A 52,485-nucleotide genomic window follows, 5' to 3' on the forward strand; every position below is an offset into this window, starting at 1 on the left:
CGAGGGTGCCCGCGTGGCCGACGCGGCGGGTCTTGGCGATCCCCCGCATCTTGGCCACGACGTCGTGCGAGGTGAAGCCCGACGGCTTGTCGACGATGACCAGGCCGTCCTGAGGACCCCGCCCGGCGGGGGGGGGGGGGGGGGGGGGGGGGGGGGGGGGGGGGGGGGGGGGGGGGGGGGCGGCGGGGGGGGGGGGGGGGGGGGGGGGGGGGGGGGGGGGGCGCCGCGGGCTGCGACCGCTCGGCGACAGGGGCCGTGACCGGGGCCGTGACCGGGGCCGGAGCCTGGGCCGGGACCGGCTCCGGGAAGGCGGGGTCGGGGTCGAGGGCATGGCCCTGCACGGGTACACGGGCGTACGGCGGCACTCGGAAGTCACGCAATGTCGCCGTGCGCGCCACGGGCTCCTGCCCGGCCCCCTGAGTCATGGACCCCTCCACCACCGTCGCGATGCCCTGCACATCACGGACCGGCCTGGTGGGGGTGGTCCGCGATGTCGTGCGCCCATCATAGGAATGAGGGTCCTCCTGTGTGACGCACCAGGGGTGGTGAATCCGGGTCCACTCCGGGTTCACCAGTCGTTTCGCCCGAATTGAGAAGGTCCGGTTCCGGGTCGGTACCGGTGCGTCGCCCGGTTTCGCCGCCCCGGCCCACGGGCAGGGGCGGGGCGGCGAAGAGGCGCGTCCCCGTCGGAGTGTCCCGGTTCGGCGGGGCCTCCCGGCCGAAGCGGCCTGGTTCGGAACCTTCGGCCGGGGGTGGCTCAGTCCTTCGCGGGCGAGCGCGGCGGGCTGACCGTCGTGCGGGGCGGGCGGCGCTGCGAGGAGGTGCGGACGATGAGTTCGGTCGGTATGACCTGCTCGACCGGTCCGTCGACGCCGGTTCCCTCGATGGCGTCGATGAGGAGCTGGACGACGGCGGTGCCGATCCGGCGCGGCTTGAGGGAGAGCGTCGTGATGGGCGGTTCGGTGGTGGCGTAGACGGTCGACTCGCTACAGCAGACCAGCAGCAGGTCGTCCGGGACGCGCAGGCCGTAGCGGCGCGCGGCCGCGAGGAGGTCGGTGCCGTTGGGGTCGAAGAGGCCGTAGACGGCGTCGGGCCGGTCCGGTCGGGCGAGCAGCCGGTCGGCCGCGACGGCGCCCGCGCACGGGTCGTGCGCCGGGTAGGCCTCGTAGACGGGGTCCTGGCCGACCCGCGCGCACCAGTTGAGGTACGCGGTGGTGGAGAGCCGGGTGTACGTGTCGGTGGTGTTGCCGGTGAGGAGGCCGATCCGGCGGGCTCCGGCGGCGGCGAGGTGGTCGAGCAGGTCGAGGACGGCGGCTTCGTGGTCGTTGTCGACCCAGGCGGTGACCGGGAGGGTGCCGGCGGGGCGTCCGTCGGAGACGACGGGCAGTCCCTGGCGGACCAGTTCGGTGACGACCGGGTCGTGGTCGGAGGGGTCGATGACGACGGTGCCGTCGAGGGCGACGTTCGACCAGACGTCATGGCGGGAGGTGGCGGGGAGGATGACCAGGGCGTATCCCCGGGCGAGCGCGGCCGAGGTGGCGGCTCTGGCCATCTCCGCGAAGTACGCGAATTCGGTGAAGGTGAAAGGTTCGTCCCCGTACGTGGTCACGGTCAGGCCGATGAGTCCCGACTTGCCGGTACGGAGCGTGCGGGCCGCGGCGGAGGGGCGGTACCCCAGCCGGTCGGCGACCTCGCGGACGTGACGCCGTGTGGCGTCGGGGAGTCGGCCCTTGCCGTTGAGCGCGTCGGAGACAGTCGTGATGGAGACCCCGGCGGCGGCGGCCACGTCCCGGATGCCTGCCCGGCCCTGCCGGCTTCCCCGGGTCTGTGCCCGGCTCACCTGGTGCTTCCCTGCTGCTGTCATGGCGAGCCGATAGTAGGGCGACCGGGGAGGGTAGGGCCGGTCGCATATGCGGGCGTTGACAGGCACGTTTCTGCAAGATCAAGAAGAGGTAAGTGCCAAGGAATCCAAGGTCGTTACGCTCAATGCTGTGGGTTCCGTGGTTGTTGAACGGTGTATGCCTGCCGAGAGTGCGAGGTCTCGAAGAGGTCTCAACTCACCTCTACGGGGGATGCGCGCCACGGAGCCCGCCACCGGCGCGCGCCATCGAGCCGCGCGCCCCCTCTCCTTCGGGCGGGCGTCGGGCGTGCTGCGGAGGCGCGGCGTGCGCGTGGCGGTCCGGTGTCGTGGGCGTGGCGGTCCGGTGCCGTGCGGGCGGGTGGTCCGATGCCATGCGGGCGGCGGGCCCGGGGAGGTGTGCGGCGGGTCTGGGGACGTACGTGGCGGGCCCGGGGAGGTGCGAGGGGTGGTCGCGAGGTGTGTCGTGTCCCTCCTGTTGTCCACAGCCCATTCGCAGCGGGCCCGAATCCTCTTAAGGTGAGCAGCATTGGTGGTACGTACGGTCGAGGAGGCCACACTGTGAGCGAGACCAGCGGGACGAGCACGGGCAGCCCGAAGCTGCGCGCCGAGCTGGACGGCGTCCCCACCTACAAGCCGGGTCGGCCGGCGGCGGCGGGCGGCCCCGCGGCCTACAAGCTGTCCTCCAACGAGAACCCGTATCCGCCGCTGCCGGGTGTCATGGAGAGCACGGTGGCCGCCGCCGCGAGCTTCAACCGGTACCCGGACATGGCCTGCACGGGCCTCACCGAGGAGCTGGCCGCCCGCTTCGGCGTGCCCGTCTCCCACGTGGCCACCGGCACCGGTTCGGTCGGCGTCGCCCAGTCGCTGCTCCAGTCGACCTCGGGCCCCGGCGACGAGGTCGTCTACGCCTGGCGCTCCTTCGAGGCGTACCCGATCATCACGCAGATCAGCGGTGCGACCTCGGTGCAGGTGCCGCTGACCGACGGCGAGGTGCACGACCTCGACGCGATGGCCGACGCGATCACCGACAAGACCCGGCTGATCTTCGTCTGCAACCCCAACAACCCCACCGGCACCGCCGTGCGCAAGGCAGAGCTGGAGCGCTTCCTCGATCGGGTGCCTTCCGACATCCTGGTCGTGATCGACGAGGCCTACCGGGAGTTCGTCCGCGACACCGAGATCCCGGACGGCATCGAGCTGTACCGCGACCGGCCGAACGTGGCCGTGCTGCGCACCTTCTCCAAGGCGTACGGCCTGGCGGGGCTGCGGGTCGGCTTCGCGATCGCCCACGAGCCGGTCGCCGACGCGCTGCGCAAGACGGCGGTGCCGTTCGGCGTGAGCCAGCTGGCGCAGGACGCGGCGGTCGCCTCGCTGCGCGCCGAGGACGAACTGCTCGGGCGGGTCGGCTCGCTGGTGGTGGAGCGCGAGCGGGTGCACGCCGAGCTGGTGGCCCAGGGCTGGACGGTGCCGGAGGCGCAAGCCAACTTCGTCTGGCTGCGGCTCGGTGAGCGGACCTCGGACTTCGCGGCGGAGTGCGAGCGGCACGGTGTGGTCGTGCGCCCGTTCGCGGGCGAGGGCGTGCGCGTCACGATCGGCGAGACCGAGGCGAACGACCTGTTCCTGAAGGCGGCGGAGGGCTTCCGCCGGGAGGGCTGACCCCCCGTCGACGCCGAGCCCTTCGGGACGCGAGGCCCCCACGAGCACGCCGCTCGTGGGGGCCTCGCGCGTGTTGGCCTGTTCCGGTCTTGTGGGCGGCCGGTCGGCTGGGTGGGTGCCCTTCGGTAGCAGGCCCCCCGGTAGCAGGTAAGGAAAACGTATGAGCCATAATGCTTGTGAATGTGAACGCGTTCACAAGCGTGTCCTGGTTCCTCCCGCAATGAGCGGGATGAGCGGGGCAGACTGCCGATGTGACCACGGCGATGTAAGGAGAAAACGACGTGGACCTTGCTCTTGCGCCAGAGACCCTGGCGCGCTGGCAGTTCGGCATTACGACCGTCTACCACTTCCTCTTCGTTCCGCTGACGATCTCCCTCGCCGCGCTCACCGCCGGACTCCAGACAGCCTGGGTGCGGACGGAGAAGGAGAAGTACCTCCGGGCGACGAAGTTCTGGGGCAAGCTCTTCCTGATCAACATCGCCATGGGTGTCGTCACCGGCATCGTCCAGGAGTTCCAGTTCGGCATGAACTGGTCCGACTACTCCCGGTTCGTCGGCGATATCTTCGGTGCCCCGCTCGCCTTCGAAGCCCTCATCGCGTTCTTCTTCGAGTCGACCTTCATCGGTCTGTGGATCTTCGGCTGGGACAAGCTCCCCAAGCGCATCCACCTCGCCTGCATGTGGATGGTGTCGATCGGCACCGTCCTCTCCGCGTACTTCATCCTCGCGGCCAACTCCTGGATGCAGCACCCGGTCGGCTACCGGATCAACGAAGAGCGTGGACGGGCCGAACTCACCGACTTCTGGCACGTGCTCACCCAGAACACGGCGCTCACCCAGTTCTTCCACACCATGACGGCGGCCTTCCTGGTCGGCGGCGCGTTCATGGTCGGCATCTCGGCCTTCCACCTGGCCCGCAAGAAGCACGTCCCGGTGATGCGGACCTCGCTCCGCGTCGGTCTGGTCACCCTGATCATCGCCGGTCTCGGCACCGCCATCAGCGGTGACCTGCTCGGCAAGGTCATGTTCGAGCAGCAGCCGATGAAGATGGCCGCCGCCGAAGCCCTCTGGGACGGCGAAGCACCGGCACCCTTCTCCGTCTTCGCCTACGGCGATGTCGACAAGGGCCACAACAACGTCGCCATCGAGATCCCCGGTCTGCTCTCCTTCCTCGCCCACTCCGACTTCAGCTCCTTCGTCCCCGGCATCAACGACGTCAACGCGGCGGAGCAGGCGAAGTTCGGCCCCGGCGACTACCGCCCGAACATCCCCGTCGCCTACTGGGGCTTCCGCTGGATGATCGGCTTCGGCATGGCCTCGCTGGCCGTCGGTGTGCTCGGTCTCTGGCTGACCCGCAAGAAGTTCATGCTGGCTCCCGGCCTGAGGACCGGTGAGGACGAAGTGCCGAACCTGGTCCTGTTCCGGCGGACGGCGCTCAGCCCCCGCCTGGGCAAGTGGTACTGGATCGTCGCCCTCTGGACGATGCTCTTCCCGCTCATCGCCAACTCCTGGGGCTGGATCTTCACCGAGATGGGCCGTCAGCCCTGGGTGGTCTACGGCGTGCTGCGCACCCGGGACGCGGTCTCCCCCGGCGTCTCCCAGGGCGAGGTGCTCACCTCGATGCTCGTCTTCACGGCCCTCTACGCGATCCTCGCCGTGATCGAGGTCAAGCTCCTCGTGAAGTACGTCAAGGCGGGCCCGCCCGAACTCACCGAGGACGACCTCAACCCGCCCACCAAGATCGGCGGGGACCCCGACCCCGACCGCCCGATGGCCTTCTCGTACTGAGGCTCAGGAGATCGAGGCATGGAACTCCACGACGTCTGGTTCGTACTCATCGCCGTCCTCTGGACCGGCTACTTCTTCCTCGAAGGCTTCGACTTCGGGATCGGCATCCTGACCAAGCTGCTCGCCCGCGACCGGGCCGAGAAGCGGGTCCTGATCAACACCATCGGGCCCGTCTGGGACGGCAACGAGGTGTGGCTGCTCACCGCCGGTGGCGCTACCTTCGCCGCCTTCCCCGAGTGGTACGCGACGCTGTTCTCCGGCTTCTACCTGCCGCTGCTCATCATCCTGGTCTGCCTGATCATCCGGGGTGTCGCCTTCGAGTACCGGGTGAAGCGGCCCGGGGAGAACTGGCAGCGCAACTGGGAGCAGGCCATCTTCTGGACCTCCCTGATCCCCGCGCTCCTGTGGGGCGTGGCCTTCGGCAACATCGTCCGGGGCGTGAAGATCGACGCGCACAAGGAGTACGTCGGCAACTTCTTCGACCTGCTCAACCCCTACGCGATCCTGGGCGGTCTGGTCACGCTCACCCTCTTCACCTTCCACGGCACGGTCTTCGCCTCGCTCAAGACGGTCGGCGACATCCGGACCCGGGCCCGTGCGCTCGCGCTCAAGCTCGGTCTGGTCACGGCGGTGCTCGCGCTCGGCTTCCTGATCTGGACCCAGATCGACACGGGCGACGGTTGGAGCCTCGCGGCGATGCTGGTCGCCGTGGTGGCCCTGGTCGGGGCGATCATCGCGATCAAGGCGGGACGCGAGGGCTGGTCGTTCGCGCTCTCGGGCCTCACCATCGCCGCCGCCGTGGCGATGCTCTTCCTGGCGCTGTTCCCGAACGTCATGCCGTCTTCGCTCAACCCCGAGTGGAGTCTCACCGTGACGAACGCGTCGTCGAGCCCGTACACGCTCAAGATCATGACCTGGTGCGCGGCGCTCGCGACTCCGCTGGTGCTGCTCTACCAGAGCTGGACCTACTGGGTGTTCCGCAAGCGCATCGGTACGCAGCACATCGCCGACGCCCACTAAGTCGGCCCCTCCGGGCGTCGGTTTCACGTGAAACCCGCTGTTTCACGTGAAACCGACGCCCCTGGCCAGCCCTCCAGGGAGCCTGTTTCACGTGAAACCGATCGATCCGCGCCTGCTTCGGTACGCCAAGGCCACCCGTGTCTTTCTGATCGGGGTGGTCGCACTCGGTCTCGTCGGAGCGGGACTGGTCATCGCTCAGGCGATGCTCATCGCCGAGATCGTGGTCGGTTCCTTCGAGGAGAGCCGGTCGGTCTCCGCCCTGACCACGCCCCTGCTGCTGCTCGCCGGAGTGGCGGTGGCGCGGGGGCTGGTCTCCTGGCTGACCGAACTCGCCGCCCATCGGGCGAGAGCGGCGGTCAAGTCCGAACTGCGCGGGCGGCTGCTGGTGCGGGCCGCCACGCTGGGCCCGGGGTGGCTCGGCGGACAGAAGGCCGGCTCGCTGATCGCCCTCGCGACCCGGGGCGTGGACGCCCTGGACGACTACTTCGCCCGCTACCTTCCCCAACTGGGGCTCGCGGTGGTCGTGCCGGTGGCCGTCCTCGCCCGGATCGTCACCGAGGACTGGGTCTCGGCGGCGATCATCGTCGTCACCCTGCCGCTCATCCCGGTCTTCATGATCCTCATCGGCTGGTACACCCAGGCCCGGATGGACCGTCAGTGGAAGCTGCTCTCCCGGCTCTCCGGCCACTTCCTGGACGTCGTCGCCGGACTCCCCACCCTCAAGATCTTCGGCCGGGCGAAGGCCCAGGCCGAGTCGATCCGGAAGATCACCTCTGAGTACCGCCAGGCGACGATGCGGACCCTGCGGATCGCCTTCCTCTCCTCCTTCGCCCTGGAACTCCTCGCGACCCTGTCGGTCGCGCTCGTCGCCGTGACCATCGGCATGCGGCTCGTCCACGGCAACCTCGATCTGTACACCGGGCTCGTCATCCTCGTCCTCGCCCCGGAGGCCTATCTCCCGCTGCGCCAGGTCGGCGCCCAGTTCCACTCGGCGGCGGAGGGACTCGCGGCGGCGGAGGAGATCTTCGACGTCCTGGAGCAGCCGGTACGGGAAGGCGGCTCGGGCGCGGTCCCGGACTCCATCCGTCTGGAGCTCGACGGCGTGACGGTGCGGCATGCCGGGCGCGCCGAACCCTCGCTCGACACGACGAGCCTGACCGTCGAGCCCGGTGAGACGGTGGCCCTGGTGGGGCCGAGCGGGGCCGGGAAGTCGACGCTGCTCGATGTCGTCCTCGGGTTCGCCGTGCCGGAGGAGGGCGGCTCCGTCCGGGTCGGCGGCATGGACCTGGCCACGCTCGACCTGGAGGCCTGGCGGTCGCGGATCGCCTGGGTGCCGCAGCGCCCGTACCTCTTCGCGGGGACGATCGCCGAGAACGTCCGCCTGGCCCGTCCGGACGCCTCCGACGAGGCCGTGCGCGAGGCGCTGCGGGACGCGGGGGCGGACGACTTCGTCGCCGGGCTTCCGCAGGGGCTCGACACCCCGCTCGGCGAGGACGGCGCCGGACTCTCGGCGGGGCAGCGGCAGCGGCTCGCGCTCGCCCGCGCCTTCCTGGCGGACCGGCCCCTGCTGCTGCTCGACGAGCCGACGGCCGCCCTGGACGGGGCGACCGAGGCGGGCGTGGTCGACGCGGTCCGCCGCCTCGCCGCAGGCCGGACCGTGCTCCTCGTCGTCCACCGCCCGGCTCTGCTCGCGGTCGCGGACCGGATCGTGCGGGTGGCCCCGGCGGGGGAGGCCACCGGAACGGCTCCCGGCGGGACGGCCGCTTCGGATGGCGGGGCTCTGCCCGGCGACGGGAGTCCGTCGAGTGCCGGGCTCCCGTCGGCCGTCGGAGCCTCTTCGGGCATGGCGGTCGGTGCGGCCGTGGCCCTCGATTCCGCGATCTCCGGCCCTGCGGCGCCGGAGGGCCTCGCGGGCTTCGATGGTCTGGCCGACCATGAGGGGATGGCGTCCCCGGACGGTCCGGCCGGCCGGGACGGGACCGCTTCGCCGGACGCTTTCATCGCCCGCGACGGGCTCGCGGTCTCGGACGGTCTTGCCGCTCGCGAGGACGGGTTCGCGGTGCTCGGAGGCTCCGAGGCGGGCGACGGTTTCGAGGCGGGCGAAGGCTCCGAGGCGGGCGCGGGGCGTGACGTCCCTGGGGGCCCCGCAGCCCCCGTAGACGCCGATGCGGGCGCGTTGACCGGTGCCGGGTCCGATGCGGCGACCCGAGCCGGGGCCGGTGTGGCGACCGACGAGTCCGGTGCCGTGGTCGACGAGTCCGGTGCCGTGGCCCGAGCCGGGGCCGGGCGCGGTCGGACCTCCGGCCCTGGTGGCGCAGCCCCCGGCAACGCCGTCCCGCGGCTCCCCGCCGGGTCCGTGCTCGGCCGCGTCCGGGACATGGCCGGGGCGCTCAGGGGACGGATGGTGCTCGCCCTGCTGCTCGGCAGCCTCGCCCTCGGCTCCGCCGTCGGGCTCATGGCGGTCTCCGGCTGGCTCATCTCCCGGGCATCGGAGCAGCCGCCCGTGCTCTATCTGATGATGGCCGTCACCGCGACGCGCGCCTTCGGCATCGGACGGGCCGTCTTCCGGTACGCCGAGCGGCTCGTCTCGCACGACGCCGTCCTGCGGATGCTCGCCGAACTGCGCGTCTCCGTCTACCGGCGCCTGGAGCGCATCGCCCCGGCCGGACTGCGCCGCGCCCGCCGCGGCGATCTGCTCGCCCGGCTCGTCCACGACGTCGACGCGCTCCAGGACTACTGGCTGCGCTGGCTGCTCCCGGCGGGCGCCGCACTCGTCGTGGGCGTCGCCACCGTCGGCTTCACCACCTGGCTGCTGCCCGAGGCAGGTGCGGTCCTCGCCGTGGGCCTGCTGGTCGCGGGCATCCTCGTCCCCCTGGCCGGCGGCGCCCTCGCCCGCCGCGCCGAACGACGGGTCGCCCCCGCGCGGGGCGCCCTCGCGACCGCCGTGGCCGATCTGCTCAGGGGCTGCGCCGAGCTGACCGTGTCCGGCGCCCTGCGCGGCCGGATCGCACGGGCCGAGGCCGCCGACCGCCATCTCACCGGCATCGCCTCCCGGCAGGCGGCCGCCACCGCCCTGGGCGCCGGTCTCTCCGCCCTGGTCGGCGGCCTGACCGTGGTGGCCGCCGCGCTCGTCGGCGTCCAGGCGGTGACGGACGGCCGGCTCGGCGGGGTCTCCCTCGCGGTGGTCGTCCTGACGCCGCTCGCCGCCTTCGAGGCGGTCACCGGGCTTCCGCTGGCCGTCCAGTACCGGCAGCGCGTCAAGCACAGCGCCGAGCGGGTCTTCGAGGTCCTCGACGCCCCCGAGCCCGTACGGGAGCCGGAGCGGCCCGGGACTCCTCCGGCGAGCCCCTTCCCGCTGGAGGTCGACGGGCTCTCCGCCCGGTACGCCGGGCAGGAGCGGCCCGCGCTCGCCGACTTCCGGCTCACCCTGGAGGCAGGACGCCGGGTCGCCGTCGTCGGCGCGTCCGGCTCCGGCAAGACCACCCTCGCCCAGGTGCTGCTGCGCTTCCTGGACGCGGAGCGGGGCACGTACCGGATCGGTGGGGTGCCCGCGCGGGACCTCGACGGCGACGACGTACGACGGCTCGTCGGGCTCTGCGCCCAGGACGCGCACCTCTTCGACAGCTCCGTACGCGAGAACCTGCGGCTCGCCCGTACCGGAGCCGAGGACGCGGACCTCCGCGAGGCCCTGCGCCGGGCCCGGTTGCTCGACTGGGTGGACGGTCTTCCGGACGGGCTCGACACCCTCGTGGGTGAACACGGCTCCCGGCTCTCCGGCGGTCAGCGGCAGCGGCTCGCACTGGCCCGCGCGCTCCTCGCCGACTTCCCCGTCCTCGTCCTCGACGAACCGGCCGAGCATCTGGACCTGGCCACCGCCGACGCCCTCACCGACGATCTGCTCCGTGCCACCGAGGGCCGTACGACCGTCCTCATCACCCATCGGCTGCACGGACTCGACGCGGTCGACGAGGTCGTCGTCCTGGACGGCGGCCGGACCGTGCAGCGCGGCCCGTACGCGGAACTCGCGGCGGCGGACGGTCCGCTGCGCCGGATGCTGGAGCGGGAGCGGGCGACCGATCTGCTCGTCGTCGGTGCGACGGCGGCGGAGCCCGGACCCGGCGGAGCCCGCTCCGGAGCGCCCGTCTCCGGTGGCTGAGAGTGGGCGGGCGATGATCGGCCGACTTTTCTTGCCAAATGGGACTTACTACTCTCAACTCCATGACCGCCGCAGCGTCCGACGTCCCGGACCCCAAGGAAGACGCCCCGGACCCGGAGGGAACCCGCCCGGCTCCGGACGGAGGACCCCCGGCCCCGGAGAGAGGGGCCCCGGGGGCAGGGGAGGGCGGCCCGGGGTCTCCGCAGGACGGCCCCGATCTGCTGGAGGCCGCCACCCAGGCCACCCGTAGCCTCCAGGGGCTGTCCATGGAGCTGACCGCCCGCGTGCCACAGCTCCTGGAGGCCATGCGTTCGGTCGGTGCCGGTCTCGAACTCCACTCGACCCTCGACCGGATCTGCGAGACGGCGGCGGAACTCGCCGACGCCCGGTACGCCGCCATCGGCGTCGTCGACGAGGAGGGCGAAGGCCTGTCCGACTTCGTCACCTTCGGCGTCGACGAGGAGACGGCCCGACGCATCGGGCGCCGCCCCGACGGCCACGCGGGGCTGCTCGGCGCGCTGATCCGCGACCCCCGGACGATCCGGCTCGCCGACCTCTCCACCGACCCGCGCGCGGCCGGCTTCCCGCCGGGGCACCCCCCGATGCGGACCTTCCTCGGCGTCCCGATCCGGGTCCAGGGCGAGATCTTCGGCAATCTGTACCTGGCCGAGAAGCGCGGCGGCGAGTTCAACGACTACGACGTGCACATGGTCCGGGTGCTCGCCACCGAGGCGGGCATCGCCATCGGCAACGCCCGGCTGTACGAGGCCGCTCGGCAGCGTGAGCGGTGGATCGACGGCTCGGTCGCCGTCACCACCGCGCTGCTCTCCGGCGGTGACGCGGACGACGCCCTCTCCGTCGTCGCCGAACAGGCTCGGCGCCTCGCGGAGGCGGACGCGGGCATCGTGCTGCTGCCCGCCGAGGACGGCGGTCTTGAGATCGTCGCCGTCTCCTCGCCCCGGCCCACCAAGTCGCTGGGCGTGGTGATCCCGCCCGAGAGCGCCGTGGTGCGGCAGCTCCTCGAAGGCGAGGCGGTCTTCGTCGAGGACTCGTCGACGGACCCCCGGATGACCACCCGGCTGAGTTCCTCGTACGGTCCGAGCATGATGCTGCCGTTGCAGAGCGGCGGGCGGGTGCTCGGCGCGCTCGCCACCCCCCGGGCCCGGGGCGCGCGCCCGTACACGGAGGCGGAGAAGACGCTCGCGACCCAGTTCGCCTCCCAGGCGGCGCTCGCCCTGATGATGGCCGACGCCCAGCGGGACCGGGAGCGCCTCGCCGTCTACGAGGACCGCGACCGGATCGCCCGTGACCTGCACGACCTCGTCATCCAACGGCTCTTCGCGACCGGCATGATGCTGGAGGGCGCGCAGCGCAGGTCGGTCGTTCCGGCCGTGCGGGAGGGCGTCGGCAAGGCCGTGGACGAGCTGGACGTGACCATCCAGGAGATCCGTACGGCGATCTTCGCGCTTCAGCAGGGGCCCGCAGAGGCCCCGTCGGGGCTGCGCACGCGGGTGCTGCGGGAGATCAACATGGCGGCGGTGCCGCTCGGCTTCAAGCCCGCCCACCGCTTCCTCGGCGCGATCGACTCGACGGTCGGCGAACTCACCGGCAAGAACCTCATCGCGGCCCTGCGCGAGGCGCTCTCCAACGCTTTCCGGCATGCGGAGGCGAGCCGGATCGAGGTGGTCGTCGACGCCGGTGCAACCCTCCCGGACGGGTCCGCCGGGGTGCGGCTCTCGGTCGCGGACGACGGCGTCGGCATCCCGGAGGGCGGCCGCCGCAGCGGGCTGCGCAACCTGGCCCGGCGGGCCGAGTCGCTGGGCGGCGCGAGCTGGTGCGGCCCGGGACTCGGGGAGGACGGCGGTGGTACGACGGTGGTGTGGGAGGCCCCGCTGTAGGGGGATCCCCGGGCCGCGGGCCGTTCTCAGGGCGGGTTTCGAACCGGGTTCCGGACCGGGTCTCGGACCAGGTTCCGGAGCGGGTTTCAGACCGGGTTGGCGACCCCGGCCACCAGCTGTTCGATGACGACGGCCACGCCGTCCTCGTTGTTGTCGACGGTGCGGCCGGTGGCGGCGGCCAGCACATCGGGGTGGGCGTTGCCCATCGCGTACGAGCGGCCCGCCCAGCTCAGCATCTCGATGTCGTTGGGCATGTCGCCGAACGCGACGACCTCCTCGGCCGAGATGCCCCGCTGGGCGCAGCAGAGGGCCAGGGTGGAGGCCTTGGAGACGCCGAGACCGCTGATCTCCAGGAGGGCGGTGGGGCTCGACCGGGTGAACGCGGCCAGGCTTCCGGCGGTCTCCCTGGCCACCGAGAGAAACAGGTCGGGGTCAAGGTCGGGGTGCTGGGCGAGCAGCTTGAGCACGGGGGCGGCCGTGCCCGGCGCCTCCTCGAAGAGGAGCTTCTCGGCGGCGGCGATGGTGGCTCCGGGGTCGAGGAAGAACGGCGGGTACTGCGGCTCGTAGTGGATGCCGGTGGTCTGCTCGACCGCGAAGGAGGTGCCGGGCGCGGCGGCCCGCAGGGCCCGTACGACGTCGAGGGCGGCCGGTCGCCCGAGGGGGCGCACCTCCTGGAAGGTGCCTCCCGCGTGGAGGTCGACGACGGCGGCGCCGTTGGCGCAGATCGCCAGCCCGTGTCCGTGCACATGGGCGCTGACCACGTCCATCCAGCGGGCCGGGCGGCCGGTGACGAAGAAGACCTCGATGCCGGCCCGCTCGGCGGCGGCGAGCGCGGCGACCGTGCGCGCGGAGACGGTCTTGTCGTCGCGCAGCAGGGTGCCGTCGAGGTCGGTGGCGATCAGCCGGGGCGCCGGGGCGGACGGGAGCGGGATGCGGGGAGAGGTCACCGGCCCATTGTTCCGCACCCGGACGCACGGGCGTGCGGGGAGCCGCACAGATGAGTGGTTCTGGTCGTCGTACGGCTCCGGGGGAAGGGTTTCGCGGCCCTGACGGCTCAGTACGCGACCTCCAGGACGGCCCGGTGGGTGCGGGTGTCGTCGATGTGGTGCAGGAGGCAGTGGGCGAGGTCGGCTCGGGAGAGGGACTTCGGCCGTCGCAGGTGCCCGTTCCCGACGGTCCGGTAGCGGCCGGTCAGCGGGCCGTCGGTGAGCATCGGGGGCCGTACCACCGTCCAGAGCGTCTCTCCCGGCGCCGTCGAGGCCAGGAATCCCTCCATCCGGGCCATGTCGGCGTATCCGTGCCGGTAGAGGCGCTGGATCACCTGGCGGGTGACCAGCCGCTGCGGCAGCGGGAGGTCGGGGGCGACCTCCAGACCGGCGGAGGAGAGACAGAGCAGCCGCCGCACCCCGGACGCGCGCATGGCCTCGACGATGTGCCGGGTGCCCTCCGAGTAGACGGTCGTGGGGCGTTTGCGGTCGGTGCTGCCGAGGCAGGAGAGGACGGCGTCCTGCCCGGCGACGGCTTCCCTCCAGGATTCGGGGGCGAGTACGTCGCCACGCAGGAGCGTCGGCCGGGCCCCGGGGTCGCCGCCCCGCAGCCGGGCGGGGTCGCGGGCGACGGCGGTGACCTGGTGCCCGGCGGCGAGCGACTGGGAGAGCAGCCGCGCACCGGTCCCGCCGGTGACGCCGAAGAGCAGCAGCTTCATGACGTCACCGTCCTGGGGAGGCTTGGGCCGCCGCGGTCGCCGCGGTCGCCGCGGTCGCCGCGGTCGGCTCGTTCGGCTTGCTCGGCTTGCTCGGCTTGCTCGGCTCGATCGGTCGGCTCGGTTGGCTTGGCTCGTTCGGCGGGGGTGGTGTCCGGGGCGTCGGCGAGAAGGTCGACCAGGGCGACGGCGATGGCCTGTTGGCCCTCCGGCGTGAGGTGGATCCCGTCGTCGAGGTGCAGACCGGCCGTCGCACGGCGGGTGTCGACCGTCGGTTCGGGACGGTCGAGGAGAAAGGCGGCGAGGGCGTCGATGTCCTCGGCGCTCCACCCGATTCCGGCGCGCCGGAAGTGCGGATAGGCGTCGGCCCGGTCCTGGTCGACGCCGCTCGGGGTGAGCCAGATCCAGCGGCCGGCGGTCTCCGGTGCGGCGAGCGCGTGCAGGGCGCGCAGGTTGCGCTCGGTCTCCGCCGCGCTGACCAGCCGGATGCCCGGGGTGCCGGGGGTACGGCCGGTTCGCCGGGCGTCGTTCGCGCCGAGCATGCACAGGACCCAGTCGGGCCGCGGGAGTGTGGGAGGGGGCAGCTGGGCGAGGGCCTGGGAGGTGGTGAGTCCGGAGACCGCGAGGTTGACGAGCCGGACGCTCTCGGGGAGGAGGTGGCGCAGGACCGCGAACCAGGAGAGCCGGTCGGCGGTGGTGCTCTCGCCGATGGCCACGACCCGCTGGCCGGGACGGAAGGGCAGCCGGGCGACCCGGTCGGCGAAACCGGGGTCCTTGAGGAGCCCGGCAGCCGTTTCCCGGGCCTGCTCGTCGAAGGCCCGCAGGTGGGCGCGGTAGGCGTCGGTGTCCAGACCTAAGAGGGCGGCGATCCGGGCATCGGGGAGTTCGCCCAGATAGCCCTGGGCCTTCTCGGGCTGCTGGAAACGGAGGAGCTTCGCGGTCAGGACGGGATCGTTCTCGGCCATGGGATCAGGCCTCCTCGGGAGCACGACCGCGGGCGCGGGCGGTGGTGGGGGCGGTGGCGGTGGTGCGGTTGGCGGTGAGGTTGGTGGTGCGGTCGGTACGGGTGGTGCGTATGGCGGACCGGTGGCGGGGCAGCAGGAATCCGGCGGCGATCAGCCAGCCGAGGCAGGTGAAGCGGGCCAGCGGCAGGAGCAGGGCGGCGCCGTCGAGGAACAGGGTGAGGGCGGACAGTTCGGCGAGCGTCGCCAGGACCAGACCGGTCACCGCCAGGTTGCGCGGCAGCAGTCCCGCGAGAAGGCCGGGCACGGCGATTCCGGCCACGAGCAGGCCGAGCGCCACCACGTGCCCGGGGCCTCCGGTGCCGAAGGCCAGGTACTGAAGAGCCCTGACCAGCGGCGGAAGTTCGAGGACCGGTGTACGGGAGAGGGTCCAGCCCACCAGTCCGCAGCAGGCCAGGAATCCGGAGGCGAGCAGTCCGCCGGCCAGGACGATGGTCGCGCCGGGGGCGCGGACGCCGAGCCGGTGCAGCCGGGCAGAGACGGTGGCGGCGTAGACGGCGAGCGGGACGGAGGCGGCGAACTGGAGCGCTCCGGAGACCTGGACGGCGCCGGGATGGGCGCGGAACCAGGCCACGATCTCGTCGGTGTCGCCGAAGGGGGAGGGGAACGGTTCGCCGTCGGCGAGCACGGTGCCGAGGACGAGCCCGGCGAGGAAGAGCGCGGTGAACACCACGGCGAGCACCCCCGGAGGCGGCCCCCCTTGGGCTTCCTTGCGCTCTCGGGGGGCTTCGGTCGGGCCGGGGCCCGTGCCGGTCCAGCTCTCTGTGGACACGAGAAGATCCGTTCTCTGAGAAAATAGTTCACAGTGGAGAATCATTCTTTTCGCGTACCATAACTCCCGTGAGCAGCGACCGGCAACCAGTGGAAGATCCCGGAGCGGCGGGGCCCCCGCCCCCGCGCGGAGGGGCGTTCCTGCTGGCCCAGCTCGGAGCGCACGCGGCCGGGCGGTTCGGCGAGCGCGTCGGCGAACTCGGGCTCGCACCGCCGGACGTGGGACTGCTGCGGATGATCGCCACGCAGCCGGGCCGGAGCCAGCGCTCCCTCGCGGCGGACCTCGGCGTCGTGCCGAGCCGGGTCGTCGCCCTCATCGACAACCTGGAGCGGAAGGGTTTCGTGGAGCGGCGACGCAGCGTCGAGGACCGGCGTCACCACGAGCTGTACGTGTCCGAGGGCGGCCGACGGGCCCTTGAGGGCGTACGGGAAGTGGCCACCGCGCACGAGAACGATCTCTTCGCGTCGCTGGACGAGGAGGACCGGGCGCGGCTGACGGCCCTTCTTGGCCGAATCGCCGAGCAGCAGGGACTCACCCCGGGGGTCCACCCCGGCTTCCGGACGCTGCCGAAACGGCCGACACAGGGCTGATCAGGACCTGGGCCGTACCGATGTGGCTGTAAACACCCGTTCGTTTTCGCCACGGCGGGGAAGACCTCTGAGAGCTGAAGACGTCTCAGGGGTGGGCAGAGGCATGGGTTCAGGCCGGCGGGGCGACGACGGGTGCGACTCCTGCGGGGCGCCGTACGGGCTGTGGGTCGCGAGCCTCGGCATGGTGCTCTGCCCCGAGTGCGAGGGGGCGGACGCGGACCATCCGGCCCGGGAGCCCGTGCTGGTCGGCGATGTCCTGGCGGGCCTGGTCGCCGCCGTGGGGCACGGCCGGCCGCCGCCTCCGTTCCCCCTGCCTCGCGGAGAGCCCGCCCCCGCCGGATCGTCGGATCCGACGGGCGCGGGCTGAGTACCAGCAGGCGGGGTCCCTGCCTGCCCGGGGGCCGGGCTGGGCCTGGAGGCCGGGCTGGGCCTGGGGGCGGGTCCGGTGCTTGTACGGGGGGCTTGTACGGGGGCTGGGGCCGGGCCGGGGAACAGCGCAGCCGACGCCCGTGCGCCGGGGATCAGCCCAGCTGGGGCAGGGCCTCGGTGGCGATCCGTTCGAAGACGGCTTGGTCGGTGGCGAAGTCGGAGTCCGGGATCGGCCAGTGGATGACGAGTTCGGTGAAGCCGATCTCACGGTGGCGCCCGGCGAAGTCGACGAACGCGTCCACGGACTCCAGGGGGCTGTTGCGGTCCGGGGTGAACCCGGTCAGCAGCACCTTGTCGAGTGCGGTCACGTCCCGGCCATGCTCGGCGCACGCCTTGCCGAGCTTCTCGACCTGACCGCGCAGGGCCGCTTCCGACTCCTCGGGGGTGCCCGTCTCGAAGATCTTCGGGTCGCCGGTGGTCACCCACGCCTGCCCGTACCGGGCGGCCAGCTTCAGTCCGCGCGGTCCCGTCGCCGCCACCGCGAACGGCAGCCGCGGACGCTGGACGCAGCCGGGGATGTTCCTGGCCTCTTCGGCCGAGTAGTACGTGCCGCGCGCGGTGACCGCTTCCTCGGTGAGCAGTCGGTCGAGGAGAGCCACGAACTCGCCGAAGCGGTCGGCCCGTTCCTTCGGCGTCCACGGCTCCTGTCCGAGCGCGGTCGCGTCGAAGCCGTTGCCGCCCGCCCCGATGCCGAGGGTGACCCGCCCGTCGGAGATGTCGTCGAGCGACATCAGCTCCTTCGCCAGGGTCACCGGGTGCCGGAAGTTCGGCGAGGTCACGAGCGTGCCGAGGCGGATCCGCTCGGTGGCCGTCGCCGCGGCGGTGAGCGTGGGCAGGGCGCCGAACCACGGGCCGTCGCGGAAGGTCCGCCAGGAGAGGTGGTCGTAGGTGTACGCGGCGTGGAACCCGAGTTCCTCGGCTCGCCGCCAGGTCTTCTGTCCCTCGCTCCACCGGTGGATGGGGAGGATCACCGTACTCAAGCGCATGCCGTCACCCTACGCGCGCGCCTCGGCCACGGCACCGTCCGAAACCGGCCGCTGGTCCCGGCGCGCGACGCCGTCCGCCGGGACCAGCGGGCCTCTCGACCGGGCTCCGTCTCCGACCGGGCGTCTGTCTCCGACCGGCGCGTCAGTCTCCGACGGGGTGCCTGACCCTGACGGAGGGCGCCCGTCCTGGTCCGGGTCAGCGTGTCTGGCGGCTCATCCAGGGGGTGAGCGCGACGCCGGGGACGAGTTCCTTGTACGTCTCGTCGCCGGGCAGCGGGACGATCAGCCACCAGCCGGGCGGGAAGAAACGGCCTTTCACATGGGCGAGTCCTCTGTGGACGGAGCGGACGAAGGCGGGCACCGCGTCGCGGGGCACATCGGCGAACTCGATGCCGTCCACGGTGATCCTGGCATCGTCCTCGGGGTAGATCTGCACGGTCACCGAGGGGGAGCCGCCCAGCTCGACGAAGGCTTCGTGCGGCAGCGAACCGTCGGTGTCCACGACGGCGAACGCGCCCGACGAGGTGCGCCGGGAGGTCTGGTCCGCGCCGATGTCATCGGTCACGATCATCTCCAGACCGAACTCCTCGGCGACCGCGCGGATCGCGACCACGGCCACTTCGGTGCTGGGCAAGTGAGGGTGTGCCATGGAAACGATCATGCCTCAGCCGGGAAGGCGCAGGAATTCCGGCGGGACGGCGTCGGCCAGCCAGACCCCGTTGGCGCTGACGCGGAAGACGTGCCCGGCCCGGTGCATGGTGCCCGTGTCGACGCTGAGCACCACCGGCCGACCGCGCCGGGCGCCGACCCGGGTGGCGGTCTCCCGGTCGGGGGAGAGGTGCACATGGTGGCGGGCCATGGGCCGCAGTCCCTCCCTCCGGATCGCGGGGAGCCGGTTCGCGACGGTGCCGTGGTAGAGGTACGCGGGTGGTTCCGCAGCCGGTAGGTCCAGGTCCACGGCGATGGTGTGGCCCTGGCTTGCCCGGATGCGGGTGCCCTCGACCGCGAACCGCTTCTTGTCGTTGGTCGCGACGACATGGTCGAGTTCTTCATGGCTGATCGGGAAGCCGTTGCGTGCGGTGGCCCGGAGCAGGGCGTCGATTTCGGTCCAGCCCTGGGCGTCAAGGTCGAGGCCGATGCGTTCCGGCTGATGGCGCAGGTGCCGGGACAGGTACTTCGAGACCTTCACCGTGCGACGTTCGTCCCTCTGCTGGACAGGGCCTCTCCCGTTCCGCTCTCCCTCGTTTCGATCCCTCTCGTCTCGGTTCATTTCCCCAGGATGGCGGAGATCACATCATCGGCGCATGTGAATTTGGCCCAACAGGTTTGGTCCACAACCAACCCGAGTTATCCACAGGTAAGTTGGCGATTCTGTGGACAACGAACCTTTCTTTATGAGGCTATTGGGTAACTTCACTCCGATTTAGCCGGGTTGAGGTGAGTGCATCCAATGTTCTTTTCTGTACTTCCCGTTCGGCTGCCGCCGCGACGAATGCGGCGACCCCTTCGGGTCCGGTCAGCTGCTGAACCGCCCTGACGGTGCTCACCGGAAGAGAAACCGGTCGCGCCTCGTCGTCCGTCGCGGAGGGCGCCTGCGGCGAGAGATGCAGTTGAAGATGACGGGTCGCCAAAAGGCGCATGGCTCGCGCCAGTTCGGCGTCCACCGTCTGCTGGGCCAGCGGCCGAAGGCGCCGGACCATCGTCGCCGCCTCGGTCGCATCCGCGTCCGAGGGAGGCCGGTGCTCCAGATAGCGCGCGAACACGTACTCCGTCGTGAACTCCAGGAAACGGGAGGCTATGTGCTCCACCTGATCCCGAAGTTCCCTCAGATGCCCGGTGATCGCGGGCAGCGGCACCCCGGCCGCGTACAACTCCACCGCCACCGAAAGCTCCTGGGGGCTCGGCACCAGGTACTCCTCGTTCTCCCCGCCTGGAACGCGCTCCAGTACGCCAAGCTCGACGGCCTCCAGAATCGCCGTCTCGTCCGGTGCGCCGCCGAAGCGGGCGTCCAGATCCGCGCGGGAGATCCGGGAGGCCTCCTCGTCCGTCCACGGACCGTGGACCTCGGCGACGAGCCCGAGCACCCCGCCCAGGCTCCGGCCGGTGTCCCAGGCCTCCAGCAGCTCCTTGATCGAGGCCAGGGTGTAGCCCCGGTCGAGGAGATCGGCGATCTGCCGGAGCCGTGCGAGGTGCGCGTCCCCGTACACGTTCGACCTGCCCCGCCGCTCCGGACGGGGCAGCAGACCGCGGTCCTGGTAGGCGCGGATGGTCCGGACCGTGGCCCCGCTGCGATGGGCGAGATCCTCGATCCGGTACTCCGGCCGTGCTGACTGCTCGGACAAAACCGCTCCCACCGAACGCTCGCTCCACCCCGCCACCGCGAGGCCCCTCCTACAAGGGATCGTACGACCGCCCCACCCCACCCCACCCGACCCCGCCCCGTGGACTGGCCCGAGCCCCGGCTCCGCACCGGAGCCTCCTGCCTGGCCCGGCTCCACACCGGGGCCTCCTGCCTGGCCCGGCTCCGGGCCGGGGCCTCCTTGGCTTCGCCCCGCTTGGCCCGACCCCGACCCCGACCCCGACCCCGACCCCGACCCCGACCCCGACCCGGACCCGGACCCCGACCGGCTCGGCTCGGCCCCGCCCCGGACCTCCCTGACTTCACCCTGCCCCGCCCTGCCCCGCCCTGCCCTGGCCCCGCCCGGCCCGGTACTTTCCCGCCCGGCCCGGCTCCGCCCCGGGACCTCCCGGGTTCCGTCCCGCCTGGCCAGGACCCAAGCCCCGGGGCGCCTCCCCCGGCCCCAGCCTCGGGGCCTCCCCAAGCTCCGCCCTGGGCGCCCTCCCCCGTCCCTACGCCGGCGGCTGCCATCGGGCGAAGGCCCGCAGTATTCCCGGGCTCAGCCGGGACAGGGCGTGCGCGCCCCGGGCCTCGGGGGTCACCGGGACCACCGCCCGATCGTGCAGAACCGCCCCGAGGACCGCGTCCGCGACCTTCTCCGGCGGGTAGTTCCGCAGGCCGTACATTCGGGACGCCTTCTTCTGTCGTCGCTTCTCCTCCGCCTCGTCCGTGACCCCCGCGAACCGGGTGGTCGCCGTGATGTTGGTGTTGACGACCCCGGGGCATATCGCGGACACCCCGATGCCCTGATCGGCCAGTTCGGCGCGCAGGCACTCGCTGAGCATCAGCACCGCCGCCTTCGAGGTGCCGTAAGCGGGCAGTGCCCGGGAGGGCTGGAACGCGGCGGCGGAAGCGGTGTTCACGATGTGCCCGCCCTGACCGCGTGCCGTCATCTGGGCGCCGAAGACCCGGCAGCCGTGGATCACGCCCCACAGATTGACGTCCAGGACCCGCTTCCACTCCTCGGTCGTCGTCTCGAAGAAGGAGCCGGTGAGCCCGATCCCGGCGTTGTTGACGAGGATGTCGACCACCCCGTATTCGCCGGCCACCTTGGCGGCCAGCTTCTCCATCGCCTGCTCGTCGGAGACGTCGACGGTCTCGCCCCAGGCCTCGGGAGCGCCGATCAGCCGGGCCATCTCGGCCGTGCGGACCGCGCCCTCGGTGTCCCGGTCGACCGCGACGACCCGGGCGCCGGCCTCCGCGAAGGCGAAGGCGGTGGCCCGGCCGATGCCACTGGCCGCCCCGGTGACCAGGACCAGTTGGCCGCCGAACCGCTCGGCGTACTCCGGCCGCACCCCGCTCCTCGCCGCCGTCCCCGCGCCCGCCGCGGGCACCCGGCCCGCCGGTCCTTCGTGGGTCCGGACGAAGTCGCCGATCCAGGCGGCGAGCCGGTCCGGCCGGGTGCGCGGCACCCAGTGCTTCCCGGGCAGCGTGCGCCGGGTCAGGTCAGGCACCCAGCTCTCCAGGTCGTCGTAGAGCCGCTCGGAGAGGAAGGAGTCCCCGGTCGGCGTGATCAGCTGCACGGGCGCGTGCGCGTACGCGTCGGGACGGGGCCTGCCGAGGCGGACCCGGACGTTGTCCCGGTAGAGCCAGGCGCCGTGTGCCGCGTCGGTGGTCAGCGACGGTGTCGGGTAGTCCCCGGCGGGGACCTTCTCGACGCGCTCCAGGATCCTCGGCCAGCGCTTGCCGAGCGGGCCGCGCCAGGCCAGCTCCGGCAGGACGGGCGTGTGCAGCAGGTACACGTACCAGGACTTGGCCCCCTGGCCGAGGAGCTGACCGACCCGGCGCGGGGTGGGCCGGGCCATCCGCTGCTTGATCCAGTGCCCGAAGTGGTCGAGGGAGGGCCCGGACATCGAGGTGAAGGAGGCGATTCGGCCCTCGGTGCGCGCGACGGTGACGAACTCCCAGGACTGCACCGACCCCCAGTCGTGGCCGACGAGGTGCACCGGCCGGTCCGGGCTCACCGCGTCGGCGACCGCCAGGAAGTCGTCCGTCAGCTTCTCCAGGGTGAAGCCGCCGCGCAGCGGGACCGGTGCCGTGGACCTGCCGTGGCCCCGGACGTCGTAGAGCACCACGTGGAACTCCTCGGCGAGCCGGACGGCGACCTCCGACCACACCTCCTTGGAGTCCGGATAACCGTGGACCAGGAGGACGGTGGGCCGGTCCGGATCGCCGAGTTCGGCGACGCACAGCTCGATCCCGCCCGTCCGCACCCAGCGCTCACGGGCCCCCCGCGGCCCACCGGCCACCGCCTCCGGCCGTCCGGGTCCCGCCGTCGTCTTCTCGCGCCCCGCCATCAGACCGCCCCCTCGTTCCAGCGCCGCACGTGCGGCAGATCGTCGTCCAGCCAGAAAGCGCTCTGCTCGGGATCCCGGGAGTCCGTGACCACCAGGATCTCCTCGAACTTCGCGCCCACACCCCGGAATCCGAGGTGTGGTTCGACCGCCCACAGACCGGGCCGCGGCGGGTGGTCGGAGAACTTGTACGGCGACCAGAGCGGTGACCAGCCGTCCCGGTGCCCGTGCAGGGCGTCGCTTGCGAGACCCTTGAGCGCCTGGGCGCCGAAGCCGAAGAGCGTCGGTGTCCAGCGGCGCTCCCGCACCCGGTCGATCTTGTGGGCGATGACGCCGAAGGGATAGGCCCGATGCCGGTTGGCGTACCCCTGACGGGCCATCAATCGATCGACGTCCTCGTATATCTCGCGCAGCGTCCGGCGCTCGCGGACCTCGCGCAGGATCAGCTCGCGGTGCTCCCTGAGGTCGGCCGACAGCTTCTCGTGCAGGGGGTCGAGGCCCAGGCAGCCGCTGTAGCCGATGTCGGCCGTGTACCCCCGGTAGACCGGCGCCATGTCGAGGATGAACGGCATCCCGGCTTCGAGACGCCGGTTCGTGGGAAAGAACTGGAGCGGCACCTTGAAGTCGACGAAGGCGGTGCGGTCCCCGAACCAGGCGAAGGGCCGGTGGAACCAGTCCCGCACCCCTCTGTCGTACAGCCATTCGCGCTGCATCCGGGCGGCCTCGCGCTCGGTCACTCCCGGCTTGAGCTGCGCCGCGACGGCCTCCGCGCACTCGTAGGAGAGCCGCTGCACTTCCCTGAACCCCCGCAGCTCCGCCGCGAGTTCCCCTGTCACCGCTGAGGCCATGCCATCCGCCGTCCCGTGTGAGCGCTCGATCGCACTACGCGTCCGTAACTTGACACTGATGAATGTGACAATGCGCGGCGGCTGCGTCAAGAGGTCGGACGGCGGCCTGTGGAAAACCAGGGAAAGCGGCAGGGGAACGACAGGGAAGAGCCGGGGATGCCCCGGACGAGGACTCGGGGAAGACCCTGGGGAGACCCGGAGAATCCCCGCACTCGTCGGCTTGTCGCACCGGGAAAACGACTTTCGTCGCGACCTCCCCTCCCGTCTTGTACTCCTCTGGTCGGACAAGGATCGAGCCGTTGGGCTGACGACCTCTGTGGCGCACACCACTACCTTCGAGGGGTGACTGTGATCGCGACCGAAAGCCTCAGCAAGCGGTTCCCCCGGGTGACCGCACTCGACCGGCTCTCCCTGGACATCGGGCCCGGTGTGACCGGACTCGTGGGTGCCAACGGAGCCGGCAAGTCCACCATGATCAAGATCCTGCTCGGGCTCTCCCCGGCCACCGAGGGCCGCGCCGAGGTGCTCGGCCTCGACGTCCGGACCTCCGGGGCCGAGATCCGCGAGCGCGTGGGATACATGCCCGAGCACGACTGCCTCCCGCCGGACGTCTCGGCCACCGAGTTCGTCGTCCACATGGCGCGGATGTCCGGGCTGCCCCCGACCGCCGCCCGCGAGCGGACCGCCGACACCCTGCGCCACGTCGGCCTGTACGAGGAGCGCTACCGCCCCATGGGCGGCTACTCGACGGGCATGAAGCAGCGCGTGAAGCTCGCCCAGGCCCTGGTCCACGACCCGAAGCTGGTCCTGCTCGACGAACCGACGAACGGCCTCGACCCGGTCGGCCGGGACGAGATGCTGGGCCTGATCCGCCGCGTCTGGACGGACTTCGGCATCTCCGTCCTCGTCACCTCCCACCTCCTCGGCGAGCTGGAGCGCACCTGTGACCACGTCGTCGTCATCGACGGCGGCACGCTCCTGCGCTCCAGCTCCACCAGCGACTTCACCCGCAGGACCACGACGCTCGCGGTCGAGGTCACCGACTCCGACACGCACCCGGACGGCACGGCGGCGCTCCGCGCGGCGCTCGCCGCCGCCGGAGTCACCCTCCACGCGGGCGTGGAGGAGGGCCTGCCCGGCGCGGGCCACATCCTGCTCCTGGAAGCACCGGGCGAGGAGACCTACGACCTGGTCCGGGACACCGTCGCCGGGCTCGGACTCGGTCTCGTCCGCATGGAGCAGCGCCGCCACCACATCGCCGAGGTCTTCCGGCCCGAGGCTTCCCCGCAGCACGAGGAGGTGCCGGCCCCATGAGCACCCGGATCCCCCAGACCGCCCAGGACACCCCCGACACGACCCGGATCCACAACATCGGATACCGGTCCTACGACGGCCCGCGCCTGGGCCGGGCGTACGCCCGCAGGTCGCTGTTCTCGCAGTCGCTGCGCGGCGCCTACGGCCTGGGCCGCAGCGCCAAGTCCAAGGTCCTGCCGATGCTGCTCTTCGGCGTGATGTGCGTCCCTGCGCTCATCATCGTCGCCGTCGCGGTCGTCACCAAGCAGTCGAAGCTGTCGATCGAGTACACGCAGTACGCGGTCTTCCTCCAGGTCGTCATCGGCATCTACCTGGCCTCGCAGGCACCGCAGTCGGTCTCCCGCGACCTGCGGTTCAAGACGGTCCCGCTGTACTTCTGCCGGCCGATCGAGCGCGCGGACTACGTGCTCGCGAAGTTCGGCGCGATGGCCTCGGCGCTCTTCCTGCTGACCGCCGTCCCGCTGCTGATCCTCTGGATCGGCTCGCTGCTGGCCAAGATGGACTTCGGCACCCAGACACGACTGTTCGGCCAAGGGCTGCTGTCCGTGGCCCTGCTCTCGCTGCTCTTCGGCGGCATAGGCCTGGTCATGGCGGCCCTGACCCCGCGCCGGGGCTTCGGCGTCGCCGCCGTGATCGCCGCGCTGACGATCTCCTACGGGGCGGTCTCGACCCTCCAGGGCATCGCTCTCGGCACGGACAACCTGGGCGCCATCACCTGGATCGGGCTGTTCTCGCCGATCACCCTCATCGACGGTGTGCAGACCGCCTTCCTCGGCGCGCCCTCCTCCTTCCCTGGCGGCGTGGGACCGGGCGCGGGCGCCGGTGTGGTCTATCTGCTGGTCGTCCTCGCGCTCATCGCCGGCACGTACGGCGTCCTGATGCGCCGCTACCGAAAGGTCGGCCTGTGACCGCCCTCCCGGCGGCCGGGCCGCGCCCCGCCGCCCTCCCGTCGCCCGCCACCACCCCTCCCAGGATCGGGACGCGCCCATGAGCATCCTCACCATCGACCACGTCTCCCGCTGGTTTGGCAACGTCGTGGCCGTGAACGACGTCACGATGACGGTGGGTCCGGGCGTGACCGGGCTCCTCGGGCCCAACGGCGCCGGGAAGTCCACCCTGATCAACATGATGGGAGGCTTCCTCGACCCCTCCACCGGAGCCGTCACCCTCGACGACCGGAAGATCTGGGGGAACGAGTCGGTCTACCGCGAGATAGGCGTGGTGCCCGAGCGGGAGGCGATGTACGACTTCCTGACCGGCCGCGAGTTCGTCCTGGCCAACGCGGAGCTTCAAGGGCTCGGCGCCAAGGAGGCCCAGCGGGCGCTGGCCACCGTCGAGATGGAGTACGCGCAGGACCGCAAGGTCTCCACGTACAGCAAGGGCATGCGGCAGCGCGTGAAGATGGCCTCGGCCCTCGTCCACGAGCCGTCGGTGCTGCTGCTCGACGAGCCGTTCAACGGCATGGACCCCCGCCAGCGCATGCAACTGATGGAGCTGCTGCGGCGGATGGGGGCGGACGGGCGCACGGTCCTGTTCTCCTCGCACATCCTGGAGGAGGTCGAGCAGCTGGCCTCCCACATCGAGGTGATCGTGGCCGGTCGGCACGCCGCATCCGGCGACTTCCGCAAGATCCGCCGACTGATGACGGACCGGCCGCACCGCTATCTGGTGCGCTCCAGCGACGACCGGGCGCTCGCCGCCGCGCTGATCGCCGACCCGTCCACGGCGGGGATCGAGATGGACCGGACGGAGGGCGGTCTGCGGGTGCAGGCGGTGGACTTCGGGCGGTTCACGGAGCTGCTGCCGAAGGTCGCGCGCGAGCGGGGCATCCGCCTCCTGACGGTCTCGCCCTCGGACGAGTCCCTCGAATCGGTCTTCTCGTACCTCGTCGCGGCCTGAAAGGAGCCTGACCGATGTACAACCCCACAGTCGCCCGGCTCACCTACCGGGCCCTCCTCGGCCGCCGCCGGGCCCTGATCCTCTTCCTGCTGCCCGGCATGCTGCTGCTCATCGCGGCGGCGGTCCGCGCCTTCAACGGGGCGGACGACCAAGTCGCGGCCGACGTCCTCGGCGGGTTCGCGCTGGCCACGATGGTGCCGCTGATCGGCGTCATCGCGGGCACGGGCGCGATCGGGCCCGAGATCGACGACGGATCGATCGTCTATCTGCTGGCGAAGCCGGTGAAGCGGTCCTCGATCATCTTCACCAAGCTGATCGTGGCGGTCGCGGTGACGATGGTCTTCTCGGCGGTGCCGACCTTCGTCGCCGGATTCATCCTCAACGGCAACGGCCAACAGGTCGCCGTGGCCTACACGGTGGCGGCGCTGGTGGCCTCCATCGCGTACAGCGCGCTGTTCCTGCTCCTCGGCACGGTCAGCCGGCACGCGGTGGTCATCGGCCTGGTCTACGCCCTGGTGTGGGAGGCCCTGTTCGGCTCCCTGATAGCGGGCGCGCGGACCCTCAGCGTGCAGCAGTGGGCACTCGCCCTGGCGCAGAAGGTCACCGGAGACGGCCTGGTCACCTCCGAGGTCGGCCTTCCGACGGCGATCGTGCTCCTCGCCGGGGTCACGGTGGCGGCGACCTGGTTCGCCGGCCACAAGCTCGGCAGACTGACCCTCGCGGGCGAGGAGTAGAGGAGCGGACCCCGAAGGAAAGACGGATGCGGTACGGCTCCGCGGGCCCGGGGCACCACCCCGGGAGCCCCGGCCAGGAGCCGCCCCGCCCCGCCCTCCCTCACACCGCCCGGTCCCGGGCGGCCAGCAGTCCGACGCCGAGGGCGGCCGCGCAGACGGCGAGGACCGCGCAGATCGGCAGGGTCCAGGTGCCGGTGGCCTGGTAGAGGGCGCCGGCCGCGAGCGGACCGACGGCGGCGAGCAGATAGCCGACGGTCTGCGCCATCCCGGAGAGTTTCATGGCGGTGACCGCGTCCCCGGCGCGCAGCACGATCAGGGTCAGGGCCATTCCGACCGCGCCGCCCTGGCCGATGCCGAGGACCGCCGACCAGAACCAGGCACCCTCCACCGGGGCCACGAGGAGACCGGCGTAACCGGCGGCGACGAGACTGGTGACGAGGACGATCAGCGGGCGCTGGCTCTTCATCCGCCCGGCGATCAGCGGCACGGCGAAGGCGCCGATGACCTGGATCAGATTGTTGAAGGCGAAGATGACTCCGGCGGTGGACCGGTCCATCCCGTGGTCGCTGAAGATCGTCGGCATCCAGGCGATCAGGACGTACGACCAGAGCGACTGAAGCCCCATGAACAGCGTGACCTGCCAGGCGAGCGCCGAACGCCAGACGTTCACCGGACGGGCGGCCCCGGCCGATGGGACGGCTCGCGCCTCGTGGCCGGTCCGGCCCCGGGCGATCAGGACCTGGGGCAGCCAGGCGACCGCGGCGACCGCGGCGAGCAGCGACCAGAAGCCGAGTGAGGCCTGCCAGCCGCCACCGAGGGCCTTCTCCAAGGGCACGGCGGAGGCCGCCGCCACCGTCGCCCCGGCGATCATCGCGCTGGTGTAGACGGAGGTCATCGCCGCCGCCCGGTCGGGGAAGTCGCGCTTGATCAGACCGGGCATCAGCACATTGAGGAGGGCGATGGCGGTACCGACGAGGACACCGCCGCCGTACAGCGCGGAGGCGGAGGGCAACAGGCGCACGAGGATGCCGACGGCGAGCAGCAGCAGCGCCGCGAAGAGGACGCGCTCGGCGCCGAAACGGCGGCCCAGCCACGGCGCCACCAGGGCCCCGACGCCGAGGAAGAGCACGGGCACCGAGGTGACGAGGGAGCTGGCGGTCGAGGAGAGCCCGAAGGCGGCGGATATCTCGTCGACCAGGGGCGCCACGCTCGCGAGCGCGACCCGCATGTTCAGCGAGGCCAGCACGATGCCGACGAGCAGCAGCGCCGGGTGGGCGAGCAGGGCCCGCCGGGCGGCCGTACCCGCCGCCGTCTGCCGTACACCGGCCTCGGCGTCGACGAGCAGAGGCATACCGCTCCCGGCCGCCACACCGCCCCCAGCCGTCCCGCCGGGCCCGGAAGCCGCACCGCCCGCACTCGATCCCGTACCCGAACGCGTAGCCGACCCCGACCCCGACCCCGATCCCGATCCCGATCCCGACCCCGACCCCGATCCCGTACCCGGCACTCGGGTCTCCGCGCTCATCGGGAGTGCTCCATCAGCGCCGTGACGGTTTCCAGGGCGACTCGGAGCAGTTCGCGGGCCTGGTGCTGGGCCTCGTCCGGGTCGCCCGCCTCGATCGCGGCGACCAGCGCCTCGTGGGCGTCTATGTCGACCGGCGGCATCTCGTGGTCGACGAGCGCCTCGGCCAGCACCTCGTGGACCTGGGCGGAGAAGAAGCGGTACACCTCGACGAAGGCGGCGTTGTGGGTGGCGCCGACCACCGCGAGGTGGAAGGCGAGGTCCGCGTCCGCGTGCCGGTCGCCCTCCTCGCGCAGGGTGGTCAGGGCCGCCCGAAGCCGCAGCAGGTCGTGGGTGTCCCGCCGGGTCGCGGCGAGCCGGGCCGCCTCGGTCTCCAGGGCGATCCGCAGTTCGATGACGTCGGGCGCGCCCGCGTGCCGGACCCCGCGCAGGACGGCGGTCGGATCGGCGGTCGACCGGACGAAGGTGCCGTTGCCCTGACGGGACTCCAGGAGACCCGAGTGGACCAGCACCCGGACCGCCTCGCGGACGGTGTTGCGGCCCACGTCGAGCTGTTGCGCCAGCTCGTGCTCGGTCGGGATGCGGTCGCCGACCGCCCACTTCCCCTCGGCGAGCTGTGCGCGCAGCTGCTCCACCGCCGAGTCCACCAGCGAGGTCCGCCCCGCCGCCCTCAATGTCATCTCGTTCCGGCCTTCCCATCGATACTTGCCCGGTCATCCTACAACTGCATAGGCCCGGTCATCCCACAACTGACCCGGCCGGAGGACTCCGGACTACTGTGGGGCCCGTACGCGGATCGAACACCCTCATCACCCTCGGGAGTCAGTCATGTCAGACCGCTTCGACGTCGTCGTACTCGGAGCTGGCCCCGGCGGCTACGTCGCCGCCATCCGCGCCGCCCAACTGGGCAAGCGGGTCGCGGTCGTCGAGGAGAAGTACTGGGGCGGTGTCTGCCTGAACGTCGGCTGCATCCCCACCAAGGCGCTGCTGCGCAACGCCGAACTCGCCCACATCTTCAACCACGAGGCGAAGACCTTCGGCATCAAGGTCGACGGCACGGTCTCCTTCGACTACGGCGAGGCGTTCCGCCGCAGCCGCTCGGTCGCGGACGGCCGCGTCAAGGGCGTCCACTTCCTGATGAAGAAGAACGGCATCACCGAGTTCAACGGCCGGGGTACCTTCCTCGACCCGCACACCCTCCAGGTGGCCAAGTCCGACGGCACCTCGGAGACGATCTCCTTCGACCACTGCATCATCGCGACCGGCGCCACCCCCCGGCTGCTCCCCGGCACCGCCCGCAGCGAGCGCGTCGTCTCCTACGAGGAGCAGATCCTCGCCGAGGACGCCCCGAAGTCGATCGTCATCGCCGGCGCGGGTGCGATCGGCATCGAGTTCGCGTACGTCCTCAACAACTACGGCACCAAGGTCACGATCGTCGAGTTCCTCGACCGGATCGCGCCGCTGGAGGACGAAGAGGTCTCCAAGGAGCTGGCGAAGCAGTACCGCAAGCTCGGCATCGACGTCCTGACCTCGACCCGCGTCGAGACCATCGACGAGTCGGGCCCGCAGGTCCGCGTCACCGTCACCGGCAAGGACGGCGCGAGCAAGGTCCTGGAGGCCGACAAGGTCCTCCAGGCCATCGGCTTCGCGCCGAACGTCACCGGCTACGGTCTGGAGGCCACCGGCGTCGCCCTCACCGAGCGCGGCGCGATCGACGTCGACGGACGCTGCCGCACCTCCGTGCCGCACATCTACGCCATCGGCGACGTCACCGCGAAGCTGATGCTCGCGCACACCGCCGAGGCCATGGGCGTCATCGCCGCCGAGACCATCGGGGACGCCGAGACGATGGAACTCGACTACCCGATGATCCCGCGCGCGACCTACTGCCAGCCGCAGATCGCCAGCTTCGGCTGGACCGAGGCGCAGGCCCGCGAGAAGGGCTTCGACGTCAAGGTCGCCAAGTTCCCGTTCGTGGCGAACGGCAAGGCGCACGGTCTCGGCGACGCGACCGGCTTCGTCAAGATCATCGCCGATGGCACCCACGGCGAGATCATCGGCGCCCACCTGATCGGCCCCGACGTCACCGAGCTGCTGCCCGAGCTGACCCTGGCCCAGCAGTGGGACCTCACCGTCCACGAGGTCGCGCGGAACGTGCACGCACACCCGACGCTGGGCGAGGCAGTGAAGGAAGCGATCCACGGCATCGCCGGACACATGATCAATTTCTGAGTTTCCGCGGGCTCCGGGTGATAGGCACTGAAGGGTGCCGACCGAAGCCAGTGGAACCAGCGGAACGGGCGGAGCCGTCGGAAGCGGCGGCTCCCCACCGGGTGGCGGCCCCGGCGGCTCCCCCTCGGGTGGCGGCCCCGGCGGCTTCCCGCGGGGTGGCGAACCGTCCCGGCCGATCAGGTCGTGGGTGCGTTCGTCACCCGGTACGCATGTCTGGCTGCTGGTCATCACGACCACCAGCCTCGTCATCCTGCTCGCCCCGCGGGGCCTGGAGACGCACCTCCTCCACCGCAACAGCAGCAATCTGCACCAGCTGTCCCACCACCCGATCCGTGCCCTGCTCGGCAGTGCCTTCTGGATCGAGGACCCTGCCGCCCTCCCGCTCTACGTGGTGCTCTTCGAGCTGCTGCACGCCCCGGTGGAGCGCTGGCTCGGCACCGTGCGCTGGCTCTGCGTCGTCACCACGGCCCACGTCGCCGCGACCCTGATCAGCCAGCAGGTCGTCCTGGTCGCCATCCGGCACCACGACGTCCCGCGCAGCATGGCGCATGTCGTCGACATCGGGGTGAGTTACGGGCTGGCCGCCACGGCGGGCATCCTCGCCTACCGGCTGGCCGGGCCCTGGCGGTGGCTCTATCTGGCGGGAGTGGTGGCCTTCTTCGTCGTGCCGTTCGTCGCCGACCGCACGTACACCGATCTCGGGCATCTGATCGCGCTCGCGATCGGTCTGGCCTGCTATCCGCTCACCCGGGGAAAACCGGTCGCTCCCGAACGGCGGCCCGGCGCACACTAGTCGTGCGGGAGGAACGGGGGATCTCCCGGGGGGAGGGGCGTCCGCTTCGAGCGCGCGGACCCGGTCGTCCGCTTCGAGCGGGAAACCGGGCCGCGCGAGGGCGCCCCTCCCTCTTCCACAGGGCTCGTGCCGGTCCCTCAGGACGTCAGCAGGCGCTCCAGGACGACGGCGATGCCGTCCTCCTCGTTCGACAGGGTCACCTCGTCGGCCACCGCGCGCAGTTCCTCGTGCGCGTTGCCCATGGCGACGCCGTGGGCCGACCATCCGAACATCGGTATGTCGTTCGGCATGTCGCCGAAGGCGATCGTCTCCGCCGCCTTCACTCCGAGCCGACGCGCGGCGAGCGAGAGACCGGTCGCCTTGCTCAGGCCGAGCGGCAGGATCTCCACGATCCCGGGACCGGCCATGACGACGTCGACGAGACCGCCGACCGACTCCCGGGCGGCCCGGGTCAGCTCGTCGTCCGTCAGCGTCGGGTGCTGGATGTAGAGCTTGGTCAGCGGCGCCGCCCACAGCTCCGACGGGTCCTCGTAGGGGATGTACGGCAGCGGGCCTTCCTGCACCTGGTAGCCGGGGCCCATCAGGACCTCGCCCTCCAGACCGTCCCGGCTGGCGGCCAGCGCCACCGGGCCGACCTCCGCCTCGATCTTGGAGAGCGCGAGCCCGGCGAGCTGCCGGTCCAGGGTCAGCGAGGTGAGCAGCCGGTGCTCCCCCGCGTGGTAGACCTGCGCGCCCTGGCCGCACACCGCGATCCCCTCGTAGCCGAGGTCGTCGAGGATGTGCCGGGTCCAGGGCACCGCCCGGCCGGTGACGACGATGTGCGCGGCGCCCGCCGCCGTCACGGCGGCGAGGGCTTCCCGCGTACGGTCCGAGACGGACTCGTCGGCGCGCAGCAGGGTGCCGTCGAGGTCCGTCGCGACCAGGCGGTAGGGGAAGGAACTCACTTGGCGATCGGCTCCAGGACCTCACGGCCGCCGAGGTACGGCCTGAGCACCTCGGGCACCCGCACGGAACCGTCGGCCAGCTGGTGGTTCTCCAGGATGGCGACGATCGTGCGCGGGACGGCGCACAGCGTGCCGTTCAGGGTGGCCAGCGGCTGGACGGTCTTCTTGCCGCCCTGCTCGTCCCGCATGCGGACGGAGAGCCGACGGGCCTGGAAGCTGTCGCAGTTGGAGGCCGAGGTCAGCTCGCGGTACTTGCCCTGGGTGGGGATCCACGCCTCGCAGTCGTACTTACGGGAGGCGGAGGCGCCGAGGTCGCCGGTGGCGACGTCGATGACCTGGAAGGGCAGTTCGAGACCGGTCAGCCACTGCTTCTCCCACTCCAGGAGACGCTGGTGCTCGGCCTCGGCGTCCTCCGGAGCGACGTACGAGAACATCTCGACCTTGTCGAACTGGTGGACGCGGAAGATGCCCCGGGTGTCCTTGCCGTACGTGCCGGCCTCGCGGCGGAAGCAGGGCGAGAAGCCCGCGTACCGCAGCGGCAGCTTGTCGGCCTCGATGATCTCGTCCATGTGGTACGCGGCGAGGGGGACCTCGGAGGTGCCGACGAGGTAGTAGTCGTCCTTCTCCAGGTGGTACACGTTCTCCGCGGCCTGGCCGAGGAAGCCGGTGCCCTCCATGGCGCGCGGACGGACCAGCGCGGGGGTCAGCATGGGGATGAAGCCGGCCTCGGTGGCCTGCGCGATGGCCGCGTTGACCAGGGCGAGCTCCAGGAGGGCGCCCACGCCGGTCAGATAGTAGAAGCGCGAGCCGGAGACCTTGGCGCCCCGCTCCACGTCGATGGCGCCGAGCGCCTCGCCCAGCTCCAGGTGGTCCTTGGGCTCGAAGCCCTCGGCCGCGAAGTCGCGGATGGTGCCGTGCGTCTCCAGGACGACGAAGTCCTCCTCGCCGCCGACCGGGACGTCCGTGTGGACGATGTTCCCGAGCCGGAGGAGCAGGGACTTGGCCGTCTCGTCGGCCTCGTTCTGCTCGGCCTCGGCGGCCTTGACGTCGGCCTTGAGCTGCTCGGCCTTCTGGAGAAGCTCGGCGCGCTCCTCGGGGGTGGCCTTGGGGATCAGCTTGCCGAGCGACTTCTGCTCGGAGCGGAGTTCGTCGAAGCGGACGCCGGACGACCTGCGCCGCTCATCGGCGGAGAGCAGGGCGTCGACGAGGCCGACGTCCTCTCCACGGGCGCGCTGGGAGGCGCGAACACGGTCGGGGTCCTCACGGAGCAGGCGAAGGTCAATCACCCCACCAGGCTACCGTCGCGCGTTCGTCCGCCCTTACCGGATAACGGCACGCGTGTTGCCACCCGAGAGGTGATTTGTTGCACTTCGCCCCTTTTAATCCCTACAAGGGTGGTCGGGAGTGGCCGACAGGGGGTGAGCGCGGGCTCTTCGCGAATAGTTATCCACAGGCTGTGTGGAAGATCTGTGGACTAGGGAGAGTGTCAGAAGGATTCCCGTCCAAGGGCCCTGGAATTACATGACTAAACCCCGGCAAGGTGCTCATTCGGGTGAGAAATGCCCGCCCGGATAGGCGGTCCGGGTGAAGAGTGCTGACGTAGCCCTCGGTGGGGCGTTGTGGATGGAGGGCGCTACGGGGCCCCCGGCAGGGTGATTTGTCGACCTTGTCGATGCGAGCTGTCGACTTGTCCCCAGGCTGAACGGGATGCCTGTGGATAACCGCTGTGGGTAACTGAAAAATATGCAGGTAGGACTAGTAGGACTATCGATCCGTGCCTGTGGACGAACGCTCCCATCGTCGGGAGCTTTCGGTCACCATCGGATCAAGCCCGACCGTCCTGGGCCCTCGCCAACCAGTCGGAGGCCGTCGTGAACTCCCCGTCCGAAGTTCCGTGCCGCAGCGGCGGTACATCCTCGGCCGAGACGCCCGCCCTCGGATACGAGCCGAGGAAGCGCACCTGGGGGCAGATCCGCTTGAGCCCCATCAGCGCCTCGCCCACCCGCCGGTCCGAGATATGGCCCTCGGCGTCCACGGCGAAGCAGTAGTTCCCGATCCCCGCTCCCGTGGGCCGGGACTGGATCAGCATCAGGTTCACCCCGCGCACCGCGAACTCCTGGAGCAGTCCGAGGAGGGCACCCGGATGATCGTCACCCAGCCACAGCACCACCGAGGTCTTGTCCGCGCCGGTCGGAGCGGCCGGTCGGGCGGGCCGACCCACCAGCACGAAACGCGTCTCGGCGTTCTCCGCGTCGTGGATCTCCTTCACCAGCGCTTCGAGACCGTACGTCGTCGCCGCGAACTCGCCCGCGAAGGCGGCGTCGAAACGGCCCTCCTGTACGAGCCGGGCCCCGTCCGCGTTGGAGGCGGCCGACTCCCACACGGCGTCGGGCAGGTTCTTCCGCAGCCAGTTCCGCACCTGCGGCTGCGCCACCGGGTGACCGGTGACCGTCTTGATCTCCGAGAGCTTGGTCCCGGGCCGGACGAGCAGCGCGAAGGCGATCGGCAGCAGCACCTCGCGGTAGATCATCAGGGGTCCGCCGGAGGCCAGCTCGTCGAGAGTGGCCGTCACCCCGCCCTCGACCGAGTTCTCGATCGGCACGAGGGCGGCGGCCGCCTCCCCGTTCCGTACGGCGTCGAGCGCGGCCGGGACGGAGACCATGGGGACGAGTTCCCTCGTCGCGGCCTCGGGCAGCGTACGCAGCGCGGCCTCGGTGAAGGTGCCCTCGGGGCCGAGATACGTGAACCGGTTGGCGGACATACGGTCACCCTAATGGCCCGGACGCGTAAGGGAATCCAGCCGACGGCCCGTGGGCGCTCAGGATTCCAGAAGGCGCTGGCCCACGTACTCGCCCTGGGCCGGGCCGCCCGGAACCGCGAAGAGTCCACTGGCCTCATGGCGGATGAACGCCGACAGGGCGTCGCCCCGGTCGAGCTTGCGCTGCACCGGCACGAAGCCCCTGAGCGGGTCCGCCTGCCAGCAGATGAAGAGGAGCCCGGCGTCCGGCGTCCCGTCCGCGCCGATGCCGTCGTGGAAGGAGAACGGCCTGCGCAGCATCGCCGCCCCGCCATTCTGTTCGGGGGCGGAGATCCGGGCGTGGGCGTTGTCGGGGACGGCCAGCTGTCCGTCCGGGCCCCGCTTGTTCAGGTCCAAAGCGGTGGTCTCGGAGCCGCCGCTGAGCGGGGCTCCGTCGGACTTCCGGCGCCCGATCACCTTCTCCTGCCCGTCGAGCGGCAGCTTCTCCCAGTCGTCGAGAAGCATCCGGATCCGGCGGACCACCGCGTAGGAGCCGCCGGCCATCCACGCCTCGGCGTCGGTGCCCCCGGCGGGGACGAAGAGGCGCCGGTCGAAGTCGGGGTCGGCGGGCTTCGGGTTGTTGGTGCCGTCGACCTGCCCCATCAGGTTCCGGGCGGTCATCGGCTTCGCGGTGGCACCGGCCGAGCGGTTGAAGCCGTTCATCTGCCAACGGACCCTGGCCGTGTCGCCCGCGTCCTTCTGGAGGGCCCGCAGGGCGTGGAACGCGACCAGGGCGTCATCGGCCCCGATCTGTACCCACAGATCGCCCTCCGAGCGACGCGGGTCCAGTGCGTCGGAGGAGAAGGCGGGCAGCGGATCGAGGGCGCCGGGCCGCCGCGAGACCAGCCCGGTGCGGTCGAAGAACGTACGGCCGAAGCCGAAGGTGACCGTGAGGGAGGACGGACCCGCGTCCAGCGCGATCCCGGTGTCCCCGGTCGCCGCCTTCCCCGCCATCAACGCCTTCGCCGTCGCCGACCAGCGGCGCAGCAGGGCGGTGGCCTCCTTGCGCCCGGCGCCTGGTGCCAGGTCGAAGGCGACCAGATGGCCTCGGGACTGGAGCGGGGTGGTGATGCCTGCCTGATGTTTCCCGTGAAACATCACCTCCGTCGCTCCGACGGCGGTCAGCCTCGGGGAGCCGCCGGAGCCGGGGGCGCCCGGCTCGTCGCCGGAGACGGCCGCGGAGATTCCGGCGCCCCCGGCCGCGCCGAGGACGAGGCCGGTAGCGCCCGCCGCGCCGACGGTGCCCAGCAGGCGCCGCCGGGAGATCTCAAGGTTGTCGTTCTCGGTCACGGGTCAGCCGATCTTCACGTTCTTCTCGACGGTGGTCTGGTCGATATCGGAGGTACGGACGGTCACCTGGATCCGCCAGTCGCCGGAGAGCGGGATCTGTACGCCGCTCGCGCTCCAGTGTCCGGTCTGGATGCGGTCGGGGGCGACGGGCAGCGGGCCGATGTCCTTCGCCTCCAGGGTCAGGGCGACCTTGATCTCGGGCACGTCGAGCGGCTTGCCATTGGGGCGCTCGACGAAGAGGTGCAGCCCGTTGGCGCCGGTACGGCCCGGGTCGAGGCTGAGCCGGACGACGCCCTTGCCGTCGACGCCGCCGGTGTCGAAGGGCAGCCGGATGTCGACGGGCCGGTCGGGCACGGCGGCGGGGCCGGAGGCCGGGTTCGCCCGTGCGGCCTCTTCCTCGGTGCGGCCGGGCTCGGTGGAGGTGAGGACGGTGGTCACGGCGAGGAGGACGACGGCGACGGCCGCCTCGGTCAGCACCGAGCGGCGCAGTCCGGCCCGCTCGGGGTCGGCGTCCCGCTCGCGCTTGCGCCGGGCGGTCGCTACGGCGGCCCGCTGCCGGGCGAGCTGCGCGGCCCGCTCGGGGTCGGGGACGGCTTCGTCGACGGCCGGAGTCACCGTTCCGGCCGCTTCCTCCTCGGACGCGGCTGCGGCCGTGGCGGGGGCAGGAGCAGAGGCTGTGGCTTGGCCCTCGGTGGCTGTCTCGGTGTCTGCCTCGTCCGCGCCCTGAGCGGTTGCCGCCGGGTCTTGGCCGGGCTCCGAAGCGGTCTCGGGCTCGGAAGCGGCCTCGGCTGCGGTGTCCGTCCCCTGGTCGGAGCCGGTCGTCTTCGAGTCGGCCAGGCGGCGGATCCAGCGACGGGAGATCCAGGCGATGCCGAGGAGGACGCACAGCAGGCCGATCTTGACGAGCAGCAGCTGCCCGTAGCGGGTCCCGGTGAGCGCGGACCAGGAGCCGACCTGGCGCCAGGACTGGTAGAGCCCGGTGGCCGCGAGGACGACCACGGAGCCGAAGGCCACCGTGGAGAAGCGCTCGACCGCCGAGCGCTCGACGTGCGGCGCGCGGTAGAGGGAGACGAGCAGCGTGGTCAGACCGCCGAACCAGGCGGCGACGGCCAGCAGGTGCAGGATGTCGACCGGCATGGCGATGCCCGGCTGGAGACCGGTCGAGGCGTGCTCGGCCAGGGCCCAGGTTCCGGCGATGCCCGCGGCGACGACGGTGCCGCCGATGGCGAGCCCGAAGGAGAGGTCCTTCTTCTCCTTCGGGTCGGTGCGCCGGGCGTAGGAGCCGAAGAGGACGGCCACGAAGAGCGCCGCGGCGCCGAGCAGCAGCAGCCGGGAGGTGAGCGCGGCGCCGGTCTTGGTCTCCAGGACGGCCTTGAGACCGGCCAGGTCGAAGACGTCGGAGAGTTCGCCGGAGCCGGTGTACGGGTTGCGCAGGAGCAGCATGGCGAGGGTGGCACCGGTGAGGACCAGCCAGCCGCGGACCACGGTCTGCTGGACGGGCCGGACGCTCGCCCCGCGCGGCCAGCAGGCCAGGACGAAGGCCCCGCCGCCGACGAGGACGGCGAAACCGGCGTACGCGAGATAGCGCGCGATGCCGTAGAGGGTGCCGACGATTCCGCCGCCGACGGGCCGGTCGGGCAGGGCGACCGAGGTGGCGGAGGGGGCGCCGATGGAGAAGGTGAAGGCCCCGGAGATGGGGTGACTGTCGGCGGAGACGGTCTGCCAGGCCACTGTGTAGGTGCCGTCGGGCAGGCCGGCGCGGAGCGCCACCCCGTAGCGGACCAGGGAGTCGCTGCACAGGTCGCGTATCTCGCCGGTGTCGGCCCGTCGGCCCGCCGGGTCGAGGACCCGGATCGAGTCGGGGCTCATGGCGACCTGCTCGGAGAAGGTGAGGTTGACCTCCGTGGGAGCGGTGGCGACCACCGCCCCGTCCTTCGGGTCGCTTCCGGTCAGCGCCGCGTGCGCGGACGCGGGGGCGGCACCGGCGAGCAGCGTGCCCAGAAGCGCGGCTGCCAGGATCAGCAGCCGGGCCAGGGCGGTGCCGAGGCGCGGGGCGGTGGTTGTCATCTCTGGGTTACTCCGTCAGTTCCGTCCGAGCTGCGTCAACAGGCTCAGTGCTGCTGCGGGTTGTGGTTGGGCGCTTCGACCGGAAGGTCCACCTTGATGGTGGCCGACTTCTCGAAGTGGAGCTCGATACCGACCTTCTCACCTTGCTTGGGCTTCGTCTTCAGGCCCATGAACATGATGTGGTTGCCGCCGCGGGAGAGCTTCAGCTCGCCGTTCGCGGGGATGTCGAAAGACTTCACCTCCAGCATCTTCTGGTTCTTCGTCTCGTGGATCGTGACGTCGTCCGAGAGGGAGCTGGTGACCGACGTCAGCTTGTCGGCCGTGGAGCCGTCGTTCTTGATGGTGAGGAAGCCACCGGCCATGTCCATCACGGGCTGGGGCATGAACGCGCCGCTGACCTCAAGCTTCGGCTTGCCGTCGTCGGAGGTGACGGAACTGCCCGAGCTTTCCGAGCTGTCGGTGGAGAAGGAACACCCGGCCAGCGCGAACGAGGCGGCGAGCGCCACGGTGGCGGACAGGATGGTGGTGCGGCGGATCACGGGTTCTCCCCCTTGATGAGCTTCGGCAGGTCCTTGGCGTAGTCGTCGACGCCGGCGTCTTCGCCGTACAGGACGTAGCCCTGGTCGGTGGTGGGCGAGAAGGCGACGACCTGGGCTCCGTGCATGGAGATGACCTGGTCGCCCTCCTTCTTCGGCGGGTCGATGCCGATGCCGATCTGGCGGGCACCCGCCTGGATGGTGGCGAACTCGCCGGTGAGACCGGTGAAGGACGGGTCTCCCGCGGCCGGCAGCCACTTGGCGAGTTCGGCCGGGGTGTCCCGCTCGGGGTCGGTCGTGACGAAGACGACTTCGAGCTTGTCCTGATCGGCCTTGGGCAGCTGCTTCTTGGCGATGGCGATGTTGCTCATCGTCATGGGGCAGACGTCGGGGCAGTGCGTGTAGCCGAAGTAGAGGAGGGTGGGCTTGCCCTTGGTCCGTTCCCGCAGGTCGAACTTCTGGCCCTGGGCGTCGGTGAGGACGAGGTTCGGCTTGGCGTACGGGCGGTCCAGGACGGTGGCGACCTTGGTGGGGTCGTCACCGCCGGAGACCACGGCGACCGCGCCGTTGGCGGGGGCCTTGTCGCTGTCGCCGTCGCCGAGGCCGACGGCCGCGGTGACGCCGATCGCCGCCACGATCGCGACCGTGGCGATGATCAACGGGGTGCGCCGGCCGGGCCGGGACCCCGTGGTGTCCCCGAAGTCCGGGGTGGGTGTCTTCTCTGCGGACATGTCGCTTCTTTCCGCTTCTGTCGGAGGGTGGGGATGCGGAGGAGGTTGAGGGAGGAGGGGTGGGGCTGGGTGGGGCGGGGTGGGGAGGGGGGGAGGGGGGAGCCCCCCGGACACGGAGGCTCCGGATTCGGGATAACCGGCTCCAGAGCCCCCGCGTCAGCTGGCCGTCAGACCTTCAGACCCGCCGGGCCCGTTAGGCCCGTTAGGCCCGTTAGACCCGTCAGACCCGTCAGACCCGTCAGACCCGCCAGGCCTTCAGGCCCATCAGACCCGCCAGGCCTTCAGGCCCGTCAGGCCCGCCGAACCCGCCAGCCCCGTAAGTCCTCAGGTCCTCGGGCCCGAGTCCTCAAGGGCCTCTGGGCCCTTGGGCCCGCGCTCCGTCAGGCCGAGCGGCGGCGGCCCGCGAGGACGCCGAAGGCGACACCGGCGATGCCGACGAGGATGCCGATGACGCCGAGGACCCGGGCCGTGGTGTCGGAGGAGTCGGCGGCGGCCGTCTCCTTCGCGCCCGTCTCCTTGTGCCCGGCCTTCTCATCGCCGGAGGCAGAGGCGGACGGGGCGGCCGACGCGGCGGCGCCGCCGTGGTGGTCGTCGGAGGCGGCGGAGAGCTTCAGGACGGGGGCGGGGCTCTGCGGCTCCTCCGCGCCGTCCTTCTGCTCCTCGATCCAGCGCACGACCTCCTTGTTGTCGTACGTCTGGATCGCCTTGAGGACGAGCTGGTCGACGTCCTCGGGCAGCTGGCCGAGGGAGAGCGGGAACTGCTGGAACTGGCCGGGGCCGATCTTCGAACCGTCGGCGGTCCAGGTCACCTTGGAGACGGCCTCGTTGATCGTCTTGCCGTGCAGCTGGAGCGGCTTGTCGAGCTTGCTCTTGGTCACCTCGGCCTTCCAGCCGGGGATGGGCTGCGGCATGACGGAGGCGAGGGGGTGGTCGAGCGGGAAGTTGACCTCCAGCTTCACGGTGGAGGCGTTGTCCCGCTCGTTGGGGACCTTGATGTTGACGGTGGCGTAGCCGCCCTTGGCTGCCTGGCCCTCCGGCTGCACGCTGACGTGCGCGAACGCCGGGCCGGACAGCAGCACCACGGAGGAGAGCGCGATACCGCCGGCGAGGGCGACACGCGAGGCGGAGACGCGGGAGGCGGAACGGGAAGACGCGCGGGAGGCGGAACGGGAGGAGACGCGGAAAGCGGTCATGGCAGAAACACTCCAGCGAGGAGAGAGACGGTGGAGTCCGGCGCGCCGAGGGGAGGGCAAGCCTCCACAGGCGTACGGACGGGCGCGGGCCCGCTCCCGTCGAGCGGTCCGGCGGTGGTGCGTCAGGCTGCGAGGACGCAGTCCGCGGCCGGGGGGCCGCGCCTGATCACCGTGTGCTGGAGGGCCTCGGCCACCGGCGGCGGCGAGGAGGCGAAGGCGGTGCGGACCGCCCGTGCCGGGCCGGTGCCCGGGGTGGCCGCGAGACCGGCGAGCAGCGCCCGTACGAGTCGGAGGGCGGCCCGCAGCGAGCGGATCACGGCGTGCTCGGCGAGTTCGGTCGCGCCCTGCTCGGAGAGTTCGACGAGTCGGACGAGGGCGCGGTCGCCGCGCCGCAGCAGCCAGCCCGTGGCGAGGGCGGCGAGCAGGTGCCCGAGGAGCATGGGCAGACCGGGCAGCAGCTCACCGGCGGGGGAGCCCGCAGCGGCCAGATGGCCGGGGTGGGCTCCGGCGCCCGTGACCGCGCCCGTCGGGTCGAGCCCGGCGTCGCGGACGATCCGGGTGGCGTCGACCGGGGTGAGGGAGGCGCCGCCGGCCCCGCAGACCAGCCGGGCGGCCATCCGGACGAGGACGTCGTCCGCTTCGGGGCCCAGCGTGAGCCGGCGCTGTCCGAGGCCGAAGAGTACGTGCAGGGTGAGCTGCCCGCCGGTCAGGGTGGCGACGACGAAGCCGAGCGAGCGTTCGCGCCCCGCGAGGAGGACGGTGATGCCGAAGATTCCGAGGAACCCGGCGACCAGGGCCCAGGGGGCGATTCCCGCGCAGGCGGCCAGGGCGTGCCCGAGCGCGGACAGCACGACGCAGACCGCGGTGAACACCGCGGCCCTCAGCAGCCGTGGAGCGAGCGCGGGGGCATTCATGGCGGGCCCATCATCGCACCAAGGCCCCTGTCCGCAGGAGGCAGGTCCGTAAGGTCGCCCTTGCGGCGCTTGGGCGTCTTCGATGGGCCATACACCGGGTTCCCGGCGGCGTGCATCCGCCGAACGAGGTCTCTTGGCGACTTCTCGTGCTTACGAAGGGTTCCGCCAGGCAATAGGTATCGGTATGTCGAGCCGCTGCCGGGAGGCGGGAGCATGAGCATCTGGTGGTCACTCCATCTGCGGCGGGAGGCCGCCAGTGTGCCGCTGGCCAGGCGGCTGCTGCTGGGCACGATGGAGACGGCGGGGGTCGATCCCGAGGTGTCGTACGAGCTGTCGGTCGCGCTGACCGAGGCCTGTGCGAACGCGGTGGAGCACGGCGGGGGCGGTGCGGACGGAACGGGCACCGGGACCAGGGCCTATCGGGTGACGGCGTATCTGGACGGCGAGACCTGCCGTATCGAGGTGGCCGACTCGGGCCCGGGTTTCCCGGGGGCGGCCGGGCCGTCGGGGACGCCGGGCGCGGGGATCGCGGCCACCGGGGTGCCGGAGGCTCCGGCGGACGCCGAGCACGGCCGGGGGCTGCGGCTCATCGAGGAGCTGGCGGACCATGTGCACTTCGGCAACCGGACGGGCCGGGGCGGCGCGGTGGTCAGCTTCGACAAGATCCTGAAGTGGAAGGACAGCCCGTCGCTGCTGCTCGCGTGACGCACCCGCCCCGGGAAGCGAACGAGGACGCGTACGCGGACGCGAACGGGAAAGCGAACGGGGTGGGAAGCAGATCAGCGAACGGGAACGGGGAAGGGCCCCGCCGGTCGGTCGACGGGGCCCTTCGGTTCCAACGTAAGCGGAGATCAGCCCTTCAGCGCGGCCATCCACGCCTCGACCTCGTCGGAGCGGCGCGGCAGCCCGTCCGAGAGGTTCCGGTTGCCGTCCTCGGTGACGAGGATGTCGTCCTCGATCCGGACGCCGATGCCCCGGTACTCCTCCGGCACCGTCAGGTCGTCGGCCTGGAAGTACAGACCCGGCTCGACGGTCAGGCACATGCCCGGCTCAAGGGTGGTGTCGACATAGGCCTCGGTGCGCGCGGCGGCGCAGTCGTGGACGTCCATGCCGAGCATGTGGCCGGTGCCGTGCAGGGTCCAGCGGCGCTGGAGGCCCAGCTCCAGGACGCGCTCGACCGGGCCCTCGACGAGGCCCCACTCGACGAGCTTCTCGGTGAGGACGCGCTGGGCGGCGTCGTGGAAGTCGCGGTAGGCGGCGCCGGGCTTCACCGCGGCGATGCCCGCCTCCTGCGCCTCGTACACGGCGTCGTAGATCTTGCGCTGAAGCTCGGTGTACCGGCCGTTGATCGGCAGGGTGCGGGTGATGTCGGCGGTGTACAGCTCGTTGGTCTCGACGCCGGCGTCGAGCAGCAGCAGGTCGCCGGAGCGCACGTCGCCGTCGTTGCGGACCCAGTGCAGGGTGGTGGCGTGCGGGCCCGCGGCGCAGATGGAGCCGTAGCCGATGTCGTTGCCCTCGACGCGGGCGCGCAGGAAGAACGTTCCCTCGATGTAGCGCTCGCTGGTGGCCTCGGCCTTGTCGAGGACCTTGACGACGTCCTCGAAGCCGCGGGCGGTGGAGGCGCAGGCCTTCTCCAGCTCGGCGATCTCGAAGGCGTCCTTGACGAGGCGGGCCTCGGAGAGGAAGACGCGGAGTTCCTCGTCGCGCTCGGCGGTGACCTTGTCGGTCAGGGCCGCCTCGATGCCGGCGTCGTGGCCGCGCACGGCGCGGACCGGGCCGGTGGCCTCGCGCAGGGCGTCGGCGAGCTCGCGGACGTCCTTGGCGGGGACGCCGAGGAGCTGCTCGGCCTCGGTGAGGGAGTGGCGGCGGCCGACCCACAGCTCGCCCTGGCCGTCGAGCCAGAACTCGCCGTTCTCGCGGTCGGAGCGCGGCAGCAGGTAGAGGGTGGCCTCGTGGCCTTCCCCGGTCGGCTCCAGGACGAGGACGCCGTCCTGGGTCTGGTCGCCGGTGAGGTACGCGTACTCGGTGGAGGCGCGGAAGCTGTACTCGGTGTCGTTCGACCGGGTCTTCAGGTTTCCGGCGGGGATCACCAGGCGCTCGCCGGGGAAGCGGGCGGAGAGCGCGGCACGGCGCGCGGCCGTCCGGTCGGCCTGGGCGATGGGCGCCAGGTCGTGCAGCTCGGTGTCGGCCCAACCGGACTTCATGTTCTCGGCCAGCTCGTCGGAGACGCCCGGGTACAGGCCGTTCTTCCGCTGCTTGATCGCCTGCTGCTCGGTCTCTTCCGGGGTCTCCGGCGTGAGCTCCTCGGCCACGGGTCTGCCTCCTCTGGTACGACACTGAACCACCCCCATCGTACGGTCGTACGGAAGGGGGCCCAGGGTCGGAGGACCCATTACTGGAATGTCACATTCCGCTCATGGGTCCTCACCGGTGCACACGGGCGACGCGCTCACTCGAAACGGGTGCCGGGCTCAGGCGAAGCGGCCGCCCGTTTCACGTGAAACGGGCGGCGACCGTCTCTCGGAAGCGACCGGCCCCGTCTCACTCGAAACGACCGGTGCCCGTCCCATTCGAAGCGGGCGGCACCCGGCTCACTCGAAGCGGGCGGCGAGCAGTACCACGTCCTCGCCGTCGACCTCGGTGTCGAGTCCCTCCGGGAGGAGGGTCCGCAGGACGTGGTCGGCGATCGCGCCCGGGTCCTCGCGGTCCGCCCTGGGCACGCTCGCGGCGGCCGCGTGGAGCCGGGCGAAGGCCCGGTCCATGGCCTCACCGGTACGGCGCAGCAGCCCGTCGGTGTAGAGCAGCACCGTTTCTCCAGGCTCGGGGGACAGCTCCACGCTGGGCGCCTCCCAGCAGGAGAGCATCCCGAGCGGGGCCGAGAGCGAGGTCTCGACGAACTCGGTGCGCCGCTCGCCGACGATCAGCGGCGGGGCGTGCCCGGCTCCGGCGAGGACGATCCGGCGCTGGTCCGGTTCGGCGTAGGCGAAGAGGGCGGTCGCGGAGCGGGCAGGTTCGGTGAGCCGGAGCAGGAGTTCCAGGTCGGAGAGGACGGCGACCGGGTCCTCGCCCTCCATCACGGCGTACGCGCGCAGGGAGGCGCGCAGTCGGCCCATGGCGGCGAGGGCGGTGGGCCCGGAGCCGGAGACGGAGCCGACGGACAGTCCAAGGGCGCCTTCGGGCAGCGGCAGTGCGTCGTACCAGTCGCCGCCGCCCCGGGGGCCGGTGCGGTGGCGGGCGGCGAGCCGGACGCCGGGGACGAGGGGGAGGCAGCTGGGCAGCAACTCCTCGGCGACGGTGCTGACCTGGGCGCGGGCGCGTTCGATCTGGAGGAGCCTGGCCAGGTGTTCGGTGGCGAAGCGGCTGTAGTGCCCGACGAGATGGCGTCGGCGGGAGTCGGGCTCGGCGGGCTCGTCGTAGAGCCAGACGGCCGCGCCGATCCGGCCCGCGTCCTTGGTGGCGAGGGGCAGGGCGTAGCTGGCGGCGTAGCCGAGGCGGGCGGCGACCTCGCGGTGGCGAGGGTGGAGCCCTTCCTCGACGCGGACGTCGCGGATGGTGATCGGATCGGGGATCCGGCCGGGGTGGGCCGGGTCGGGCCGGGTGTCGAGGAGGCGCCCGTAGCTGCTGGTGCCGCGCGGGATGGTCTCGATGATGCCGAGGTCGGAGTGGGCGAGCCCGAGGCCGACGGTGGTGGCGGGGCCGAGACCGTCGGCGGGTTCGAGGACGCCCATGCCGCGGCGGGCTCCGACGAGCGCGGCGCCCGCGTCGAGCACCTCGTGCAGGGCCTCGTCGAGGGTGTCGGTCCTGACCAGGCGCTCGGTCAGCTCGTGGAGGGTGGTGAGGTCGGAGACCCAGGCGGCGAGGCGGTCCTGGATCAGCGCACCGGGAGGGGTGAGCGGTTCCGAGGGCTTCGCGGCGGCGGGCACCCCGGGAAGGGGCGACGTAGTCTGCTGGGGAGCAGGGACGGCGGAATCGATTCCGGCCACTTTCGGCAGGTGCGGGGCACTCATGTCAGTCGGCTTTCCGACCGGTGCGTTTGACGCCAGAGCATCGAAAACCCCCATGCCATCCTGAGCCGCTCGGTGCATCCACATGTACACGTACAAGAGGAACGATGTCCAGCATTGTCCTCGCGGGACTTGTGGTGTCCGAGAGGTTGCGCGAGAGGGTTGAAGTCGGCGCGAAGTTGGCTGAAAATTACCCCCAGTGTGCACCTTTTGCGGTCGACTGGCGTCGTTTGAAAGCGCGTCATTCCGAGCGTGCTGGGTACGTAATCGGTGACAGGCAAGGGCAGTTGGAACTGTCCCGGAACGCTCCGCGGAACCCCGGCGTCTTCAGAGCCGCAGGCCGCAAGCCCGTCACCGAGTGGCGGGGAACGTGTTCCGACCCGCCCCTGGTGCTGACCCGGCTCCACCTCGTTCTGACCTGGCTCCACCTGGCTCCGACCCGCTCCACCGGTTCCACGTGGTCCACCTGGACACGGCCCGGACGGCCCCGCTCCGACGGGGGCCGCCACCCCGTCGACCCCGGTACGCGCTGATACGCACAGTGAAAAGTCCTGCACATGGTGTGATGTGGATTCGGCGTTCAACGGAAAGGAACGAGCGCTCATGCGCGAGATCCTCGGAATGCGACGCAGGCTCCGGTTCCGGCGCAAGGCGAGGACCGCCCGGCTCGAAGCGGCGGTCTCCTTCGCCGTCGCCTGGGGCTGGCCCGTCCTGCCGGGAGCGAGCCCGCGAGTGCCGCGTGGTGCGGTGCCCGTGCCGTCGGGGGCGGCCTGCTCCTGCCCAGACCCCGATTGCGTGGTGCCCGGAGCCCACCCGTACGACCCCGAACTCCTCGCCGCCACCACGGACGAGCGCATGATCCGCTGGTGGTGGACCAGGCGTCCGGACGCCCCGGTGCTCCTCGCCACGGGGGGCGGCGCGCCCTGCGCGGTGAGCCTGCCCGCGGTGGCCGGAGCGCGGGCGCTCGTCGCGCTCGACGCGATGGGCATACGGCTCGGCCCGGTCGTGGCGACCTCGACCCGCTGGTCGATCCTCGTCGCCCCGTACGACCTCGAACGGCTCGGCGAGCTGCTGTACGCGAAGGACAGCGTGCCCAGTTCGCTGCGGTTCCATGGAGAGGGCGGCTATCTGGTCCTGCCGCCCTCGGTCACGGGGACCGGACAGGTCCGCTGGGAACGGGCCCCGCTCGCGGGCTCGGCCCGACCGTGGCTGCCGGACGTCGAGGCGGTGGTCGACGCACTGGTGGAGGCCGGCACCAGTGCTCCGGGCGGTGGGAGCCGACTCGCGTACTGAGGGAGGTCCGGACCGTTCGCGGGGAAGGGTCCGGGCCGTGGGCTGAGGGGGGTCTGGGCGGGCGTGGGAGAGGGGTCCGGGCCGTCGGTTCCCTGTCGGCTCGGGTGCTCACCCGAACGGGTGTGTACGGGGGCGACTTACGGGGAAACGGGCGGATGTCCGGCGGGAGGGCCGCCGGGCGTCGCTAGGGTCGCCCCCATCTCCGCTCATGCCGTCCGCCGGGACGGCTCCGGCCCAGGCGGGCACGGGCGGGGCGGCTCCGGCCCAGACACGGCACCGGTCCAGGCGGGAACAGGTGGGGCGTATGAGTGCGGTGGATCTCCGGGTGGCCGGAGCGGTCGCCGCCGTCACGGTCGCCGTCCTGCTGCCACTCCTGGTGACGGCGGGTTGGACGACTGGACCCACCGGGGTTCCGGCGGCGGAGTCCGGCCCGGTCCCGCGTACCCCTGGATTCGCCGTCGATTCCGTCGGCTCCGCCGAATCGGTCGGTTCCGTCGGTTCCGTCGGTTACGGCGGTTACGGGGGGTCTGGCGGGTCCGTGGATTTCGTGGTTTCCGCCGGGGAGCGGGTCGCGCGCTGTGGACCGGAGCTGGTTTCCCCCGACGGGGTCGAGGCGCAGACCTGCGTCCTCGCCGAGGGCTCCGAAGCCTGGGCGCGTACGTACTACCGCAACGCCTCCGGGCAGGATCTCGACGCGTTCCTGACCCTCATGACCCCTGGTGGAAGGACCGTGCAAGTCCACTGCGCCGTCACGGCGCAGGACGAGCCGGGGAGCTGTGAAACGCCTCGGGAGCGGGATCGCGGAGGGGCGGCGGCCTCTACGGCGGTCGCGGAATTCGCGGGTGCGGGCGAGGGCGGCAGCACTCCGCTGCTGCTGCGGGCCGAGAGCAACAGGCCGTTCGCGGAAGGGAGTTGAACGTCGACGCTCCGGTATGACCGGCAGCGGACATGGAAAGGCCCGATCGCTGGCGACGGGGGATGCACCAGCGACCGGGCTTCCAGAACCGTAACAAGAGATCTGCTGTTCGCAAATTCGATCTCAGTTATTCGGACAGGGATTTACCCGTGCGACGGCTCTGTTGTGGCGGAAGTCACCGACTGACCGGTCTGTCAGTCACCGATACCACCTGGGGTATCAGCTGAGAGTGACCTGGCGGTTGGTGAGGCCGCCGCGGGCACGCCGTTCCTCCGCGGTCAGCGGGGCGTCCGAGGCGAGCGCCCCGGCGAGCCGCTCGGCGAACTCGGCGGCGGGCTTCTCGCACTCCTCCGCCGTCATCGAGGTCGGCAGGTCCCAGACCGGCACCATCAGACCGTGGGCGCGGAACGAACCGACGAGCCGGGTGTCCTCGCCGATCGAGGTCCCATCGGCGGCCTGGAGCCGGGCCAGCGCGTCGAGCAGCCGCTCCTCCGGGTACGGCATGACCCAGCGCAGGTGGTTCTTGTCCGGGGTCTCGCACCAGTACGCCGAGTCGACACCGGTCAGCTTGACGGTGGGGATCGCGGCGGCGTTGGCGCGCTCAAGGGAGGCGGAGACCTCGGGGTCGGCGCCGTCGGCGGTCTGGGGGATCCAGAACTCGAAGCCGGAGTGGACCTCGGGGGCGAACGGGGCGTCCGCGTCCAGCAGGTCCTGGAGGCGCGGGCCCTCGGCGGGCACCCTGCGCCCGGCGACCGGGGTGCCCGGCTCGGTCTCCAGGGCGCGCAGCAGGGTGTCGGCGAGGTCGCGCGCGAGGTCGCCGGAGGTGGAGTCGTTCTGAAGGGCGAGCAGCACGGAGCCGTCGTCGCGGCGGAGCGCCGGCCAGGCCATCGGCAGCACGGTCGCGAGCGTCACGGAGGGGACGCCCTCCGGCAGGCCGTCCTTCAGGGTGAGCGGCACGGTCGCGGCGGGCACCAGCTCGCGCAGCGCGACCCAGTCGCACTCGCCGGGCAGGCCCTCGAAGGGGCGGTGGACGAGTTCGGTCACGGCGTGCGAGGCGGCCCGGCCGTGGCACGCCTTGTAGCGGCGGCCCGAACCGCACGGGCACGGCTCGCGCGCGCCGACGACCGGGATCTCCCCGTTCGTGACCTGTGCCTGACCGGTCGTGCCGGTCTTCGTCTGGGGGCGCTTCTTGGCCATGGTGTGGCTTTCTCCCGATCGCGGCGGTGCGGTGTCTGTTTCGGCCGCGAGCCTAGCCGCACGGGCCGTCCGGCCCTTTCAGGCGGGGCGCGGCCCTCCGGGACGAGGGGTCGGCCGTCCGGGACGAGGGGGTACCGGCCGGGTCGCCGAATGCCGAATGCCGAATGCCGTACGGCCTCGGTCCCGGCCCAGCCCTCGCCTCCGCCTCCGGCCCGGTCCTCGGTCGGGACGCCCCAGCCCACGCCTCCGGCCCGGTCCCTCGGTCGAGGCGCCTCAGCCCCGGCCGCCCGTCCTGCCACCCAGCTCCGGCTACCGGTCTCGGGCTCCCGGTTCCGGCCGCCCTCCCCGGCTCCCGGCCTCGGGCTCCCGGTTCCGGCCGCCCTCCCCGGCTCCCGGCCCCGGCCGCCGGTCTCGGGCTCCCGGCCCCGGTCACCGTTCCTGACCGCCGACCGCCGACCCGGCCTTCAGCCCCCGGTCCTCAGCCCCTGGCCTTCAACCCCCGGTCCCCGGTCCTCAGCCCCTGGCCTTCAGTCCCCGGGCCCCCGGGTCCCCGGTCCTCAGTCCAGATCGTCGTACGCGTCCAGGATGTCGAAGCCCGAGCCGCCGCCCACGCGGGTCGCGAAGTCCTCGCGGCGGTGTCCTTCGGTGACCACCACCCAGACCGTGACCTCGCCGGTCGCGCTGTCCCGTACCCCCCAGTCCTGGGCCAGCGCGCTGATGATGTTCAGCCCGCGTCCGCCCCGGGCGGTCACCGAGGGCGTCGACGGGACGGGTCTCGTCGGACCGCCTCCGTCGGTGACCTCGACTCTGAGCCCGCCCGCCGGGTCCACCCGCCAGGCGGCCCGTACGTCCCCGTCGCCCCGCTCCGTCCGCCCCAGCGGCCTGCCGTACCGGCAGGCGTTGCTGAGCAGCTCGGAAAGGATCAGAACCGCGTCGTCCACGACCGCGTCGGACACCCCGCTGCGGTACAGCTCGTCCCGCATCCGGTGCCGCGCCTTACCCACGCCCGCAGGGCCATGGGGTACGGCCATGCACGACGACGTGGGCACCTCTTGTGTCACCACCAACGCCACCCCCGAGACCTCCTTTGCCCCACGCCACGGTGTGGATGCCCCAATGGACTGGACCGGAAACCGGCCAATCCGCGTTCGATGAGGCACTCGTGACGATCGCGTACACACGGAACGCGCCGGTGTGCGCCCCGCCGTCTCCGTAATCCCTTGGGGCGTATGGGAAAGGAGGGGTTGACGAGGGGATATCAGGGGGCGCACGGGGGGTGCGGAAGAAGGGGCGGGAGTCAGCCGCGGCCGAGCTGTGCGAGGACCTGCTTGGGGCGGTTGGTGATGATCGCGTCCACTCCGAGGCGCTCGCACAGCTCGACGTCCTCCGGCTCGTCCACCGTCCACACATGCACCTGGTGCCCGGCTTTCCGGAGTCGCAGGATCACGGCGGGGTGGTGCCGCACGATCCGGATCGAGGGCCCCGCGATGCGCGCGCCCGCGGGGAGCCGTCCGTCGCGCAGGCGAGGCGAGACGAACTGGGAGAGGGAGACGGTGGGCAGGGTGGGCGCGGCGACGGCGATCCGGTGCAGGGAACGGGCGGAGAAACTCATGATCCGTACCGGCGATTCGGCGGGTGCTGGGGGCGCGTCGAGACCGAACCGGTTGAGGAGCTGGAGCAGCTTCTCCTCGACCTGTCCCGCCCAGCGGGTGGGGTGCTTGGTCTCGATGGCCAGCTCGATGGGGCGCCCGGCGTCGGAGACCAGCTCCAGGAGGCGTTCCAGGGTGAGTACGGAGGCGGATCCCGGGGCGCGCCGGTCGGGGCTCTCGCCGGAGTCCTCGCGCCCCTTCCAGGTGCCGAAGTCGAGCGCGGCGAGATCGGCGAGTTCGAGGGCGGAGACGGCGCCGCGGCCGTTCGAGGTGCGGTTGACGCGCCGGTCGTGGACACAGACGAGATGCCCGTCGGCGGTGAGACGGACGTCGCACTCCAGGGCGTCGGCGCCGTCCTCGATGGCCTTCACATAGGCGGCCAGGGTGTGTTCCGGCGCGTCCTCGGAAGCGCCGCGGTGGGCGACGACCTGGAGGGGTGCGCGGTCGGGGTGCTGCCGTGCGTGAGTCACGGCGTCATGGTGCCATTGGCGGGGCGGGACGGACACAGGGGAAGCTGTCCGTTCTGTCCCTATATAAATGAAGGGGTGCGTATGCACAGCTCCGGCTTACGGTGGCCTGACGTCCCGTGGGAAAAGCTGGTGCAGCACCCTGGAACCAGCAGGTGGCCACCGAGGACACCACCCCGCGCAGTCAACGAGGAGAGCGAGCTGTGAGCACCGAGAACGAGGGCACGGCGGTTCCGGCGGACCAGGCTGCCCCGTCCGCCCAGTCCGCCCCCTCCGCCCCGTCCGTCCCTCCCGCGCCTCCGGCGCCTTCCACGGCGCCTCCGCAGGAGCCGAAGCAGGAGTCGGCGGCGGCGTCGGATCCGGCGCTCTCGTCACCTGCGTCGGATCCGGCGTTCTCGTCGGCCCCTTCCGTTCCGGAGCCCACCCAGCCCCTGCCGACGGCCTCGGCGCAGGGGCAGGAGCCGCCGCAGGCCCCGCCGACGACCCAGGCCCCCTCCCCGGCCCCGGTCCCCCCGGCCCCTGCCACCGCTCCCGCCCCGGCGCCCGCTTCCGCCGCCGCGCAGGGCCCCGCCCC

The 52,485-nt window shown here is 71.7% G+C and carries 43 protein-coding genes and 2 pseudogenes; 16 read left to right on the forward strand and 29 right to left on the reverse strand.

Going from position 1 to position 52,485, the window contains the following annotated elements; translation table 11 throughout:
- Window positions 1-103 (reverse strand): annotated as a pseudogene (locus BU197_RS30570) (tRNA pseudouridine(55) synthase TruB); the annotation flags it as partial.
- A gap of 654 nt (window positions 104-757) precedes the next feature.
- Window positions 758-1,864: a LacI family DNA-binding transcriptional regulator gene (locus tag BU197_RS18300; RefSeq protein WP_188269362.1), complete on the reverse strand. Its 1,107-nt coding sequence runs from the start codon at window positions 1,862-1,864 to the stop codon at window positions 758-760.
- Window positions 1,865-2,419: 555 nt separating this feature from the next.
- Here BU197_RS18300 and hisC point away from each other — a divergent pair.
- From hisC to BU197_RS18325, 5 genes are all read left to right on the forward strand, one after another.
- Window positions 2,420-3,517: a histidinol-phosphate transaminase gene (gene hisC, locus BU197_RS18305; RefSeq protein ID WP_188269363.1), complete on the forward strand. Its 1,098-nt coding sequence runs from the start codon at window positions 2,420-2,422 to the stop codon at window positions 3,515-3,517.
- A gap of 281 nt (window positions 3,518-3,798) precedes the next feature.
- A complete protein-coding gene (locus BU197_RS18310) occupies window positions 3,799-5,304 on the forward strand; it encodes a cytochrome ubiquinol oxidase subunit I (protein WP_188269364.1) in 1,506 nt (501 codons plus the stop codon).
- A gap of 18 nt (window positions 5,305-5,322) precedes the next feature.
- On the forward strand, window positions 5,323-6,324 hold the full coding sequence (gene cydB, locus BU197_RS18315) for a cytochrome d ubiquinol oxidase subunit II (protein ID WP_188269365.1): 1,002 nt from the start codon (window positions 5,323-5,325) through the stop codon (window positions 6,322-6,324).
- A 91-nt stretch (window positions 6,325-6,415) separates the two neighbouring features.
- Window positions 6,416-10,480, forward strand: a complete 4,065-nt coding sequence (cydD, locus tag BU197_RS18320) for a thiol reductant ABC exporter subunit CydD (protein ID WP_317452288.1) — start codon at window positions 6,416-6,418, stop codon at window positions 10,478-10,480.
- Between the two features lie 266 nt (window positions 10,481-10,746).
- Complete coding sequence (locus tag BU197_RS18325; protein WP_223183794.1) at window positions 10,747-12,378, forward strand: GAF domain-containing protein; 1,632 nt, start codon at window positions 10,747-10,749, stop codon at window positions 12,376-12,378.
- A gap of 86 nt (window positions 12,379-12,464) precedes the next feature.
- Here the strand turns inward: BU197_RS18325 and BU197_RS18330 are convergent, their stop codons facing one another.
- The 4 genes from BU197_RS18330 to BU197_RS18345 all read right to left on the reverse strand — a co-directional run bounded on the left by BU197_RS18330 (window position 12,465) and on the right by BU197_RS18345 (window position 15,874).
- Window positions 12,465-13,325, reverse strand: a complete 861-nt coding sequence (locus BU197_RS18330) for a Cof-type HAD-IIB family hydrolase (RefSeq protein WP_188269366.1) — start codon at window positions 13,323-13,325, stop codon at window positions 12,465-12,467.
- Window positions 13,326-13,432: 107 nt separating this feature from the next.
- Entirely contained in the window at window positions 13,433-14,083 is a 651-nt protein-coding gene (locus tag BU197_RS18335; protein WP_188269367.1) for an NAD(P)-dependent oxidoreductase, read from the reverse strand.
- Window positions 14,080-15,045, reverse strand: a complete 966-nt coding sequence (locus BU197_RS18340; RefSeq protein WP_188269368.1) for an SGNH/GDSL hydrolase family protein — start codon at window positions 15,043-15,045, stop codon at window positions 14,080-14,082. Before BU197_RS18340 ends, BU197_RS18335 begins: the two co-directional genes overlap by 4 nt.
- A gap of 4 nt (window positions 15,046-15,049) precedes the next feature.
- Entirely contained in the window at window positions 15,050-15,874 is an 825-nt protein-coding gene (locus tag BU197_RS18345) for a hypothetical protein (protein WP_223183783.1), read from the reverse strand.
- Window positions 15,875-15,942: 68 nt separating this feature from the next.
- Here BU197_RS18345 and BU197_RS18350 point away from each other — a divergent pair, with 68 nt between their 5' ends.
- Both BU197_RS18350 and BU197_RS18355 read left to right on the forward strand, forming a co-directional pair.
- A complete protein-coding gene (locus tag BU197_RS18350) occupies window positions 15,943-16,464 on the forward strand; it encodes a MarR family winged helix-turn-helix transcriptional regulator (RefSeq protein ID WP_188269369.1) in 522 nt (173 codons plus the stop codon).
- 103 nt (window positions 16,465-16,567) lie between these two features.
- Window positions 16,568-16,831, forward strand: coding sequence for a hypothetical protein (locus BU197_RS18355; protein ID WP_188269370.1), 264 nt, complete (start codon window positions 16,568-16,570; stop codon window positions 16,829-16,831).
- A gap of 154 nt (window positions 16,832-16,985) precedes the next feature.
- Here BU197_RS18355 and BU197_RS18360 read toward each other — a convergent pair whose 3' ends face one another.
- The 6 genes from BU197_RS18360 to BU197_RS18385 all read right to left on the reverse strand — a co-directional run bounded on the left by BU197_RS18360 (window position 16,986) and on the right by BU197_RS18385 (window position 23,419).
- A complete protein-coding gene (locus tag BU197_RS18360; protein WP_188269371.1) occupies window positions 16,986-17,879 on the reverse strand; it encodes an LLM class flavin-dependent oxidoreductase in 894 nt (297 codons plus the stop codon).
- A 196-nt stretch (window positions 17,880-18,075) separates the two neighbouring features.
- Window positions 18,076-18,528: a hypothetical protein gene (locus tag BU197_RS18365; protein WP_188269372.1), complete on the reverse strand. Its 453-nt coding sequence runs from the start codon at window positions 18,526-18,528 to the stop codon at window positions 18,076-18,078.
- A 15-nt stretch (window positions 18,529-18,543) separates the two neighbouring features.
- Window positions 18,544-19,149: an RNA 2'-phosphotransferase gene (locus tag BU197_RS18370; protein ID WP_411158501.1), complete on the reverse strand. Its 606-nt coding sequence runs from the start codon at window positions 19,147-19,149 to the stop codon at window positions 18,544-18,546.
- A gap of 130 nt (window positions 19,150-19,279) precedes the next feature.
- The gene (locus BU197_RS18375; RefSeq protein WP_188269374.1) at window positions 19,280-20,221 is read right to left on the reverse strand and encodes a MerR family transcriptional regulator; all 942 of its coding nucleotides are present in this window, start codon (window positions 20,219-20,221) and stop codon (window positions 19,280-19,282) included.
- Window positions 20,222-20,729: 508 nt separating this feature from the next.
- On the reverse strand, window positions 20,730-22,574 hold the full coding sequence (locus BU197_RS18380) for an SDR family oxidoreductase (protein ID WP_223183782.1): 1,845 nt from the start codon (window positions 22,572-22,574) through the stop codon (window positions 20,730-20,732).
- Entirely contained in the window at window positions 22,574-23,419 is an 846-nt protein-coding gene (locus tag BU197_RS18385) for a M24 family metallopeptidase (protein ID WP_188269375.1), read from the reverse strand. Before BU197_RS18385 ends, BU197_RS18380 begins: the two co-directional genes overlap by 1 nt.
- Window positions 23,420-23,767: 348 nt before the next feature.
- Here BU197_RS18385 and BU197_RS18390 point away from each other — a divergent pair, with 348 nt between their 5' ends.
- From BU197_RS18390 to BU197_RS18405, 4 genes are all read left to right on the forward strand, one after another.
- Window positions 23,768-24,733 (forward strand): ABC transporter ATP-binding protein, encoded by a 966-nt coding sequence (locus BU197_RS18390; RefSeq protein ID WP_188269401.1) that lies wholly within the window; start codon window positions 23,768-23,770, stop codon window positions 24,731-24,733.
- Window positions 24,730-25,641: an ABC transporter permease gene (locus BU197_RS18395; protein ID WP_188269376.1), complete on the forward strand. Its 912-nt coding sequence runs from the start codon at window positions 24,730-24,732 to the stop codon at window positions 25,639-25,641. Before BU197_RS18390 ends, BU197_RS18395 begins: the two co-directional genes overlap by 4 nt.
- 79 nt (window positions 25,642-25,720) lie before the next feature.
- Complete coding sequence (locus tag BU197_RS18400; protein WP_188269377.1) at window positions 25,721-26,632, forward strand: ABC transporter ATP-binding protein; 912 nt, start codon at window positions 25,721-25,723, stop codon at window positions 26,630-26,632.
- Between the two features lie 14 nt (window positions 26,633-26,646).
- The gene (locus BU197_RS18405; RefSeq protein ID WP_188269378.1) at window positions 26,647-27,366 is read left to right on the forward strand and encodes an ABC transporter permease; all 720 of its coding nucleotides are present in this window, start codon (window positions 26,647-26,649) and stop codon (window positions 27,364-27,366) included.
- A gap of 100 nt (window positions 27,367-27,466) precedes the next feature.
- Here BU197_RS18405 and BU197_RS18410 read toward each other — a convergent pair whose 3' ends face one another.
- Both BU197_RS18410 and BU197_RS18415 read right to left on the reverse strand, forming a co-directional pair.
- Entirely contained in the window at window positions 27,467-28,717 is a 1,251-nt protein-coding gene (locus tag BU197_RS18410) for a CynX/NimT family MFS transporter (RefSeq protein WP_188269379.1), read from the reverse strand.
- Window positions 28,718-28,887: 170 nt separating this feature from the next.
- The gene (locus tag BU197_RS18415; protein ID WP_188269380.1) at window positions 28,888-29,568 is read right to left on the reverse strand and encodes a FadR/GntR family transcriptional regulator; all 681 of its coding nucleotides are present in this window, start codon (window positions 29,566-29,568) and stop codon (window positions 28,888-28,890) included.
- A 148-nt stretch (window positions 29,569-29,716) separates the two neighbouring features.
- On the opposite strand from BU197_RS18415, the gene lpdA reads away from it, so the two are divergent.
- Together lpdA and BU197_RS18425 are read left to right on the forward strand one after the other, a co-directional pair.
- Window positions 29,717-31,120, forward strand: coding sequence for a dihydrolipoyl dehydrogenase (gene lpdA, locus BU197_RS18420; protein WP_188269381.1), 1,404 nt, complete (start codon window positions 29,717-29,719; stop codon window positions 31,118-31,120).
- A 175-nt stretch (window positions 31,121-31,295) separates the two neighbouring features.
- Complete coding sequence (locus tag BU197_RS18425; protein WP_188269402.1) at window positions 31,296-31,913, forward strand: rhomboid-like protein; 618 nt, start codon at window positions 31,296-31,298, stop codon at window positions 31,911-31,913.
- A gap of 137 nt (window positions 31,914-32,050) precedes the next feature.
- Here BU197_RS18425 and BU197_RS18430 read toward each other — a convergent pair whose 3' ends face one another.
- The 9 genes from BU197_RS18430 to BU197_RS18470 all read right to left on the reverse strand — a co-directional run bounded on the left by BU197_RS18430 (window position 32,051) and on the right by BU197_RS18470 (window position 42,385).
- Window positions 32,051-32,857 (reverse strand): HAD family hydrolase, encoded by an 807-nt coding sequence (locus tag BU197_RS18430; protein WP_188269382.1) that lies wholly within the window; start codon window positions 32,855-32,857, stop codon window positions 32,051-32,053.
- Window positions 32,854-34,143: a serine--tRNA ligase gene (gene serS / locus BU197_RS18435; protein WP_188269383.1), complete on the reverse strand. Its 1,290-nt coding sequence runs from the start codon at window positions 34,141-34,143 to the stop codon at window positions 32,854-32,856. The genes BU197_RS18430 and serS overlap by 4 nt, the downstream gene beginning before the upstream one ends.
- 539 nt (window positions 34,144-34,682) lie before the next feature.
- On the reverse strand, window positions 34,683-35,618 hold the full coding sequence (pheA, locus tag BU197_RS18440) for a prephenate dehydratase (RefSeq protein WP_188269384.1): 936 nt from the start codon (window positions 35,616-35,618) through the stop codon (window positions 34,683-34,685).
- Between the two features lie 57 nt (window positions 35,619-35,675).
- Window positions 35,676-36,944, reverse strand: coding sequence for an iron uptake transporter deferrochelatase/peroxidase subunit (gene efeB, locus BU197_RS18445; protein ID WP_188269385.1), 1,269 nt, complete (start codon window positions 36,942-36,944; stop codon window positions 35,676-35,678).
- 3 nt (window positions 36,945-36,947) lie between these two features.
- The gene (locus BU197_RS18450; RefSeq protein WP_188269386.1) at window positions 36,948-39,011 is read right to left on the reverse strand and encodes a copper resistance CopC/CopD family protein; all 2,064 of its coding nucleotides are present in this window, start codon (window positions 39,009-39,011) and stop codon (window positions 36,948-36,950) included.
- Between the two features lie 44 nt (window positions 39,012-39,055).
- Window positions 39,056-39,550 carry a copper chaperone PCu(A)C gene (locus BU197_RS18455; RefSeq protein WP_188269387.1) on the reverse strand — a complete coding sequence of 165 codons (495 nt, stop codon included), beginning with the start codon at window positions 39,548-39,550 and terminating at the stop codon, window positions 39,056-39,058.
- A complete protein-coding gene (locus tag BU197_RS18460) occupies window positions 39,547-40,278 on the reverse strand; it encodes an SCO family protein (RefSeq protein ID WP_188269388.1) in 732 nt (243 codons plus the stop codon). The genes BU197_RS18455 and BU197_RS18460 overlap by 4 nt, the downstream gene beginning before the upstream one ends.
- Before the next feature lie 380 nt (window positions 40,279-40,658).
- Window positions 40,659-41,471 (reverse strand): YcnI family protein, encoded by an 813-nt coding sequence (locus tag BU197_RS18465; RefSeq protein ID WP_188269389.1) that lies wholly within the window; start codon window positions 41,469-41,471, stop codon window positions 40,659-40,661.
- Between the two features lie 122 nt (window positions 41,472-41,593).
- Window positions 41,594-42,385, reverse strand: coding sequence for a hypothetical protein (locus BU197_RS18470; RefSeq protein ID WP_188269390.1), 792 nt, complete (start codon window positions 42,383-42,385; stop codon window positions 41,594-41,596).
- Window positions 42,386-42,598: 213 nt separating this feature from the next.
- Between BU197_RS18470 and BU197_RS18475 the strand changes: the two genes are divergently transcribed.
- Window positions 42,599-43,090: an ATP-binding protein gene (locus BU197_RS18475; protein ID WP_188269391.1), complete on the forward strand. Its 492-nt coding sequence runs from the start codon at window positions 42,599-42,601 to the stop codon at window positions 43,088-43,090.
- A gap of 146 nt (window positions 43,091-43,236) precedes the next feature.
- Here the strand turns inward: BU197_RS18475 and BU197_RS18480 are convergent, their stop codons facing one another.
- A complete protein-coding gene (locus BU197_RS18480) occupies window positions 43,237-44,697 on the reverse strand; it encodes an aminopeptidase P family protein (RefSeq protein WP_188269392.1) in 1,461 nt (486 codons plus the stop codon).
- A 279-nt stretch (window positions 44,698-44,976) separates the two neighbouring features.
- A complete protein-coding gene (locus BU197_RS18485) occupies window positions 44,977-46,446 on the reverse strand; it encodes a PP2C family protein-serine/threonine phosphatase (protein ID WP_188269393.1) in 1,470 nt (489 codons plus the stop codon).
- 546 nt (window positions 46,447-46,992) lie between these two features.
- Here BU197_RS18485 and BU197_RS18490 point away from each other — a divergent pair.
- On the forward strand, window positions 46,993-47,682 hold the full coding sequence (locus BU197_RS18490; protein ID WP_188269394.1) for a bifunctional DNA primase/polymerase: 690 nt from the start codon (window positions 46,993-46,995) through the stop codon (window positions 47,680-47,682).
- A gap of 304 nt (window positions 47,683-47,986) precedes the next feature.
- Window positions 47,987-48,598 carry a hypothetical protein gene (locus BU197_RS18495; protein ID WP_188269395.1) on the forward strand — a complete coding sequence of 204 codons (612 nt, stop codon included), beginning with the start codon at window positions 47,987-47,989 and terminating at the stop codon, window positions 48,596-48,598.
- A gap of 219 nt (window positions 48,599-48,817) precedes the next feature.
- Here BU197_RS18495 and BU197_RS18500 read toward each other — a convergent pair whose 3' ends face one another.
- From BU197_RS18500 to BU197_RS18515, 4 genes and pseudogenes are all read right to left on the reverse strand, one after another.
- Window positions 48,818-49,795 carry a DUF5926 family protein gene (locus BU197_RS18500; RefSeq protein WP_188269396.1) on the reverse strand — a complete coding sequence of 326 codons (978 nt, stop codon included), beginning with the start codon at window positions 49,793-49,795 and terminating at the stop codon, window positions 48,818-48,820.
- A gap of 557 nt (window positions 49,796-50,352) precedes the next feature.
- Window positions 50,353-50,955, reverse strand: coding sequence for an ATP-binding protein (locus tag BU197_RS18505; protein WP_188269397.1), 603 nt, complete (start codon window positions 50,953-50,955; stop codon window positions 50,353-50,355).
- Window positions 50,956-51,092: 137 nt separating this feature from the next.
- Complete coding sequence (locus BU197_RS18510) at window positions 51,093-51,914, reverse strand: glycerophosphodiester phosphodiesterase (protein ID WP_188269398.1); 822 nt, start codon at window positions 51,912-51,914, stop codon at window positions 51,093-51,095.
- A gap of 181 nt (window positions 51,915-52,095) precedes the next feature.
- Window positions 52,096-52,485: pseudogene (locus BU197_RS18515) on the reverse strand (hypothetical protein); the annotation flags it as partial.

Source organism: Streptomyces sp. CBMA291 (assembly GCF_014596525.1).
Lineage (GTDB): Bacteria > Actinomycetota > Actinomycetes > Streptomycetales > Streptomycetaceae > Streptomyces.

Coding starts and splice junctions, on each gene's coding strand:
- BU197_RS18300 (WP_188269362.1), bottom strand. CDS start 1,864: ATGACAGCAGCAGGGAAGCACCAGGTGAGCCGGGCACAGACCCGGGGA.
- cydB (WP_188269365.1), top strand. CDS start 5,323: ATGGAACTCCACGACGTCTGGTTCGTACTCATCGCCGTCCTCTGGACC.
- BU197_RS18325 (WP_223183794.1), top strand. CDS start 10,747: ATGGAGCTGACCGCCCGCGTGCCACAGCTCCTGGAGGCCATGCGTTCG.
- BU197_RS18335 (WP_188269367.1), bottom strand. CDS start 14,083: ATGAAGCTGCTGCTCTTCGGCGTCACCGGCGGGACCGGTGCGCGGCTG.
- BU197_RS18340 (WP_188269368.1), bottom strand. CDS start 15,045: ATGGCCGAGAACGATCCCGTCCTGACCGCGAAGCTCCTCCGTTTCCAG.
- BU197_RS18355 (WP_188269370.1), top strand. CDS start 16,568: ATGGGTTCAGGCCGGCGGGGCGACGACGGGTGCGACTCCTGCGGGGCG.
- BU197_RS18360 (WP_188269371.1), bottom strand. CDS start 17,879: ATGCGCTTGAGTACGGTGATCCTCCCCATCCACCGGTGGAGCGAGGGA.
- BU197_RS18365 (WP_188269372.1), bottom strand. CDS start 18,528: ATGGCACACCCTCACTTGCCCAGCACCGAAGTGGCCGTGGTCGCGATC.
- BU197_RS18370 (WP_411158501.1), bottom strand. CDS start 19,149: ATGAACCGAGACGAGAGGGATCGAAACGAGGGAGAGCGGAACGGGAGA.
- BU197_RS18380 (WP_223183782.1), bottom strand. CDS start 22,574: ATGGCGGGGCGCGAGAAGACGACGGCGGGACCCGGACGGCCGGAGGCG.
- BU197_RS18385 (WP_188269375.1), bottom strand. CDS start 23,419: ATGGCCTCAGCGGTGACAGGGGAACTCGCGGCGGAGCTGCGGGGGTTC.
- BU197_RS18395 (WP_188269376.1), top strand. CDS start 24,730: ATGAGCACCCGGATCCCCCAGACCGCCCAGGACACCCCCGACACGACC.
- BU197_RS18400 (WP_188269377.1), top strand. CDS start 25,721: ATGAGCATCCTCACCATCGACCACGTCTCCCGCTGGTTTGGCAACGTC.
- BU197_RS18405 (WP_188269378.1), top strand. CDS start 26,647: ATGTACAACCCCACAGTCGCCCGGCTCACCTACCGGGCCCTCCTCGGC.
- BU197_RS18410 (WP_188269379.1), bottom strand. CDS start 28,717: ATGCCTCTGCTCGTCGACGCCGAGGCCGGTGTACGGCAGACGGCGGCG.
- BU197_RS18415 (WP_188269380.1), bottom strand. CDS start 29,568: ATGACATTGAGGGCGGCGGGGCGGACCTCGCTGGTGGACTCGGCGGTG.
- lpdA (WP_188269381.1), top strand. CDS start 29,717: ATGTCAGACCGCTTCGACGTCGTCGTACTCGGAGCTGGCCCCGGCGGC.
- pheA (WP_188269384.1), bottom strand. CDS start 35,618: ATGTCCGCCAACCGGTTCACGTATCTCGGCCCCGAGGGCACCTTCACC.
- BU197_RS18450 (WP_188269386.1), bottom strand. CDS start 39,011: ATGACAACCACCGCCCCGCGCCTCGGCACCGCCCTGGCCCGGCTGCTG.
- BU197_RS18460 (WP_188269388.1), bottom strand. CDS start 40,278: ATGTCCGCAGAGAAGACACCCACCCCGGACTTCGGGGACACCACGGGG.
- BU197_RS18465 (WP_188269389.1), bottom strand. CDS start 41,471: ATGACCGCTTTCCGCGTCTCCTCCCGTTCCGCCTCCCGCGCGTCTTCC.
- BU197_RS18470 (WP_188269390.1), bottom strand. CDS start 42,385: ATGAATGCCCCCGCGCTCGCTCCACGGCTGCTGAGGGCCGCGGTGTTC.
- BU197_RS18475 (WP_188269391.1), top strand. CDS start 42,599: ATGAGCATCTGGTGGTCACTCCATCTGCGGCGGGAGGCCGCCAGTGTG.
- BU197_RS18485 (WP_188269393.1), bottom strand. CDS start 46,446: ATGGGGGTTTTCGATGCTCTGGCGTCAAACGCACCGGTCGGAAAGCCG.
- BU197_RS18490 (WP_188269394.1), top strand. CDS start 46,993: ATGCGCGAGATCCTCGGAATGCGACGCAGGCTCCGGTTCCGGCGCAAG.
- BU197_RS18495 (WP_188269395.1), top strand. CDS start 47,987: ATGAGTGCGGTGGATCTCCGGGTGGCCGGAGCGGTCGCCGCCGTCACG.
- BU197_RS18500 (WP_188269396.1), bottom strand. CDS start 49,795: ATGGCCAAGAAGCGCCCCCAGACGAAGACCGGCACGACCGGTCAGGCA.